General features: G+C 54.4%; 55 protein-coding genes and 1 tRNA gene. 37 read left to right on the forward strand and 19 right to left on the reverse strand.

Annotated features, from left to right (window positions below; genetic code table 11):
• The first annotated feature begins 193 nt into the window (after positions 1-193).
• Entirely contained in the window at positions 194-997 is an 804-nt protein-coding gene (dkgB, locus tag VI01_RS01035) for a 2,5-didehydrogluconate reductase DkgB (protein WP_045813699.1), read from the forward strand.
• A gap of 12 nt (positions 998-1,009) precedes the next feature.
• Here the strand turns inward: dkgB and yafC are convergent, their stop codons facing one another.
• Complete coding sequence (yafC, locus tag VI01_RS01040; RefSeq protein ID WP_045813700.1) at positions 1,010-1,918, reverse strand: DNA-binding transcriptional regulator YafC; 909 nt, start codon at positions 1,916-1,918, stop codon at positions 1,010-1,012.
• Between the two features lie 100 nt (positions 1,919-2,018).
• On the opposite strand from yafC, the gene VI01_RS01045 reads away from it, so the two are divergent.
• Positions 2,019-3,197, forward strand: a complete 1,179-nt coding sequence (locus tag VI01_RS01045; protein ID WP_045813701.1) for an MFS transporter — start codon at positions 2,019-2,021, stop codon at positions 3,195-3,197.
• Between the two features lie 180 nt (positions 3,198-3,377).
• Positions 3,378-4,181, forward strand: coding sequence for an endonuclease/exonuclease/phosphatase family protein (locus tag VI01_RS01050; protein WP_038648861.1), 804 nt, complete (start codon positions 3,378-3,380; stop codon positions 4,179-4,181).
• Between the two features lie 113 nt (positions 4,182-4,294).
• Here VI01_RS01050 and mltD read toward each other — a convergent pair whose 3' ends face one another.
• Both mltD and gloB read right to left on the reverse strand, forming a co-directional pair.
• Complete coding sequence (gene mltD, locus VI01_RS01055) at positions 4,295-5,665, reverse strand: murein transglycosylase D (protein ID WP_034825415.1); 1,371 nt, start codon at positions 5,663-5,665, stop codon at positions 4,295-4,297.
• Between the two features lie 71 nt (positions 5,666-5,736).
• Positions 5,737-6,492, reverse strand: coding sequence for a hydroxyacylglutathione hydrolase (gloB, locus tag VI01_RS01060; protein WP_045813702.1), 756 nt, complete (start codon positions 6,490-6,492; stop codon positions 5,737-5,739).
• Between the two features lie 40 nt (positions 6,493-6,532).
• On the opposite strand from gloB, the gene VI01_RS01065 reads away from it, so the two are divergent.
• Entirely contained in the window at positions 6,533-7,267 is a 735-nt protein-coding gene (locus VI01_RS01065) for a class I SAM-dependent methyltransferase (RefSeq protein WP_045813703.1), read from the forward strand.
• On the opposite strand, the gene rnhA is transcribed toward VI01_RS01065, so the two are convergent.
• Positions 7,252-7,719: a ribonuclease HI gene (gene rnhA, locus VI01_RS01070; protein WP_034825410.1), complete on the reverse strand. Its 468-nt coding sequence runs from the start codon at positions 7,717-7,719 to the stop codon at positions 7,252-7,254. The two genes, VI01_RS01065 and rnhA, sit on opposite strands and share 16 nt — an antisense overlap.
• A gap of 53 nt (positions 7,720-7,772) precedes the next feature.
• Here rnhA and dnaQ point away from each other — a divergent pair, with 53 nt between their 5' ends.
• Together dnaQ and VI01_RS01080 are read left to right on the forward strand one after the other, a co-directional pair.
• The gene (gene dnaQ, locus VI01_RS01075; protein WP_038648850.1) at positions 7,773-8,504 is read left to right on the forward strand and encodes a DNA polymerase III subunit epsilon; all 732 of its coding nucleotides are present in this window, start codon (positions 7,773-7,775) and stop codon (positions 8,502-8,504) included.
• A gap of 134 nt (positions 8,505-8,638) precedes the next feature.
• A tRNA-Asp gene (locus tag VI01_RS01080) sits at positions 8,639-8,715 on the forward strand.
• Between the two features lie 79 nt (positions 8,716-8,794).
• Here the strand turns inward: VI01_RS01080 and VI01_RS01085 are convergent.
• On the reverse strand, positions 8,795-10,288 hold the full coding sequence (locus tag VI01_RS01085; RefSeq protein WP_034825407.1) for an NCS1 family nucleobase:cation symporter-1: 1,494 nt from the start codon (positions 10,286-10,288) through the stop codon (positions 8,795-8,797).
• A gap of 146 nt (positions 10,289-10,434) precedes the next feature.
• Here VI01_RS01085 and VI01_RS01090 point away from each other — a divergent pair, with 146 nt between their 5' ends.
• From VI01_RS01090 to puuE, 3 genes are read left to right on the forward strand one after another with little or no spacing between them, the layout of a single operon-like run.
• Complete coding sequence (locus VI01_RS01090) at positions 10,435-11,157, forward strand: GntR family transcriptional regulator (protein ID WP_045813704.1); 723 nt, start codon at positions 10,435-10,437, stop codon at positions 11,155-11,157.
• On the forward strand, positions 11,154-11,885 hold the full coding sequence (gene hpxA, locus VI01_RS01095) for an allantoin racemase (protein WP_045813705.1): 732 nt from the start codon (positions 11,154-11,156) through the stop codon (positions 11,883-11,885). The genes VI01_RS01090 and hpxA overlap by 4 nt, the downstream gene beginning before the upstream one ends.
• Positions 11,886-11,919: 34 nt before the next feature.
• On the forward strand, positions 11,920-12,879 hold the full coding sequence (gene puuE, locus VI01_RS01100; protein WP_045813706.1) for an allantoinase PuuE: 960 nt from the start codon (positions 11,920-11,922) through the stop codon (positions 12,877-12,879).
• Between the two features lie 107 nt (positions 12,880-12,986).
• Here the strand turns inward: puuE and hpxZ are convergent, their stop codons facing one another.
• Genes hpxZ through VI01_RS01120 form a run of 4 tightly spaced genes read right to left on the reverse strand, consistent with a single transcriptional unit; the run spans position 12,987 to position 16,550 of the window.
• Complete coding sequence (gene hpxZ, locus VI01_RS01105; protein ID WP_038648839.1) at positions 12,987-13,370, reverse strand: oxalurate catabolism protein HpxZ; 384 nt, start codon at positions 13,368-13,370, stop codon at positions 12,987-12,989.
• A 2-nt stretch (positions 13,371-13,372) separates the two neighbouring features.
• Positions 13,373-14,770, reverse strand: a complete 1,398-nt coding sequence (locus VI01_RS01110) for an AtzE family amidohydrolase (RefSeq protein ID WP_045813707.1) — start codon at positions 14,768-14,770, stop codon at positions 13,373-13,375.
• Positions 14,767-14,952: an oxalurate catabolism protein HpxX gene (hpxX, locus tag VI01_RS01115; protein ID WP_045813708.1), complete on the reverse strand. Its 186-nt coding sequence runs from the start codon at positions 14,950-14,952 to the stop codon at positions 14,767-14,769. Before hpxX ends, VI01_RS01110 begins: the two co-directional genes overlap by 4 nt.
• An 11-nt stretch (positions 14,953-14,963) precedes the next feature.
• Positions 14,964-16,550: a gamma-glutamyltransferase family protein gene (locus VI01_RS01120; RefSeq protein WP_045813709.1), complete on the reverse strand. Its 1,587-nt coding sequence runs from the start codon at positions 16,548-16,550 to the stop codon at positions 14,964-14,966.
• 176 nt (positions 16,551-16,726) lie between these two features.
• Between VI01_RS01120 and hpxU the strand changes: the two genes are divergently transcribed.
• The 10 genes from hpxU to katG all read left to right on the forward strand — a co-directional run bounded on the left by hpxU (position 16,727) and on the right by katG (position 26,526).
• Positions 16,727-17,566 (forward strand): MurR/RpiR family transcriptional regulator HpxU, encoded by an 840-nt coding sequence (gene hpxU / locus VI01_RS01125; protein WP_045813710.1) that lies wholly within the window; start codon positions 16,727-16,729, stop codon positions 17,564-17,566.
• Between the two features lie 194 nt (positions 17,567-17,760).
• A complete protein-coding gene (locus tag VI01_RS01130) occupies positions 17,761-18,546 on the forward strand; it encodes a transporter substrate-binding domain-containing protein (RefSeq protein WP_045813711.1) in 786 nt (261 codons plus the stop codon).
• A 4-nt stretch (positions 18,547-18,550) separates the two neighbouring features.
• Entirely contained in the window at positions 18,551-19,219 is a 669-nt protein-coding gene (locus tag VI01_RS01135) for an amino acid ABC transporter permease (RefSeq protein ID WP_045813712.1), read from the forward strand.
• Positions 19,216-19,872: an amino acid ABC transporter permease gene (locus VI01_RS01140; RefSeq protein ID WP_045813713.1), complete on the forward strand. Its 657-nt coding sequence runs from the start codon at positions 19,216-19,218 to the stop codon at positions 19,870-19,872. Before VI01_RS01135 ends, VI01_RS01140 begins: the two co-directional genes overlap by 4 nt.
• Complete coding sequence (locus VI01_RS01145; protein WP_038648820.1) at positions 19,853-20,584, forward strand: amino acid ABC transporter ATP-binding protein; 732 nt, start codon at positions 19,853-19,855, stop codon at positions 20,582-20,584. Before VI01_RS01140 ends, VI01_RS01145 begins: the two co-directional genes overlap by 20 nt.
• Positions 20,585-20,604: 20 nt before the next feature.
• The gene (locus tag VI01_RS01150) at positions 20,605-21,840 is read left to right on the forward strand and encodes an alanine--glyoxylate aminotransferase family protein (protein ID WP_045813714.1); all 1,236 of its coding nucleotides are present in this window, start codon (positions 20,605-20,607) and stop codon (positions 21,838-21,840) included.
• The gene (gene hpxK, locus VI01_RS01155; RefSeq protein WP_045813715.1) at positions 21,837-23,096 is read left to right on the forward strand and encodes an allantoate amidohydrolase; all 1,260 of its coding nucleotides are present in this window, start codon (positions 21,837-21,839) and stop codon (positions 23,094-23,096) included. The genes VI01_RS01150 and hpxK overlap by 4 nt, the downstream gene beginning before the upstream one ends.
• An 11-nt stretch (positions 23,097-23,107) precedes the next feature.
• Positions 23,108-23,602: a 2-oxo-4-hydroxy-4-carboxy-5-ureidoimidazoline decarboxylase gene (uraD, locus tag VI01_RS01160; RefSeq protein WP_045813716.1), complete on the forward strand. Its 495-nt coding sequence runs from the start codon at positions 23,108-23,110 to the stop codon at positions 23,600-23,602.
• Positions 23,599-23,934 (forward strand): hydroxyisourate hydrolase, encoded by a 336-nt coding sequence (gene uraH, locus VI01_RS01165; RefSeq protein WP_038648808.1) that lies wholly within the window; start codon positions 23,599-23,601, stop codon positions 23,932-23,934. The genes uraD and uraH overlap by 4 nt, the downstream gene beginning before the upstream one ends.
• A gap of 393 nt (positions 23,935-24,327) precedes the next feature.
• Positions 24,328-26,526, forward strand: coding sequence for a catalase/peroxidase HPI (katG, locus tag VI01_RS01170; protein ID WP_045813717.1), 2,199 nt, complete (start codon positions 24,328-24,330; stop codon positions 26,524-26,526).
• Between the two features lie 82 nt (positions 26,527-26,608).
• On the opposite strand, the gene VI01_RS01175 is transcribed toward katG, so the two are convergent.
• Together VI01_RS01175 and VI01_RS01180 are read right to left on the reverse strand one after the other, a co-directional pair.
• The gene (locus tag VI01_RS01175) at positions 26,609-27,379 is read right to left on the reverse strand and encodes an amidohydrolase (protein ID WP_038648801.1); all 771 of its coding nucleotides are present in this window, start codon (positions 27,377-27,379) and stop codon (positions 26,609-26,611) included.
• On the reverse strand, positions 27,367-28,527 hold the full coding sequence (locus tag VI01_RS01180; protein WP_038648799.1) for a pyridoxal phosphate-dependent aminotransferase: 1,161 nt from the start codon (positions 28,525-28,527) through the stop codon (positions 27,367-27,369). Before VI01_RS01180 ends, VI01_RS01175 begins: the two co-directional genes overlap by 13 nt.
• 131 nt (positions 28,528-28,658) lie before the next feature.
• On the opposite strand from VI01_RS01180, the gene VI01_RS01185 reads away from it, so the two are divergent.
• From VI01_RS01185 to VI01_RS01195, 3 genes are read left to right on the forward strand one after another with little or no spacing between them, the layout of a single operon-like run.
• Positions 28,659-29,273: a methylthioribulose 1-phosphate dehydratase gene (locus tag VI01_RS01185; protein WP_034825370.1), complete on the forward strand. Its 615-nt coding sequence runs from the start codon at positions 28,659-28,661 to the stop codon at positions 29,271-29,273.
• Positions 29,270-29,953: an acireductone synthase gene (mtnC, locus tag VI01_RS01190; protein WP_038648794.1), complete on the forward strand. Its 684-nt coding sequence runs from the start codon at positions 29,270-29,272 to the stop codon at positions 29,951-29,953. The genes VI01_RS01185 and mtnC overlap by 4 nt, the downstream gene beginning before the upstream one ends.
• Position 29,954: 1 nt before the next feature.
• Positions 29,955-30,497, forward strand: a complete 543-nt coding sequence (locus tag VI01_RS01195) for an acireductone dioxygenase (protein ID WP_038648791.1) — start codon at positions 29,955-29,957, stop codon at positions 30,495-30,497.
• Between the two features lie 168 nt (positions 30,498-30,665).
• Here the strand turns inward: VI01_RS01195 and mtnA are convergent, their stop codons facing one another.
• Complete coding sequence (gene mtnA / locus VI01_RS01200) at positions 30,666-31,685, reverse strand: S-methyl-5-thioribose-1-phosphate isomerase (RefSeq protein WP_045813718.1); 1,020 nt, start codon at positions 31,683-31,685, stop codon at positions 30,666-30,668.
• A 105-nt stretch (positions 31,686-31,790) separates the two neighbouring features.
• On the opposite strand from mtnA, the gene mtnK reads away from it, so the two are divergent.
• On the forward strand, positions 31,791-32,990 hold the full coding sequence (gene mtnK, locus VI01_RS01205; RefSeq protein WP_045813719.1) for an S-methyl-5-thioribose kinase: 1,200 nt from the start codon (positions 31,791-31,793) through the stop codon (positions 32,988-32,990).
• A 123-nt stretch (positions 32,991-33,113) separates the two neighbouring features.
• Here mtnK and fadE read toward each other — a convergent pair whose 3' ends face one another.
• Positions 33,114-35,558, reverse strand: coding sequence for an acyl-CoA dehydrogenase FadE (gene fadE / locus VI01_RS01210; protein WP_038648783.1), 2,445 nt, complete (start codon positions 35,556-35,558; stop codon positions 33,114-33,116).
• A gap of 243 nt (positions 35,559-35,801) precedes the next feature.
• Here fadE and lpcA point away from each other — a divergent pair, with 243 nt between their 5' ends.
• Together lpcA and VI01_RS01220 are read left to right on the forward strand one after the other, a co-directional pair.
• Complete coding sequence (lpcA, locus tag VI01_RS01215) at positions 35,802-36,380, forward strand: D-sedoheptulose 7-phosphate isomerase (protein WP_034825351.1); 579 nt, start codon at positions 35,802-35,804, stop codon at positions 36,378-36,380.
• Between the two features lie 49 nt (positions 36,381-36,429).
• Positions 36,430-37,197 carry a class II glutamine amidotransferase gene (locus tag VI01_RS01220; protein ID WP_045813720.1) on the forward strand — a complete coding sequence of 256 codons (768 nt, stop codon included), beginning with the start codon at positions 36,430-36,432 and terminating at the stop codon, positions 37,195-37,197.
• On the opposite strand, the gene dpaA is transcribed toward VI01_RS01220, so the two are convergent.
• Positions 37,168-37,911: a peptidoglycan meso-diaminopimelic acid protein amidase gene (dpaA, locus tag VI01_RS01225; protein ID WP_038648778.1), complete on the reverse strand. Its 744-nt coding sequence runs from the start codon at positions 37,909-37,911 to the stop codon at positions 37,168-37,170. The two genes, VI01_RS01220 and dpaA, sit on opposite strands and share 30 nt — an antisense overlap.
• 243 nt (positions 37,912-38,154) lie before the next feature.
• On the opposite strand from dpaA, the gene dinB reads away from it, so the two are divergent.
• Positions 38,155-39,210, forward strand: a complete 1,056-nt coding sequence (dinB, locus tag VI01_RS01230) for a DNA polymerase IV (protein WP_045813721.1) — start codon at positions 38,155-38,157, stop codon at positions 39,208-39,210.
• A gap of 175 nt (positions 39,211-39,385) precedes the next feature.
• Here the strand turns inward: dinB and VI01_RS01235 are convergent, their stop codons facing one another.
• The 4 genes from VI01_RS01235 to pepD form a co-directional block, all read right to left on the reverse strand.
• Entirely contained in the window at positions 39,386-40,456 is a 1,071-nt protein-coding gene (locus VI01_RS01235; RefSeq protein WP_045813722.1) for a sugar ABC transporter substrate-binding protein, read from the reverse strand.
• Positions 40,457-40,483: 27 nt separating this feature from the next.
• The gene (locus VI01_RS01240; RefSeq protein ID WP_038648770.1) at positions 40,484-41,482 is read right to left on the reverse strand and encodes an ABC transporter permease; all 999 of its coding nucleotides are present in this window, start codon (positions 41,480-41,482) and stop codon (positions 40,484-40,486) included.
• Complete coding sequence (locus VI01_RS01245) at positions 41,479-42,984, reverse strand: sugar ABC transporter ATP-binding protein (RefSeq protein WP_045813723.1); 1,506 nt, start codon at positions 42,982-42,984, stop codon at positions 41,479-41,481. The genes VI01_RS01240 and VI01_RS01245 overlap by 4 nt, the downstream gene beginning before the upstream one ends.
• A gap of 330 nt (positions 42,985-43,314) precedes the next feature.
• Positions 43,315-44,775, reverse strand: coding sequence for a beta-Ala-His dipeptidase (pepD, locus tag VI01_RS01250; RefSeq protein ID WP_045813724.1), 1,461 nt, complete (start codon positions 44,773-44,775; stop codon positions 43,315-43,317).
• A gap of 254 nt (positions 44,776-45,029) precedes the next feature.
• On the opposite strand from pepD, the gene gpt reads away from it, so the two are divergent.
• The 3 genes from gpt to crl all read left to right on the forward strand — a co-directional run bounded on the left by gpt (position 45,030) and on the right by crl (position 47,368).
• Entirely contained in the window at positions 45,030-45,488 is a 459-nt protein-coding gene (gene gpt / locus VI01_RS01255; protein WP_007887137.1) for a xanthine phosphoribosyltransferase, read from the forward strand.
• Between the two features lie 121 nt (positions 45,489-45,609).
• Complete coding sequence (gene frsA / locus VI01_RS01260) at positions 45,610-46,857, forward strand: esterase FrsA (RefSeq protein ID WP_045813725.1); 1,248 nt, start codon at positions 45,610-45,612, stop codon at positions 46,855-46,857.
• A 109-nt stretch (positions 46,858-46,966) separates the two neighbouring features.
• The gene (gene crl, locus VI01_RS01265) at positions 46,967-47,368 is read left to right on the forward strand and encodes a sigma factor-binding protein Crl (RefSeq protein WP_038648758.1); all 402 of its coding nucleotides are present in this window, start codon (positions 46,967-46,969) and stop codon (positions 47,366-47,368) included.
• Positions 47,369-47,480: 112 nt separating this feature from the next.
• Here the strand turns inward: crl and ompC are convergent, their stop codons facing one another.
• Complete coding sequence (ompC, locus tag VI01_RS01270; protein ID WP_045813726.1) at positions 47,481-48,599, reverse strand: porin OmpC; 1,119 nt, start codon at positions 48,597-48,599, stop codon at positions 47,481-47,483.
• A gap of 246 nt (positions 48,600-48,845) precedes the next feature.
• Here ompC and proB point away from each other — a divergent pair, with 246 nt between their 5' ends.
• From proB to VI01_RS01305, 8 genes are all read left to right on the forward strand, one after another.
• Positions 48,846-49,949 carry a glutamate 5-kinase gene (proB, locus tag VI01_RS01275; RefSeq protein ID WP_045813727.1) on the forward strand — a complete coding sequence of 368 codons (1,104 nt, stop codon included), beginning with the start codon at positions 48,846-48,848 and terminating at the stop codon, positions 49,947-49,949.
• A gap of 10 nt (positions 49,950-49,959) precedes the next feature.
• Positions 49,960-51,213: a glutamate-5-semialdehyde dehydrogenase gene (proA, locus tag VI01_RS01280; protein WP_038648750.1), complete on the forward strand. Its 1,254-nt coding sequence runs from the start codon at positions 49,960-49,962 to the stop codon at positions 51,211-51,213.
• Between the two features lie 352 nt (positions 51,214-51,565).
• Entirely contained in the window at positions 51,566-52,297 is a 732-nt protein-coding gene (locus tag VI01_RS01285; RefSeq protein ID WP_038648747.1) for a S24 family peptidase, read from the forward strand.
• Positions 52,298-52,710: 413 nt separating this feature from the next.
• On the forward strand, positions 52,711-52,989 hold the full coding sequence (locus VI01_RS24605) for a hypothetical protein (protein WP_075564062.1): 279 nt from the start codon (positions 52,711-52,713) through the stop codon (positions 52,987-52,989).
• 181 nt (positions 52,990-53,170) lie between these two features.
• Entirely contained in the window at positions 53,171-53,638 is a 468-nt protein-coding gene (locus VI01_RS01290; RefSeq protein ID WP_034825324.1) for a hypothetical protein, read from the forward strand.
• A 2-nt stretch (positions 53,639-53,640) separates the two neighbouring features.
• Complete coding sequence (locus VI01_RS01295) at positions 53,641-53,985, forward strand: hypothetical protein (RefSeq protein ID WP_197079554.1); 345 nt, start codon at positions 53,641-53,643, stop codon at positions 53,983-53,985.
• Complete coding sequence (locus VI01_RS01300) at positions 53,982-54,275, forward strand: hypothetical protein (protein WP_045813729.1); 294 nt, start codon at positions 53,982-53,984, stop codon at positions 54,273-54,275. The genes VI01_RS01295 and VI01_RS01300 overlap by 4 nt, the downstream gene beginning before the upstream one ends.
• Positions 54,276-54,476: 201 nt before the next feature.
• Entirely contained in the window at positions 54,477-56,222 is a 1,746-nt protein-coding gene (locus tag VI01_RS01305) for an amylovoran biosynthesis protein AmsF (protein ID WP_045813730.1), read from the forward strand.
• Positions 56,223-56,648: the final 426 nt, after the last annotated feature.

Consider the following 56,648-nt stretch of genomic DNA (forward strand, 5'->3'; position numbering starts at 1 on the left):
TTCGAGCCCCGTCCGTTCCGCCACTTAATTGATAAGCCCTGACTTGATAAGTCAGGGCTTTTTCATGTCTAAAATCCAAGCTCAATTGTTGATTTAATCGCAATATTCTTCTGCTTATAAGCGGATTTTTCAGCAATAATAATGCTGCCACAATGCTCCTCATCGAAATCATTCACAAAACGATGAGGAAAGCATGACAATCCCTGCCTTTGGTTTAGGTACCTTCCGCCTGCAAGACGATGTTGTAATTCATTCCGTAAAGACCGCACTGGAACTGGGTTATCGTGCCATCGACACCGCGCAAATCTATGAAAATGAGGCTGCTGTTGGCCAAGCCATCGCTGAAAGTGGCATAGCGCGTGATCAACTGTTTATTACCACCAAGATTTGGATCGAAAACCTCTCAGCAGAAAAACTGATACCGAGTTTGCAGCAGAGCCTGTCAAAACTACGTTCTGACTATGTCGATCTTACTCTGATTCACTGGCCATCTCCCGGTGCTGCGGTCTCAGTGAAGGAGAGCATGCAGGCATTAATGGCCGCTAAAGATATGGGCCTGACACGACAAATTGGAATTTCAAACTTCCCAATTGCGCTAATGAAAGATGCGATTGAAGCGGTGGGTATCGAAAATATCGCAACCAACCAAATTGAGCTGCATCCTTTCCTGCAGAACCGAGAGGTCGTCGAGTTTGCAAAACAGCAGGGGATACATATTACGTCTTATATGACGCTGGCTTACGGTGAAGCATTGAAGGATGGCACGATTCAGGCTATTGCACAAAAGCATCAGGCAACGCCTGCACAAGTTGTGCTGAGTTGGGCGATGCAATCAGGCTATGCCGTTATTCCTTCATCAACCAAGCGTGAAAACCTGGCCAGTAACATTGAGGCTGCTCGCGTTGAGCTTGATGCGGAAGATATGGCGCAAATCGCGGCCCTGGATCGCCAGCAGAGACTGGTGAGTCCTGAAGGCCTTGCACCAGACTGGGATTAAGTCAGATTTTTATCAGCCCTGCATTCGCCAGGGCTGATGATTAACCCATTCACTGAGAAAGTCGATAAAGGCGCGTACGCGCTGACTCACTCCTAGATCGCTGTAATAAACCGCATTAAAAGGCATTTCAACGGGTACGCGCTGTTCTGCCAATATCTCAATGAAGGTTCCATCCGCAATTTCGCTATCGACCATGTAATCGGACAGGCAAGCAATGCCCTGATCATCAAGGCACAGTTGTTTGATAGTTTCACCACTATTCGAGGACATTCCCGGCTCAATGTCATAGAGATCGCGGCCATTATCTGAAATTGGCCAGCGGTTTAAACGCAATGGTTCAACAAAGCCAAGGCATTCATGGTGAGCAAGATCGGTTGTGGAAGTAGGAACGCCATATTTCGCTAAATATGCCGGGGTCGCTACCAGTTTGCGATAACTGATAAACAATAAGCGCGCCCGTAAAGTTGAGTCTGTCAGATTGCCTGCGCGAATGGCCACGTCGACCTTACGTTCAATTAGATTGATAAAACTCTCAGATGAAATCAGCGACAGGCTAACGTCAGGATAGCGCTCTCGAAAGGGTTTAATCATGGGAAGAATCAAATGCAGGATGACCGGTGTAGCGGCATCGATGCGCAGTACCCCTTTTGGTGCTTGCTGATGCTCCGTCAACTCATTCTCGGCAGTAGACATCTCCTGCATCAGTTTTTGCACGCGTCGGAAGTAGTGCTCACCTTCGTGTGTCAGTGCGAGTTGGCGCGTTGTGCGCGTCAGCAATGCCACACCCAATTTATTCTCAAGCTTTTTTACTGTGCGGCTAACGGCTGAATTGGCCATCTGTAATTGCTCGGCGGCTCGGCTAAAACTGCCGCTTTCGACCACGGCAATAAAGACTTTTAACTCATCTGATGACGCTTTCATTATGCTCTCCACAGCAAAAGTCTATTGTTACTTTGCACCTTTTTGTCATTAAAGCATGAGTCGATAATCACGCCCATCAAAACATTTCTGGGAGTTAATCATGCCACTTGCACTCTGGGCGCTGACCATCAGCGCCTTCGCTATCGGAACCACCGAATTTGTTATCGTGGGTCTGATCCCTACAATTGCAGAACAGCTCAGCATCACACTGCCTTCAGCAGGAATGCTGGTTTCTATCTATGCGCTGGGTGTCGCGATCGGCGCACCTGTACTCACCGCGTTAACTGGAAAGCTGCCGCGTAAGCAGTTGCTCATGGGTCTCATGGTGCTCTTCACAGCAGGTAATATGGTGGCATGGTTGGCTCCCAACTATGAGACGCTGGTGATTGCGCGTTTGTTAACGGGGCTGGCACATGGCGTCTTCTTTTCTGTTGGGTCGACAATTGCTACGAGCCTGGTCAGCAAAGAAAAAGCGGCGAGTGCCATCGCCATTATGTTCGGTGGTTTAACCGTAGCACTGGTCACGGGCGTACCTCTGGGCACCTTGATTGGTCAGCACTTTGGCTGGCGTGAAAGTTTCCTTGCGGTTTCGCTGTTGGGTGTCATTGCATTGGTCAGCAGTATGATTCTGGTGCCGCTTAATATTGCACAACCCCCTGTTACCACGCTGGCACAACAAGCTCGTGTGATGGTCAATCCACGCCTGCTGCTCATTTATACCATCACGGCGCTGGGCTATGGTGGCGTCTTCACGGCATTCACTTTTCTGGCGCCGATGATGCAGTCGCTGGCTGGGTTCTCACCTTCCGCAGTGAGTGTCATTTTGCTGGGATACGGTATTTCCGTGGCTATCGGTAATATTTGGGGCGGCAAACTGGCCGACCGTCATGGCGCAGTGTCTGCATTAACGCTGATCTTTGCTGCATTGGCCGTATTGTTGCTGCTGTTTCAGTTCACCGCCAGTTCGCACTATATGGCGTTGGTGACAGTGTTGGTGATGGGAATTTTTGCGTTTGCTAACGTGCCGGGGTTACAGGTTTATGTGGTGCAAAAAGCAGAATCCTACGCGCCTGGTGCAGTGGACGTGGCTTCAGGTCTGAATATTGCGGCATTTAACATTGGTATCGCGCTGGGCTCATTAGTAGGAGGGCATATCGTTGAGCACTACGGGTTGGCTCATACGCCTTGGGTCGGTGCAGTAATCGTGTTTTTCGCGCTATTACTGGTACGTTTGAGCGGTCAACTTGACAAGTCGCGTGCAGAATTAGCGGCGGAGTAGGGCCACTAAAAATCGCCAGATGAAGTGAACCCCGAAAGTGGGATATCCAGCAAGTAGGGGAATTAGCTTCACTTTGCTGTGAAGCTAATTCCGACAATCAACAACGCCAATTGAAACCCAGCCCTAAAATCCCTATAACTGTCAGGTGAAGTTGTAGTCGTAAATCAGCCAGGCGGGAAAGTGCGAAAGAAAACTTATGCAATGCGTTATACAGCGGGTCAGCCTGCAGAGCGGATATTCCCGCCTGGGGCGATGTTGCATCTGGGGCAGGCGCTGCCGCCTGGTGCACCGTTACCTGCGGATCCTGCCTTGCGGGTTTTAGTGTGGAATATCTTCAAGCAGCAGCGGGCAGACTGGATGTCCGTGCTGCAAGGTTTCGGCAAAGATGCTCACCTGGTTTTACTCCAGGAAGCACAAACCACCCCTGAACTGGTCAAATTCGCCACCAGTAACTATCTGGCGGCCGATCAGGTACCTGCCTTCGTCTTACCTCAGCACCCTTCGGGCGTGATGACGCTGGCTTCTGCGCATCCTGTGTATTGCTGTCCATTGCGTGAACGCGAACCTTTGTTACGCCTGGCTAAGTCGGCGCTGGTGACGGCCTATCCACTGCCGACTGGCGAGATGCTGATGGTGGTCAACATCCACGCGGTGAATTTCAGCCTTGGCGTGGATGTCTACAGCAAGCAACTCGGGCCGATTGGCGAACAGATTCAACACCACCGCGGACCGGTGATCATGGCCGGCGATTTCAACGCCTGGAGCCGCCAGCGCATGAACGCGCTTTATCGCTTTGCTGAAGAGATGACATTGCAGGAAGTGAATTTCACGGATGACCATCGCCGTAAAGCGTTTGGTCGTCCTTTAGATTTTGTCTTCTACCGGGATATGAAAGTCAGCGAGGCTTCTGTGCTGGTCACGCGCGCTTCAGATCACAATCCACTGCTGGTTGAGTTCAATTCAACGTATCCCATCGGGCGTTAACATACGCATACTGTCTGACAACTGACTAAAGAATGAGTTGAAGGGTGTCGGCGAGAAGGGTTGTGGACGGCAGAAAATGAAAAAGGCTGACAAAAGTCAGCCTTTTCGACGCATTAGGTATCAGGTGTTGCGCTATTCTTCACAAACAGCGTGAGCTTATCGCCCGGCTGAATGTCTTTAGCGTCACTGTTCCAGCGCATAACATCCTGGGTGTTCACACCATGACGTTTTGCAATACTGGCAAAAGAATCACCCTTACGTACACGGTAGGTGATGCTGTTGCCGTTATCAGCCAACTGCGTTGCTTTGCCGCCAACAGTCAATTTCTGACCGATGCGAACTGAAGCACTTCGCAGGTTGTTCTGCTGTTTCAGTGCACTGACGCTAACGCCAAGCTTGTTAGCAATTGCCGACAAGGTGTCGCCTTTGCGTACCGTGTAGTTGTTTCCTGCTGCACTGACTTTCGCCATTTCAACAGGCTGCACGGATGCAATGTCACCGGATGCCAGTGAATTGCGCAGCTTAGCAACGTTGGACTTAGGCACCATAATATAGTGCGGTCCGTTTGGCGCAGTGGTGCCATTTTTATAACCGGCGTTGAAGCTCTTCAACTTGTTGAGCGACATACCGGCCATATCTGCGGCCTGCGTCAGTTCAATTTGCTGCCCCACTTCAACACGTGCTAAAGCACGGCTTTCGTTTGGAGTCGGCAACTTGATACCGTACTGCTTGTTGTTCTTGAGGATTTCACTCAAGGCCAACATCTTAGGTACATAGACCGTAGTTTCGCGTGGTAACGATAAGTGCCAGAAATCAGTCGGCTTGCCGCGCGCCTTATTCTGTTTTATCGCTTTCAGCACTCGTCCTTCACCGCTGTTATAGGCGGCCACTGTTAACAACCAGTCACCGTCAAACATACCGTTCAGACGCTGCATCATATCCAGCGCAACTTTGGTCGAGGCCACCACATCGCGGCGTCCGTCATACCATTGGTTCTGTTTCAAACCATAGTTTTTGCCCGTTTGTGCAACAATCTGCCAAATGCCAGCGGCATTCGCAGAAGATGTTGCATGTGGGTCAAAAGCGCTCTCCACTATGGGTAGCAGTACCAGTTCCATCGGCATTTTACGTTTCTGTATCTGCTCGACAATCCAGTACATGTACGGCTCTGCCCGTAATGTTACATCGTGGAGATAGCTCTTATTTTTTAAAAACTTTGTTTTTTGTTCGCGGATCCGGGGGTTTTCCGGAATCCCCATCTTCAACTCGTCACTAATGTGATTCCAGAGATCGGTATCTTCTGCGAGGCTTGTTCCATCATCCTGCCAGCGCTGCGATAATAATTGATCTCCGTACTTTCCATTTTCACCTTGACCAGCTGAAGACAGGCTCTGTGCATGCTGTACGGGGATATTGGCGTCATTCCTTGATGCCTGACATCCTACCAGCAAGACCGAGGCGAGTAAGATCGCTTTAGCCTTCATGTGTGTGTCAATAGTTCGCTTAAAAGACGAGCAACTATACGTTAGGGGTACACACAACACAACCTTAAATATCAAAAACGGTCTTTCTTCTCGCGTAGATCAGCGAAAGTTTGCCATAACGGAGAGGAAGTAACATTAGTCCCTAAAGCCTTTTGCAAATCAGCATCTTGCGTTCGGAGAAATAAATTTATTTCCCGCTCTAATGCCAATTTTGTTGGCAAAGTGATGCGGTTTTCTGCGCGTAAGTCCTTAATTTGCTGATACCTTGCCAAAATTTTGGGGTCATGAGGCAGAATAGCCGCAGCAAACTTCATATTGGATAAAGTGTACTCATGAGCGCAACATATCAGGGTGTCTGCAGGAAGTTTATTAAGCTTTTGAAATGACTCAAACATTTGTTCTGCTGTGCCTTCAAATAATCTTCCACATCCGCCAGAAAACATCGTGTCACCACAGAAAAGATAAGGTGAAGTGAAATATGAGATATGTCCTAAAGTGTGTCCGGGTGTTGCGATGACACGGAAATTTAGCCCAAGCAGGGTAAATTCATCATTCTCGGCGACGATATGTTTTGCCCCCTTATCCGCCGTTTCCTCTGGCCCGTAAACCGCCATATCGGGATAGTGTTGCAGTAACTCGGCGACGCCGTCGACGTGGTCGTGATGATGATGCGTGAGCAAAATGGCCACCGGTTGCCACTTGTTGACTCTGATTTTATCCAGCACCGGTTGAGCCTCGCCGGGATCGACAATCAGGCAGTTTTTATCATCGTCCGTCAGTGTCCAGATGTAGTTATCCTGCAACGCGGGAATACTGGTAAGATTCATAAACACCTCTCAGGTCGTAGAAAAAGGATGATGGTAGAGCATGAAGCCAGCGAAAACACGCCAAATTCTGACTGCGCCGCGCTCCTGGCGCGAAATGCCATGGGGCGATTATTTTCGCGATGCACTCACGCAGCAGTTGCAGCCTTACCTTGGAAAGCTGTATGGCTTTCATATGCTTAAACTTGGCAGCCTTAGCGCAGAAATCAATACCAGTCAGTGTGCCATATCGCATCAGGTAAATGTGGGCATTGAGGGCGATGACTTGCAGGTGATTGCCAATACCACGCAATTACCTTTTGAAGCGAAATCGATTGATGCCTGCCTGATGGCGCATACCCTGGCGTGGAGTCAGGATCCCCATCGCGTGCTACGAGAAGTGGATCGCGTCCTGATTGACGATGGTTGGATGATTATCAGCGGGTTCAACCCGTTCAGCCTGCTCGGTATCAGCAAAGGTATCCCGGGTTTGCACGCGCGCGCGCCATGGAGCGGACGCATGTTCAGCCAGGTACGCTTGCTCGACTGGCTCAGCCTGCTCAACTATGAAGTGGTTTATCGCACTCGTTTTCAAGTGGTGCCGTGGCATCGGCAGGGCGGCAAAGTGATCAGTGCGCACCTGCCCGCGCTGGGATGTCTGAACATTGTGGTGGCACGCAAACGAACATTCCCATTAACGCCCACCAAAGCGAAGAAGAGCTTAAACAAAGCGCAGGTCAGGCAAACGGTAAATGCCACGCGCCAGTTTCGTGAAGTAAAGGATCAGGACTCGACCTGATAGCCAACATCATCCTGCGTGGGATGACCGGCCGCGCTGCGCGCCAGTTCATCGCAGCGTTCATTTTCCGGGTGACCAGCGTGGCCTTTTACCCATTCCCACTTGATTTCATGGTGGCTGAGCGCAAGATCGAGTCGCTTCCAGAGATCGACATTTTTCACCGGCTTTTTATCGGCCGTTTTCCAGCCGCGCTTTTTCCAGTTATGAATCCAGCTGGTGATGCCCTGACGCACATACTGGCTATCAGTGCTGAGCACCACTTCGCAGGGCTGCGTTAACGCTTCTAACGCCACAATCGCCGCCATCATTTCCATGCGGTTGTTGGTGGTGAGTCGATAACCGGCGCTAAACTCTTTTTCATGCGGGCCATAACGTAAAATGGCGCCGTAACCGCCGGGGCCGGGATTGCCCAGGCAGGATCCATCGGTGAATATCTCTACCTGTTTGCGCATCTCTGGTAGACTTCCTTCTGACAAAACGCCAAGTCTGACATAAAACGAGCCCTATGAGCACTGCAAATAACCGCCAGATCGTTCTCGATACCGAAACCACCGGCATGAACATGATCGGTGTGCACTATGAAGGACATCGCATCATTGAAATCGGTGCGGTTGAGGTCATTAACCGCCGCCTGACCGGCAACAACTTCCATATGTATCTCAAGCCCGATCGGCTGGTGGATCCGGAAGCCTTTGGTGTACACGGTATTGCCGATGAGTTTCTTGCCGATAAGCCCATGTTTGCAGACATCGCTGATGAATTCCTGGAATACATCCGTGGTGCGGAGTTGGTGATCCACAACGCATCGTTCGATATCGGCTTTATGGACTATGAGTTTGGCATGCTGAAGCGCGACATCGGCAAAACCGACACCTTCTGTCAGGTGACGGATAGCCTGGCGATGGCGCGTAAAATGTATCCAGGCAAGCGCAACAGCCTTGATGCGCTCTGTAATCGTTACGAAATCGACAACAGCAAACGAACGCTGCACGGCGCATTGCTCGATGCCGAAATCCTGGCGGAAGTGTTCCTGATGATGACGGGCGGCCAAACTTCGCTGGCCTTCTCCGCGGATGTCGATCAGAACAGCCAAAATACCGGCGATAACATCCAGCGCATTGTGCGTCCGAGTTCAGGATTACGCGTGGTCAACGCCAGCGATGATGAGATCATCGCACATGAAAGTCGTCTGGATTTGGTGCTGAAGAAGGGCGGGAGCTGCCTGTGGCGTGCCTGAATGGGCTGAATTTGCGTGGAAAAGCAACGTTAAGTCGAAAAAATCGGCAAACGATTCATTCCCTCAGAAAAAGCATTGACGGTTCATAAGGCTGCCATTAATATTCGCCTCGTTCTCGACGGGGAACAAAGCGCGGAGCGGTAGTTCAGTTGGTTAGAATACCTGCCTGTCACGCAGGGGGTCGCGGGTTCGAGCCCCGTCCGTTCCGCCAATCATTAAAGAAGCCGATGCAGAAATGCATCGGCTTTTTGCTTTTTCAGGCTGGCATCGGCGCCAACTTGATCATCAGATCAATCCTTCTGCACCGCCACTTCCTGACGGTAAGTACCGACAGAGACTTCACGATCGGCGCGTGCCAGCCAGCGATAGCAACCTGCACCTAATGCCACACCAATAAACCAGCTGAAGTTTGCCACAGCATGCAGTGACGGAATAAAGCTGATCACCAGGCAAATACCTACCGACGGCAGCAGTGCAGCAATCGCTTTCGGGTTAAAGCCACCGCGATACCAGTAGCGTCCCTTTGGCGTGTCATCAAACAGGTCGTCCACGTAAACCTTGCTGCGCTTAATCAGATAGAAATCGGCCACCAAAATGCCAAACAGTGGGCCGATAAAGGAGCCCAGCACATCCAGCGTGTAATGAATCAACTCCGGTGACTGGAACAGATTCCATGGCGTCAGCAGTACAGAACCCACTGCGGCAATCATTCCGCCGGTACGGAAACTGATTTTCTGCGGTGAGCAGTTTGAGAAGTCGAACGCCGGGGAAACAAAGTTCGCCACGATGTTGATGCCGATAGTGGCGATAATCATGGTGAGTAAACCAATCGCGACGGCGACATCATTGCCAACCATGCTCACGGTCTCAATCGGATCGGTAATCATGCGGCCGAACAGCGACTGCGTACCCGACACGATCACCACGGTGACAATCGAGAACAGCAGGAAGTTAAACGGCAGGCCCCAGCGGTTACCCCGGCGGATTTCCCCCATGCTTTTGCCGTAGCGAGAGAAGTCACCAAAGTTGAGCAGTGGACCGGAGAAATAAGAGACCACTAATGCGGTGGCGGTGATCATCTGCCATGTTTGCTCACCAGTGCTCAACTGCTTGCTGGCCAGCGTAAAGGAGATACCGTCAAAGCCGGTTTTGTATACAATCCAGCCCGCTAGCGCCACCATCACCACGTAGACAGCCGGACCCGCCACATCGATAAAGCGTTTAATCGCGCTCATGCCGTGCCAGAACACCATGGCCTGCAGGAACCACATCACACCGAAACAGCACCAGCCCAGTTGAGATAATCCCAGCCAGCTGCTTTGCGTCATGCCACTCAGTGAAGGGAAGAACTTCAGCAGCACCAGCATTAGTGCGTTGGCGGCTAAGTAGGTTTGAATGCCATACCAGGCGAAGGCGATCAGGCCGCGAATCACCGCGGGGATATTGGCACCAAACACGCCGAATGCCTGCCGTGAAATCACTGCGTAAGGTACGCCTGCCATCTGGCTCGGTTTGGCGACGAGATTGGCACACAGCTGCACGATGCAGATACCCACCAACAGACAAAGCAGTACCTGCCAGCTCGCCAGTCCCAGGGTAAAGAAGCTGGCGGCGACCACATAGCCGCCCATGCTGTGCACATCCGACATCCAGAAAGAGAAAATGTTATACCACGACCAATTCTGGTCGCGCGTCGGCGCCAGATCCTCGTTACACAGGCGTGGACTGTAGTGGGCGTTGGCTCCAGAGGCCACCCCGGAGGTCACTTCAGAATGATTTGGCATGAAACCTGCTCCTCTCACAACATGGGAAAATTAATCACAACGTGAAACGGTATTGCAGGATCCAGGCCAGAATTGATTTCTTGTATACAAAAAATTGATTTCACGTATACGATATGACTGTGCACAGTCACTGACCGGAGCAGGTAATGAAGAGCGAAACAGGCCAGAAAACGGCGGCCGATCTGAATGATCGCGACGAACCCATCTATCAGGCGTTACTCACCGCCATTGTGGAACATCAGCTGCCACCGGGCAGTAAATTGCCAGAAGAGGCACTATCAGAAGTGTTTGGTGTGAGCCGAACGGGCATTCGCAAGGTGCTGCAGCGCCTCGCCGCGGTGCAAATGATCACCCTGTCGCCCAGGCGTGGTGCACAAGTGGCCACGCCGGGCGTTGATGAGGCGCGCGATATCTTTGCCACACGCAGCTTACTCGAGTGCGCCAATTTGCCCGCGGTGCTGGCTCACGTTCAGCCACCGCACCTTGCTGCCCTGAGCACACTCATTGAGGAAGAGCAGCAGGCACACGAACAGCACGATGGCGCAGCGGCAATTCGGCTCTCTGCGGCTTTTCATATTCAGCTACAGGCGATTTCCGGTAATCAGGTGCTGACGGATATGGTGACGCGCCTGACACAGCGCTCATCATTAGTGATTGCCGCCTATGGTGCGCCCTGGCAGCGCGGATGTCGTTGCGATCATCATGATCGGCTGGTGGATCTACTGCGACAGAAAGATCTTCCCGCGCTCACCGCAGCCTTACAGCATCATTTCGAACATATCGTGGCGAGCCTGCATTTTGAGCGCAGCGGCGAAACGTTACCCGATTTCACCCGGTTATTTTCCGGTCACAATGGAGCTGCATCATGAGCCTGATTCAGGTGATCAACCCCAATACCAGCCTGGCGATGACAGAAACCATCGGTGCAGCCGCGCGTGCGGTAGCGGCACCAGGTACTGAAATCCTGGCCGTGTGCCCGAGCGAGGGGGTGCCTTCGATTGAAGGGCATTTCGATGAAGCCATTGCGGCAATCGGCGTACTGGAACAGGTCAAGCTAGGCAAAGCACAGGGCGTGAGTGGGCACATTATTGCCTGCTTCGGCGATCCGGGGTTGCTGGCCGCGCGTGAACTGGCCAGCGGTCCGGTGATCGGTATTGCGGAAGCCGCGATGCACACGGCAACGCTGGTGGCGACACGTTTTTCAATCGTCACCACGCTACCGCGCACCCTGGTGATTGCCCGCCATCTGCTGCAGCAATATGGCTTTACCCATCATTGTGCGGCGTTGCACGCTATCGATCTTCCGGTGCTAGCGCTGGAAGATGGCAGCGGTGTGGCGCAGGAAAAAGTGCGCCAGCGTTGCATTCAGGCGAAGCGAGAAGATGGCAGCGGCGCGATAGTGCTGGGCTGTGGCGGTATGGCCTCACTGGCGCAAGAGCTGACGAAAGAGTTGGGCCTGCCGGTAATAGATGGTGTCAGCGCTGCAGTAAAAATGGTGGAATCGCTGGTAGCGCTCGGCTTTGGTACCAGCAAACACGGGGATTTAGATTACCCGATTGAAAAAGCGCTCAGCGGGGCATTTCAGCACCTAAACTAAGGGCTGGTTGGGGACTGACTAAGGAATTTACAGAATGAGTGATGTATCTGAAAAGAAAGAGTACAGCTTCAACAAAAACTACCCGCGTGACCTGATTGGCTATGCTAACCATCCGCCGCACGCACAGTGGCCGGGCAACGCGAAAGTGGCGGTGCAGTTTGTCCTCAACTATGAAGAGGGGGCAGAAAACAACGTGTTGCACGGCGATGCGGGTTCTGAGCAATTCCTGTCCGATATCATTGGCGCCGCCAGCTACGCCGACCGCCATATGTCGATGGATTCTCTCTATGAATACGGTTCGCGCGCAGGCTTTTGGCGCATTCACAACGAGTTCCAGAAGCGCGGATTGCCATTAACGGTTTTCGGCGTGGCGATGGCGCTGGCGCGTCATCCGGAGATTGTGGACGCAATCAAAACCGCGGATTACGACGTAGTCAGTCATGGCTGGCGCTGGATCCATTATCAGTCGATGGATGCCAAAACCGAACGTCAGCACATGCAGCAGGCGGTGGATGTACTGCGCGATCTGTTTGGTAAAGCGCCCACCGGTTGGTATACCGGTCGCGACAGCCCCAACACCCGCCGCTTAGTGGTGGAGAACGGTGGCTTCAGTTATGACAGCGATTACTACGGCGACGATCTTCCGTTCTGGACGCAGGTAACGTGTCAGGATGGCACGGTGAAACCCCATCTGATCATTCCTTACACGCTGGAATGTAACGATATGCGCTTCGCCTCACCGCAGGGTTTTAATACCGCCGAGCAGTTCTTTGTCTATCTGCGTGACACCTTTGATGTGTTGTATGAAGAGGGCGACACCGCGCCGAAGATGATGTCGATTGGCATGCACTGTCGACTGCTGGGCCGCCCGGGCAAATTCCGCGCCTTGCAGCGTTTCCTCGACCATATCCAGCAGCATGAGAATGTGTGGATTTGTACGCGCCAGCAAATCGCCGAACACTGGATGGAGACGCACCCGGCTCCTGCTGTTTAGCGACCTGCGATACTCCGCGCTGACACATTGGGCCGGTACGACATGAACTGTCGTACCGGCCCTGACCACGCCAGTTAAGTCATACTGACGAGCATCGGTTTATCACGCTAGCTCATTAAACTCACCTGCGCCGCGACAATCCGCCAGCCGTAAGGCATGCGCACCCATGTTTGTTGCTGGCGACCCATCTTCTCCACGCCTTCACGCGTGAACTCAGTGCTGCACACCGCGTAGTCATCTCCAAAGGTGGTGATCACCGTATTACGTAGCGTGCGATCCAATCCCTTCGATGGACGGGCAGCGCGAAATGCACGGATCTCATCAATGCCATACAGATTTTCCCCTGCGCCCAAACGCACGGTGCGATCGTCGTGCCAGAACAACTCATCCAGCACATCAACATTGTTGCTAACCAGCGCTTCTTCATAGCGATAAAACGCAGCGGTCACCTCAGCCAGCACAGCAGGACGATCAATATGTTCAGGTGTCATGGTTACGCATCCATCAGGGTGGTTTGTGGCAGGGTCAACCCTTGCTGCTGCAGTGCCCAGGCGGCGCGCAGTGCAAGATGTTCTTTAAACGGTGCAGCGATTAACTGTAAGCCAATCGGTAATCCGCTGGCAGTTTGCAAAGGCACGGTACAGACCGGCAAGCCGAGGAAGGAAATCGGCTGCGTTAGCATGCCCATACTGGCGCGCGTCGGCAAATCCTGGCCGTTAATGTGAATCGTCTCTTGCCCAATGGTGGTGGCGGTGCAAGGGGTCGCCGGTGCAATCAGGACATCGAATTGTTCAAACAGGGGTAACACCTGCTGTTGGAAATGACGGCGGAAGCGCTGCGCCTGCACATACCACGCGGAAGGCAGCATCGCACCGGCCAGCAGACGCTCGCGAGAGTTCGGTTCGAATTGCTCGGGCATATTGCGCAAAGCGGGCAGATAGTGATTGCCGCCTTCTGAGGCGGTGAGGATAAAGGCTGCTGAGCGGGCAATTTCCGCGTTGGCTAACGTGACTTCTTCGCTGGCATCCAGCGCTTGTGCCACCACTTGCAAGGCAGCGCGTGCTTCCTCGCTGCACCAGGTCGAAAAGAAACCGCCCAGCACTGCGCTACGTATGCCTTCTGCGCCTTTGACTAATCCGTCACTGGCCGGTTCCTTCGCCTGCGCTGCCTGGAAAGCATCGCTGGCATCGTGACCTTGCAGCGCATCGTACACCAGACTCAAATCTTCCACCGAGCGAGCAAACGGACCGATATGATCGAGGCTGGCAACAAAAGGATGACTGCCACTGCGCGATAAGCGACCAAAGGTCGGTTTGAGTCCATAGATACCGCACAACGAGGCCGGCACGCGGATCGAGCCATTGGTATCGGTACCCAGTGAGAAGTGCACCAAGCCCGACGCGACGGCCGCCGCCGAGCCGCCCGAGGAACCACCGGCCACGCGGCTCAAATCGCGCGGGTTATGGGTCGGGCCATAATGGGTGTTTTCGGTGGTAAAGCCGTAAGCATAGGCATCCATATTCAGCATGCCGGAGAGCAGTGCACCGGACTGACGCAGTTGACTCACCGCCCACGCATCTTCGCAGGCCGCTGCACGTTCACTGAACAAGCTGGCACCAGCAAGGGTGCTGTGACCGGCAACATCAAACAGGTTTTTAACCGCATAAGGAATACCCGCCAGCACAGGCAATACTTCATCGCGCTGGCGTTGCAAATCGACCTGATCCGCCTCGCGCAACATGCGCTGACCGGTGATTTCGGTCCACGCATTGAGCGCTGGATTGTGCTGTTCAATGGCGTTCAACGTCTGTTGCGCCACTTCACGGGCGCTAATATCACCTTGATTCAGCGCATGATTGAGCGCTTTGATGGATAACGATGCCAGTTTCATGGATGGAACACTCCTGCCACTTCCAGCCGGTCATCCAGCGGGAAAGCCATGAGCGGTTCAGCCATGGCGGCGATGCGATTGAACTGCACCAGCAATTCAGCGCGACGTGCTTCGTCCAGCTTCAGAGCCAGAATCTGTTCCATTTGAGCGATATAAGCCGCCCAGTCCGGTTGCGAATGCATGATGGTTTCCTTTAAAAGCCGGCTGCGCTGCCGTTGCTACGGGGATCGAAGGCACCTTCCAGCATGCCGTTATTGTGTCTGACGATGGCGCCAGCGTGGCCGACGACTTCGCTGAAATCAGGCAACAGCTCAACGTCATGGCCAAGTTTGCGCAACTGCTGCACCGTTTCTGCTGACATGCGCGCTTCGAGTTTGAGAGAGTCAGAGGATTGTCCCCAGGTTCGCCCCAGCAACCAGCGCGGTGCACTGACCGCCTGTTGCAGTGGCTGTCCCTGAATCACGTGGCGGGTAAAAATCGCCGCCTGCGTTTGTGGTTGGCCATCGCCCCCCATTGATCCGTAAACCATCGTGCGACCATCTTTCAGGCGCGCAGCCGCTGGATTTAAGGTATGGAACGGTTGTTTACCAGGTTCCAGCGCCAGCAGATGGCCCGGTTGCAGGCTAAAGGCGGCACCGCGGTTTTGCCAGGTAATGCCTGTGCCCGGCAGCACGACGCCGCTGCCAAATTCGTGATAGATACTTTGGATAAAGGAGACGGCTAAGCCGCTGCTGTCCATCACGCCCATCCACACGGTATCGCCAGGACCTCGTCCGGTTCCCCACGGTGCGGCTTGCTGGTGGTTAATTTGCGCCGCCAGTGTGGCAAGGTGATCGGCATCGAGCAGCTCTTGCACATTGAAGTCGATGTGACGTGGATCGGTGATGTGTTTGTCGCGTAAGGCAAAGGCTTTTTTGGTGGCCTCAACAATGCGGTGCACGGTTTGTGCCTCATCCGCCTCTGCCATGTTCAACCGGTCGGTGATGCCCAGAATTGCCAGCGATACCAAACCTTGCGTCGGTGGCGTCATATTCCAGATGTCGCCCTCGCTGTGTGCCAGATGTAACGGCGTGCAGCGGCGCGCGTGCTGTTTCTGAAGATCTTCCAGGGTGATCGGCATACCCAGCGCGGTCATTTCACGTGCCAGATGGTGGGCCAGCTCGCCACGATAGAAACTCTCCAGACCCTGTTCACTCAACACGCTAAGCGTATTGGCAAGCGCGGGCTGGGTAAAACGGCTCCCGGCGCCAGGCACGGTGCCGTCAGGCAAGAAGGTCGCAGCGAAGCCAGGCTGATCAAGCAATTCATGTTGCTTTGCGGTAGTGGCCGCAGCCTGCGATGCGGTAACAGGAATGCCATCGGCAGCATAGCGAATGGCGTCACGCAGTAAACGGGCTAACGGCAACGGCGCAGAACCTAGCTCTTCAGCCAGCGTTAACGCCTCCTGCCAGCCACTCACCGTGCCCGCTACGGTTAGCGCGGCTTTAGGACCGCGATGCGGAATGTGGCTTTCGCCGTGATAGAAGTCGAGGTGGGCCAGCGAGCCTGCTGCGCCACTGGCATCGATAGCGATAGGATCGCCATTGGGCGGCACGACCAACCAAAAGCCATCGCCACCCAAGCCGTTCATGTGCGGATAGACAACCGCGATAGTGGCTGCGGCCGCCACCATCGCTTCAATCGCGTTACCGCCTTCGCGTAAAACCGCCAGTGCGCTTTCACTGGCGAGATGATGTGGGGTGACGGCCATGCCGAGCGGGGCCATGTTGCTCTGTATCATAGTGAACTCTTCATCATTGTTTCTTTTGTAGGGGGGATTGGGTTAGTGGTCGCCGTAATGGAAGCCCCTACAAATCCGTGAGGTGATCTAAGCAAGAGCTGTTCCAGTTTTGGTCGGACATCAATGTGGATCGATTTGTGCTAGCTTGTGATGAAACGAAAGTTACAGGACCCATGATGAAACAGCTTGATGAACGCCTTCGCAGTCACTATCCGCAATTGTCGCCGCAGGAGCAGCGTATTGCTGATTTTGTGTTTGACCATTTTGATGACCTGATCAGCTACAACAGCGCAGAGCTGGCGCGGCTGAGCGGGGTATCGAAGGCGACAGTCAGCCGCCTGTTTAAACGTCTGGGCTATGAGAAATACAAGGACATGCGTGATGAGCTGCGTACGCTGCGTCAGAGCGGCATGCCCCTCACCGACAACCGCGATGCGGTGCAGGGCAATACCTTACTGTCGCGTCATTACAAGCAGGAGATGGCCAACCTGACGCAGTGGGTGAACAGCATCGACCCGCAGCAGTTTGGCGAAGTGATTCAGGCACTGGGTGCCGCAAAGCGGGTGTTTATTATCGGCATGCGTAACGCCTATCCGGTGGCATTGCACCTGCGTCAGCAGCTGATGCAGGCGCGTCCGCAGGTACATGTGCTACCGCAACCCGGCCAGACGCTGGGCGAGGAGCTGGTGGATATCACATCCGAAGATATCGTAGTGGTGATGGCCTTCCGTCGCCGTCCACGCATCATCCGCCCCCTGATGCAGCAGCTACAGCAGAGCAACATCCCGGTGCTGGCGCTGTGCGAGCCGCAGGCGCAGGGCATTATCACCCTGGCACACTGGCAGCTGTGCGCGCCGCTTGACAGCGTTTCGGCCTTTGATAGCTATGCCTCGGCGATGAGTCTGATCAACCTGCTGGCGAATGCACTGCTGCATGAAATGCTGTCACAAGGTCGTCAGCGTATTCATCAAATTGCCGATCTTTATCAGCACCTGGATGAACTGGAACACCGATAGAGGGCACCACTTTGGTGCCTTGCACCTTTTTGGAACGGGTTTTTATGCGGGCTTAAAGCCCGTTTTTATCGCCCCAAACTCCGTGTTTATTCGTTTTTCTTCCCTTTACTCCTCGCACCCTGTGGTTGGCACATTAGTTGCAAATCGTTTTATCAAGAATCTTTTGTTTCACGATAAACTCACCGGGGTGCATAATGAAAAAAGTTTTACTGGCAGTCGCAGGCGCAGCATTGCTGATGGCTCAGGTCGGCAGTGCGATGGCCGATCAGCTACAAGACATTCAGAAGCGTGGCGTCATCCGCGTTGCGGTGCCGCAGGACTTCCCGCCGTTTGGTTCCGTCGGTACCGATTTGCAGCCGCAGGGCTATGACATCGACATGGCCAAGTACCTGGCAAAGGAGATGAAACTGAAGTTGCAGCTGGTCCCTGTTTCCAGTGCCAACCGCGTGCCGTATCTGCAAACCGATAAAGTGGATCTGGTGATCTCCAGCATGGGCAAAAACGCCGAACGCGAGAAAGTGATCGATTTCAGCCGTGCCTATGCGCCGTTCTTCCTCGGCGTATTTGGTCCAAAAGGCGAGCCGCTGAAAGATGCGGCGGCATTGAGCGGCAAATCAATTGGTGTGACGCGTGGTGCAGTGGAAGACATGGTGTTGAGCGATGTGGCGCCAAAAGATGCGCAGGTGAAGCGTTATGAAGATAACAACACCACGCTGTCTGCTTACCTGTCAGGCCAGGTGCAGTATGTTGCAACCGGTAACCTCGTAGTAGCGGCCATTGCGCGCCAGAACGCAGAAAAAGCACCGGTGCCGCAGTTCATGCTGAAAGATTCACCGTGCTTTATCGGTCTGAAGAAAGATGAACCGGCGCTGAAAGACAAAGTGAATGCGTTGATTGAGCAGGGCATCAAAGACGGTACGCTGAACAAGCTGTCAGAAGAGTGGCTGAAAGCCCCACTGCCAGCCAACCTCGGCGCATAACGCAATGATTGGGCAACTCAATTTTGCAGATCTCTGGCCGCACTGGCCAGAGTTACTGGCAGGGCTGTGGGTCACGATTCAGATAACGGTTCTCGCCACGGTGGGCGGGGTGAGTCTGGGGATTCTCGGCGCGGCACTGCGCAGTGAAAAAACGAGCTGGGCGAGTCGAATCTGGGGCGTTTATGTCGAACTGATCCGTAATACGCCATTTGTGGTACAGCTGTTTTTTATCGTCTTTGGTTTGCCCAATCTTGGTCTGAAACTGACGGCGGGCGAAGCGGCGCTGCTGGCGATGTTAATTAACCTCGGCGCTTACAGCACCGAAATTATTCGTGCCGGCATTCAGGTGACGCCGAAAGGGCAATGGGAAGCGGGCCGTGTGCTGGGGTTGACCCGCACGCAGACCTTTATCCGCGTGGTACTGCCGCCGTCGCTGCAACGTATTTATCCGGCGCTGGTCAGCCAGTGCATCATTGTGATGCTGGGTTCATCGGTGGTGTCGCAGGTGTCGTACGAAGAGCTGACCTTCGCCGCCAACCTGATTCAGTCGCGTACTTTCTTGAGTTTTGAAGTCTATCTGGTGACCACGCTGATCTATCTGGCGTTGTCGATTGCCATGCGACAGCTGCTGCTGGCGCTGGGGCGTAAATGGTTTGGAGCGCAGCCCGCATGACAACCTTTACTGACTGGGACATCCTGCGCAACCTGCTGCTGGCGGCGCGCTGGACGATTTTACTGTCGCTGGTGGCCTTCTTTGGCGGCACGCTGGTGACCTTGCCATTGCTGTTTTTGCGTCTGCTAAAACGCCCTTGGCTGACGCGCTTGATTCGCTGCTACACCGAACTGTTTCAAGGCACGCCTTTGTTGATGCAGTTGTTCCTCGCCTTCTTTGGCGTCGGGCTGTTTGGCATTGATGTGGCGCCCTGGACCGCCGCTTCGCTGGCATTAACTTTCTACACCAGCGCATTTTTGGTGGATATCTGGCACGGCAGTATTCGTGCGCTGCCGAAAGGCCAGTGGGAAGCATCGCGCTGCCTCGGCCTGAGTTTTGGTCAAACGCTGTTTCGCGTGGTAGCACCACAGGCGATTCGCATCGCCATCGCGCCGACCGTGGGCTTTGCCGTTCAGGTGATCAAAGGTACCGCGCTGGCATCGATTATCGGTTTCGTCGAGCTGACTAAAGCCGGCACTATTTTGAACAATGTGACGTATCAGCCCTTTAAGGTATTTGGCCTGGTGGCGCTGGGTTACTTCCTGATGTGTTATCCGCTGTCGCGTTACAGCCAGTACCTGGAGAAAAAATTCAATGCCGCTCATCACCATTAATCAGGTCCAGAAGTACTACGGCGACAACCACGTTCTGAAAGGTGTCGATCTGGATATCGACAACGGCGAGGTGATTTCGATCATCGGCCGCAGCGGCTCGGGCAAAAGTACCTTGCTGCGCTGCATGAACGGACTGGAAGGCTACCAGGAAGGCAGCATCAAACTCGGCGGTATGACGATCACCGACCGTGAATCACAGGCGCGTGAAATCAGCCGCTCGGTGGGCATGGTGTTCCAGAACTTCAACCTGTTCCCGCACATGACCGCGCTGGAAAACGTGATGCTGGCGCCGCGCCGGGTACTGAAGAAAAGCGAAACTGAATGCCGCGAGCTGGCGACGCAGATGCTGGAAAAGGTCGGCCTTGGCGAACGCATTAACTACTACCCGGCCAATTTATCCGGTGGTCAACAGCAACGTGTGGCGATTGCCCGTGCGCTGGCGATGCAGCCGAAAGTATTACTCTGTGACGAGATCACCTCAGCGCTCGATCCTGAACTGGTGGGCGAAGTGCTGAAGGTGCTGGAACAGCTGGCTGCCGAAGGCATGACCTTGATCCTCGTTACCCATGAAATGAACTTCGCCCGTGATGTGGGCGATCGCGTGGTGTTTATGCATCAGGGCCGCGTCTGGGAGCAGGGCGACAGCAAAACGCTGTTTGCCAATCCGCAGACCGCCGAGCTTAAACAGTTTATCTCCACCGTCCGTCTTTAAGTCTTCAAAAGGAATAGCACATGGATATCAGTCAGTTTTCGCAAATTAATCCACCACAACGCCTGCTGATGGGGCCGGGTCCTATCAACGCCGATCCGCGTGTCCTGCGCGCCATGTCGAGCCAGTTGCTGGGTCAGTACGATCCGGCGATGACGCACTACATGAATGAAGTGATGGCGCTGTATCGTGGTGTATTTCGTACCGAAAACCGCTGGACCATGTTGATTGACGGCACCTCGCGCGCCGGTATCGAAGCGATTCTGCTCTCGGCTATCCGTCCGGGCGACAAAGTGCTGGTGCCGGTGTTTGGCCGCTTTGGTCATCTGCTGTGTGAGATTGCCCGCCGCTGCCGCGCCGAAGTGCACACTATTGAAGTGCCGTGGGGCGAAGTGTTCACCCCCGATCAAATTGAAGACGCGATCAAAAAAGTGCAGCCACGCCTGCTGCTGACGGTGCAGGGCGATACCTCCACCACCATGCTGCAACCGCTGGAACAACTCGGTGCCATCTGCCAGAAATATGGCGTGCTGTTCTACACCGATGCCACCGCTTCACTGGGCGGTAACGCGCTGGAAACCGATGCCTGGGGGCTGGATGCGGTATCTGCCGGTATGCAGAAGTGCCTTGGCGGCCCGTCGGGCACTTCGCCGATTACCCTCAGCCCGCAGATGGAAGCGGTGATCCGCAAACGTAAGTGTGTGGAAGAGGGCATCCGTACCGCGGATCATCAGGATGGCGATGAGGAGATGATCTACTCCAACTATTTCGATCTCGGCATGATCATGGATTACTGGGGGCCGGAGCGTCTGAACCACCATACCGAAGCCACCACCGCGCTGTTTGGTGCACGTGAGTGCGCGCGTTTGATGATGCAGGAAGGGCTGGATAAAGGCATTGCACGTCATAAGTTGCATGGCGAGGCGATGCTGAAAGGAATTCAGGGCATGGGCCTCGAAACCTTTGGTGACCTGAAACACAAGATGAACAACGTCCTCGGTGTGGTGATCCCGCAGGGCGTGAATGGCGATCAGGTGCGCAAATTGGTGCTGGAAGATTTTGGTATTGAGATCGGCACCTCGTTTGGCCCGCTGCACGGCAAAGTGTGGCGCATCGGCACTATGGGCTACAACGCGCGCAAAGATTGCGTGATGCAAACCCTGAGCGCGCTGGAAGCGGTATTGAACCATGTGGGTTACCGTTCGACACAAGGCGCGGCCATGCAGGCGGCGTGGGATCATTACGGGAGCCACGCATGAGCAACAGCCTGATGACCGCCAGCGAGGCGCAGTCCGCTGCTGCCCGCGTCATGGCACGCTGCGATGCCCTGGCTGAAATCAGTGAAAGTGAGGATGGCCTGACGCGTGTCTATCTCTCGCCTGAACAGGTCCGCGCCAACGCCCGCGTGGCAGAATGGATGCAGGCGGCCGGCATGACCACCTGGCAAGATGCGGTGGGCAATATCTGCGGTCGTTATGAGTCTGCTGAACCCGGCGCACAGGCGCTGCTGCTGGGCTCTCATCTGGACACGGTGCGCAATGCCGGGCGCTATGACGGCATGCTGGGTGTGCTGAGTGCCATTGAAACCGTACAGTGGCTGCACGATCGGCAGCTGCGCTTACCGCTGGCGATTGAGATTGTCGGGTTCGGCGATGAAGAGGGCACACGCTTTGGCATAACGCTGTTGGGCAGCCGGGGTATTACCGGCACATGGCCCGAGAGTTGGGTAACGCATCCGGATGGAAACGGTATAACTGTGGCGGAAGCGATGCAGGATCTCGGTCTGGACGCTGCCAACATTTTGCAGGCGGCACGCGACGTCAACGACATTGCGGCTTACCTCGAGCTGCACATTGAACAAGGGCCGTGTCTGGAACAGGAAGATCTGGCGCTTGGCGTGGTGACCGCGATTAACGGCGCGCGTCGTTTGAATTGCAGCTTTATCGGTGAAGCGGGCCACGCTGGCACGGTGCCGATGACCCATCGTAAAGACGCACTGGCCGCCGCCGCCGAGTGGATGGTGTTTGTTGAGCACACCACCGCCGAGCAAGATCCACAACTGGTGGCCACGGTCGGCACCCTGAGCTGTTTGCCGGGCGCAGTGAATGTTATCCCCGGTGAAGTGCAGTTTTCACTGGATGTGCGTGGGCCGCAGGATGAGCCGCTGGAGCGCCTGTTGTCCGCGCTGCTGACACAAGCCGAAGCGATTGCCTTGCGGCGTGGACTGACTTTTACCGCCAGCGAGTATTACCGTATTGCGGCAACCACCTGTGATGCACGTTTGCAACAGGCGCTGAGCCACGCGGTGGAAACGGTGCAGGGCCGCAGCGTTTCTTTGCCAAGCGGCGCAGGGCACGACGCGATTGCGATCGCCGATCGCTGGCCTGTGGGTATGCTGTTCGTGCGCAACCATCGCGGTATTAGCCATCATCCAGCCGAGTCCGTGCAGGTAGCGGATGTGGCGCTGGGCGTGCAGGCTTATCTGCAAGCGGTCAACGATCTGGCACAGGCTTAAGGAGCCGTTGCATGGAGTTAGCGGTGTTTAACGATGCCACGCCCAATGAGGCACACACAGCGATAGCCCACTGCGTGGCGATTCCTGACTGGCAGCAGGCGCTGGTAGCCGCACGGCCTTTCGCCGATGTTTCAGCGCTCTATAAGACCGCTGAAACGCTGGCAAAGCGCTGGCAAGGTGCCGAACTGGAACAGGCATTACGCGCGCACCCACGTATTGGTGAAAAAGCCGCGGGCGCGGGCAAAGAGGCAGTATTGTCACGCAATGAGCAGTCGGCGATGCAGCAGGCCGATGGCGCGCTGCAATTTGCCATGCTGGCGGGCAATCAATCCTATGAACAGCGCTTCAGCCGGGTGTTTTTGATTCGCGCCAAAGGACGCAGTGGCGAGGAGATGCTGGCGGAATTGCAGCGCAGGCTCAACAATGATGCAGAGACAGAGCAGCAGGAAGCGCTGACGCAACTGCGTGAAATCACCCTGTTACGGCTTAAGGAGAGCATTATATGAGCACCATTACCACTCACATTCTGGATACCGCGCTGGGTAAACCCGCCATCGGCGTGGCCATATCCCTGGAGCAGAACAGCCCGGAAGGCTGGTTGCCGATCGCGGAGGGTGAAACCGATAGCGATGGCCGTATCAAGGATTTAACGCCTGAGCCGTTGGCGCCAGGCCATTATCGATTGACCGCAGAGATCGGTGACTATTTCGCTGCTGACGGACGCGATGCGCTATACGTCAGTGCACAGATTGATTTTGTGATTAGTTCAGCGGGCAGCCATTATCATCTGCCGTTCCTGATCTCACCGTGGTCGTGGTCAACCTATCGCGGCAGCTAATTTTGTCACGGCCACCCTAAATGGCGGCCCTGCAACACTCCAATGACTGCAGGGCGCGCATTTTGGTACACCTGCTGTAAACGATACCGGTTTAATGACGCATTTATGCTCACCCGGCTGTAAACGACACCTGTTTTAATGACGCATTCATGCACACCCGGCTGTAAACGACACCCGTTTTAATGACGCATTTATGCGTAGCTGGCCGCGAATGACACCTGTCTTAGTGACTAAATTATGCGCAATTGGCTATAAGCCCCTACTTTCTGTGCGCCATGTCACACGCTGCGCTTGAAAGACAGTAACTATCAAAACCTTCGGTTCATCCAAATATATTCTTTCACGATGTGCGGTTATCTTTACCGGACAATGTGAAGCAAACGGAGCCGAAAAATGAGCACGCACGACAATAACGATAATCCAGCAGCGTCAGGTAAGTGCCCCTTTCATCACGGGGCGTCTGAAGAAAAAAGCGTACTGGCACGTGGCGCGGGGAGCGGAACAACCAACCGCGACTGGTGGCCAAATATGTTACGTGTCGACCTGTTAAACCAGCACTCCAGCCGTTCCAATCCCCTCAGTGAAAACTTCAACTACCGCGACGAGTTCAGCAAGCTGGATTACCCGGCGTTAAAAGCGGATATCCGCGCTATTCTGACCGACTCTCAATCCTGGTGGCCAGCCGACTGGGGCAGCTATATTGGGCTGTTCATTCGCATGGCGTGGCACAGTGCCGGTACTTACCGCACCGTGGATGGTCGTGGCGGTTCCGGCCGTGGTCAGCAGCGTTTCGCACCGCTGAACTCCTGGCCGGATAACGTCAGCCTCGATAAAGCGCGTCGCCTGCTGTGGCCGGTGAAGCAGAAGTACGGGCAGAAAATTTCCTGGGCCGATCTCTACATTCTGGCGGGCAACGTATCGCTGGAGAACGCCGGTTTCCGCACCTTCGGCTTTGGTGCCGGACGTGAAGATGTGTGGGAACCGGATATGGATGTGGATTGGGGTAACGAAACTGAATGGCTGGCGCATCGCCACCCAGAAAGTCTTGCCAATGCGCCGGTGGGTGCCACCGAAATGGGTCTGATTTACGTCAACCCGGAAGGCCCGGAAGCCAGCGGCGATCCAAAATCAGCTGCGCCAGCCATTCGTGCCACCTTTGGCAATATGGGCATGAACGATGAAGAGATCGTCGCGCTGATTGCCGGTGGTCATACATTGGGTAAAACGCACGGTGCGGCTGCCGCCAGCCATGTAGGTGTTGATCCAGAAGCCTCGCCTCTGGAAGCGCAGGGCCTCGGCTGGAGCAGCAGCTACGGCAGTGGCGCAGGTGCGGATGCCATTACTTCCGGCCTGGAAGTGGTATGGACACAGACACCTACCCAGTGGAGCAACTACTTCTTCGAGAACCTGTTCAAATACGAATGGGTGCAGACACACAGCCCAGCGGGTGCGATCCAGTTTGAAGCGGTGGATGCAGAAGCGATCATTCCAGACCCGTTCGATCCGGAGAAAAAGCGTAAGCCCACCATGCTGGTGACCGATCTGACGCTGCGTTTTGACGAAGAGTTCGGCAAGATCTCTCGCCGTTTCCTCAACGATCCGCAGGCGTTCAATGAAGCTTTTGCCCGTGCCTGGTTCAAACTGACCCATCGTGATATGGGGCCAAAAGCGCGTTACATCGGCCCTGAAGTGCCGAAGGAAGATCTGATTTGGCAGGATCCGTTGCCAGCGGCAACACATCAGCCAGGCGCTGATGACATCACTGATCTGAAAGCAAAAATTGCGGCTTCAGGTTTAAGTGCCAGCCAACTGGTCTCTGCTGCCTGGGCATCTGCTTCCACTTTCCGTGGCGGTGACAAACGTGGCGGCGCCAACGGTGCACGTCTGGCACTGGCACCGCAAAACGGTTGGGCGGTCAATGCCAGCGTGATTCATGATGTGCTGCCAACTCTGCAGAAAATTCAGCAGGAGTCAGGTAAAGCGTCATTGGCGGATGTGATTGTGCTGGCCGGCAGCGTCGGCATCGAACTGGCTGCCGCAGCGGCAGGTGTCGCGGTACAAGTGCCGTTTATTCCGGGCCGCGTCGATGCACGTCAGGACCAGACTGAGGTTGAGTCGTTCGATGTGCTGCAACCGCTGGCGGATGGTTTCCGTAACTATCGTCGTATCGCAGGTGGCTCATCCACCGAAACCTTGTTGCTGGATAAAGCACAACAACTGACCCTGAGCGCACCGGAATTAACCGTGCTGCTGGGTGGTCTGCGCGTGCTGGGCACCAACTTCGATGGTAGTCAGCACGGTGTGTTCACCGATCGTGTCGGCGTACTGAGCAATGACTTCTTCGTCAATCTGCTGGATATGCGCACCGCATGGCGCGCTACCGATGAGAGCGCCGAACTGTTCGAAGGCCGCGATCGTGCCAGTGGTGAAGTGAAATACAGCGCCACGCGCGCCGACCTGGTGTTTGGTTCCAACGCCATCCTGCGTGCACTGGCCGAAGTCTATGCCAGCAGCGATGCCAAACAGAAGTTCGTCAATGACTTCGTGGCAGCCTGGACCAAGGTGATGAATCTGGATCGCTTCGAGCTGTAATTTTAGGGAAAACGAAAAGGCAGCCTTACAAGGCTGCCTTTTTTTACGCGTATTCAAATGCCTATGCGCGATAAAACGCGCTTTACTTCAACGTATACCCATCGGCATCGCGCCATGCCGGGAAGCGATCGCGGTAGGCTTGCAGATCGTCCAGTGACAGCTCCGCATCCAGCCGGGCGCGGGCAAAAGGTTCGCCAGCGGCGAGTATCTCACCGAGCGGCGAAATAATCCGGCTGTCTCCGCTGTATTGATGGCTATTGCCGTCGCTGCCGACACGGTTACAACCGGCGACATACGCCTGATTTTCAATCGCACGGGCCATCAGCAAAGACTGCCAGTGCAGTGCACGTGGTGCTGGCCAGTTGGCAACATAGAGCGCCAGATCGTAATCATTGTGATTGCGTGAGAACACCGGGAAACGCAGGTCGTAACAAATCTGCGGCAGAATACGCCAGCCGCGCCAGGTAAACACTTCTCGCGTATCGCCTGCAACATAGTGTTCATGCTCATTCGCCATGCGGAACAGATGGCGTTTGTCATACTGATGAACAGTGCCATTCGGCTCAACCAGCAGAAAACGGTTCACGGCACCTTTTTCGGTCTGGATGGCTGCGCTGCCACCGACCAGCGCATTACTGGTTTTCGCATGGCCGTGCAGCCATTCAATGACCTGTTGCTGCGGCAGCGAACTCTCCGCTGCTTCCATGGCAAAACCCGTGGTGAACATTTCAGGCAGCAGAATCAGATCGCGACCTTCAATGCCTTTCAATACGCCATCGAAGTGATGCAGGTTGGCTTCGCCATCCATCCAACTCAGGGTTTCCTGCAGAACGGTAATTTTTAAAGCTGACATAAGCGCTCCGCAGCGGCGATAAGTGTCGCGGGTTGTTTGGCAAAACACAGGCGAATCAGCTTGTGCGGGAACGGATCGGCGCAGAATACCGACAGCGGAATGGCTGCCACGCCAATTTCTTTGGTCAGCCACTGGCAGAAACTGACGTCATCCAGATCGGAAATGGCGCTGTAATCCAGCAGCACAAAGTAAGTGCCTTCACACGGCAACACCCTGAAGCGGCTACCCGACAATGCATCAACCAGGCAATCGCGGCGTGCGCGATAGAAGGCGGGCAGGTCACGATAATGTTCTGGCTCCTGACGCAGCATATCGGCAATTGCCAGCTGCGCCGGGGTATTGACCGAAAACGTCAGATACTGATGTACTTTACGGATTTCGGCGCTGATCGCTGCTGGTGCAACACAGTAGCCCACTTTCCATCCGGTCATATGGAAGGTTTTGCCAAACGAAGAGACGGCAATGGCACGCTGGCGTAACTCGGCATGCGCTAACACGCTGGCGTGGCCCTCTGCATCAAAACAGATGTGCTCGTAGACTTCATCGCTTAGCACATAGATTTCCTGCTCAGCGATCGCCTGCCATAACTCGGCATAATCGCTTTTACGCCACACGGTCGCAGAAGGGTTGTGCGGCGTATTCAGAATCACTAAACGGGTTTTCGCGCTCAGCAGGCTGCGGAATTCGCTCCAGTCCACGCGGAATCCCGGTGGCTGCAATGCAATGCGTTTCAGCACGCCGCCGGCCAGTTGAACAGCAGGCGCGTAACTGTCGTAGCTGGGATCGAAGCAGATCACTTCATCGCCCGGACGCACCAGCGCCGTAATGGCGGCATACAGCGCTTCGGTCGCGCCCGCGGTCACGGTAATATCGTTGTTAACATCGGGCGTGTGACCGTAAAGCTCAGCGGTTTTATCGGCAATCGCTTCACGCAGGGGTAACACACCGATCATCGGCGCATATTGGTTTGCGCCCTGGCTCACATGATAGGCCAGACGATCCTGTAAATATTGCGGGCCGTCAAAATCCGGAAAACCCTGTGATAAATTGATGGCGTTGAACTGCGCGGCAAGGGCGCTCATTTGCGTGAAAATCGTGGTGCCGAGTGCCGGTAATTTGCTCTCGGGAGTCAGGTTGAGCTGCGTCATTATTTAGTGGCCTTAAGCGCGAATGTCGATGCGGAGAAACCCTGTGTTGCTGCCACTCTACACAGGATGCTAATATTTGGCAATCGAGACGCTTAGACGTCTAAACCTATCAGCGGAGCCTCACCTTCACTATGACGGATTTTCTCCCACTGGAACATTTAGTGGCCGCCTGCCACTGGATTGGCGCAAAAGGCTGGGCACCCGCTACCGGCGGAAACATGTCGGTGCGTCAGAACGCGGAATACTGCCTGCTGAGCGCATCGGGTAAAGATAAAGGTAGCCTGACACGTGATGACTTCATTCAGGTTGAGATCGCCACCAACAGCGTGCCTTCCGGGCGCAAACCGTCGGCGGAAACCGGGCTGCATACCTTAATTTATCGTCTGTTTCCGCAAGCGGGTGCCGTGCTGCATACTCATACGGTGAACTCCACTGTGTTGTCGCGCGTGGAGCGTGGAAGCGCATTACTGCTGAGCGGTTATGAGATGCAGAAAACCCTCGCGGGTCAGGAGACGCATCTCAATACCGTTGCGATTCCCCTGTTTGATAACGACCAGGATATTGATGCACTGGCGCAGCGCATTGAAGCGTTTGCTGCCGAGACGCCGTTGCAGTATGGCTTCCTGCTACGTGGTCATGGCTTAACCTGCTGGGGCAAAGACGTCAACGAAGCGCGCCGCCACCTGGAAGGGCTGGAATTCCTGTTTGAATGTGAACTGCAACGTCGACTGCTGGAGACCCAATGATTCGCGCGATAGTTACTGATATTGAAGGCACCACCAGTGATATTCAGTTTGTGCACAATGTCCTGTTTCCTTATGCACGTCAGCATCTGGCAGCCTTCGTGCGGGATAACCAAACGGATGAGAAGGTGGTTGCGGCGCTAAACGCAGTGCGTGAAGAGTCAGCGGCGCCACAAGCATCGTTGGATGACCTCATCGCCACGCTGATTGGTTTTATCGATGAAGATCGCAAATCGCCCGGTTTAAAAGCGCTGCAGGGGATGATCTGGCGTGCGGGTTACGTTGAAGGTCAGTTCACCGGCCATCTTTATCCCGATGTGCTGCCTGCTTTTGAACGCTGGAAGCAACAGGGGATTGCCCTGTATGTTTATTCCTCGGGATCGGTGCCTGCGCAGAAACTGTTATTTGGCTACAGCGATGAAGGTGATTTAACCTCGCTGTTTAGCGGCTATTTTGATACCGCGGTGGGCGCCAAGCGTGAAACTCAGTCGTATCACAACATCGCCGAACACATTGGCCTGGCACCGTCTTCGTTGCTGTTCCTGTCAGATATCCATCAGGAACTGGATGCCGCGGCACAAGCAGGCTGGCACACATTGCAGTTAATTCGTGGCGAGGCCGATAACGCCAGTCGCCATCACCAGGTAAACGATTTTTCGCAGATTAATCCGGAGTCGATTTAACATGAGTGCACTGACAATTTTTAGCGATACCGAATCCAGCCAGCCACTGTGGCACAGTACCGATGCCGAGGCGATTCGCGAGCGCCTGAACGCCAAAAACGTTCGGTTTGAGCGTTGGGAAGCGGATCGCGATCTGGGGAACGACCCTGATGCTGAAACGGTGATCAAGGCCTATCAGCACGCGATCGATCGTCTGGTGGCAGAGAAAGGCTATCAGAGTTGGGATGTGCTGAGCATGCGAGCTGACAATCCTAACAAGCAGGTGTTGCGCGAGAAGTTCCTGAATGAACACACGCACAGCGAAGATGAAGTGCGTTTCTTCGTTGAAGGATCTGGTCTGTTTTGCCTGCATATTGGCAATGAGGTTTACCAGATTCTGTGCGAGAAGAATGATCTGATTTCAGTACCTGAAGGCACGGCGCACTGGTTTGATATGGGCTCTGAACCGCACTTTACCGCGATTCGTATTTTCGATAATCAGGAAGGCTGGATCGCCAACTTTACCGGCGACAAGATTGCGGATGCTTATCCCCGTCTGGCATAACGCGCTGTGCGCGTAAACCTGCACACGACAAAATGGATTAAGGCATTGAAAGGTCACTCTTCAGGGTGCATCTGACAACATAGGGCTCGTCCTCATAAGGTCGCCATTGATGGCGACCTTTTCATTTCTGGCGCACCGTAAACACAGGATACGCCATCTGGCGCACCCTTAAGGCTGAAAAATCCCTTCCTTAACCTGCTCTGGCGTCACGACGCCGGTATCCAACACCCAACCGCTGATCAGTGCAGCTGGGGTGACATCAAATGCCGGATTGAAGACCACCGCGTTATCCGGTGCCCACTGCACACTACCAAAACTGCCGGATACGCCGGTGACTTCACTGGCGGCACGCTGCTCAATCGGGATGGCATCGCCGTTCGGGCATTGACGATCCAGCGTGGTGTGCGGCGCCGCCACATAGAACGGAATGCCGTGATAGTGCGCCAGTACCGCCAGGCTGTAGGTGCCGATTTTGTTCGCCACATCGCCGTTAGCGGCAATGCGGTCTGCGCCGACCCAAATCGCATCGACCACGCCGCGCGCCATTAAACTTGCAGCCATCGAATCGGTGATCAGCTGGTGGGGAATGTGCAGCTCGCCCAATTCCCACGCGGTTAAACGGCCGCCCTGCAGCAGTGGTCGCGTCTCATCCACCCAGACGCTTTTCACTAATCCTTGCTGATGGGCATGCGCAATCACGCCCAGTGCTGTACCCACGCCTGCGGTGGCGAGACCGCCGGTATTACAGTGCGTCAGCAGCTGGCTGCCTGGCTTGACCAGAGCGCTGCCAGCGCGGGCAATGTTGTCACACAGCTGCTTATCTTCTGCCACCAGGCGCAGCGCTTCGGCGCTCAGGGCGTTGACGTGATCGCTCTCCGCCAGCGCAATCTTCATACGATCCAGATTGTTCATCAGGTTGACGGCAGTCGGGCGCGACGCACGCAACACCTCCAGCGCTTCCGCCAATGCCGCGCGGGTGACACCTTGCTCGCCCAGCAGCGCCAGCAGCAAGCTGGCTGAAAGGCCAATCAGCGGGGCACCGCGCACGCGCAGCGCATGGATGTGATCAACCAACTGCGTCACAGTGTGCGCAGGCAGCCAGTTTTGTTGTTGTGGCAGCGCTTGCTGGTCGAGGATCCACAGTTGATTATCGCGGACCTCAAGACTGGTGGTACGAAGTGTTTGCATGGTGTGAAATCCCTGTTGCGTTAATAGCGGCTATTGTGCCAACATGCGTGACGGATGTATAGACGTCCAAACGGCTTATTACTATCGAATGTCGAGGAACAGGCAATGTCGCAATACCGTACCTTCACCGCTGCTGATGCGGTGGAATATGCTAAAAAATTTGGCGGTGTGGACGATCCGTCAGCGCTGGTCAGCGCAGAAGAGATCGGCGATGGCAATCTCAACCTGGTGTTCAAGATTTTCGATAACCAAGGACAGAGCCGCGTGGTGGTGAAACAGGCACTGCCCTATGTGCGTTGCGTGGGTGAGTCCTGGCCGTTAACGCTGGATCGCGCGCGCCTCGAAGCGCAGACGCTGGTTGAGCACTATAAACATTGCCCAGAGCACACGGTTAACGTCACCCATTACGATGCCGAACTGGCGGTGATGGTGATGGAAGATCTCTCCAGCCATCGCATCTGGCGCGGCGAGCTGGTGAAAGGGGCTTACTACCCTGAAGCGGGGCGTCAGCTGGGCGAATATCTGGCGCAGACGCTGTTTCATACTTCTGATTTTTTCCTGCATCCGCACAAGAAAAAGGCCGAAGTCGCGCGTTTCATCAACCCGGAAATGTGCGAAATCACCGAAGACCTGTTCTTCAACGATCCCTTTATCGATCACGAGCGTAATAAATATCCGGCGCCACTGGAGCCGCTGGTGGTCAGCCTGCGCACTGACGATGCGCTGAAAATCGCGGTGGCCAGGCTGAAGCACCGCTTCTTTGCGGATGCCGAAGCGCTGCTGCACGGCGATGTGCACAGCGGCTCAATCTTCGTGGCCGATGGTAGCCTGAAGGTGATCGATGCGGAGTTTGGCTATTTCGGTCCGATTGGCTTTGATGTCGGCAGCGCGATCGGCAATCTGCTGATTAACTACTGCTGCCTGCCGGGCCTGCTGGCCCCGCGTGAAGCGGCAGAAGGGCGTGAACGTCGTCTGAGCGATGCGCATGAAGTCTGGACGCAGTTCTCCAGCCGCTTCCTTGAACTGGCTCACGCCAAAACCTCTGATGTGGCGCTGGCGTATCCGGGCTATGCGGAAGCCTTCCTGCGCAAAGTATGGAGCGACACCATTGGTTATTGCGGCACGGAACTGATTCGTCGCACCGTGGGCATGTCTCATGTGGCCGACTTCAAACAGATCGCCGATGAGACCATGCGGACAGAATGCATTCGCAGTTGCATCACGCTGGGCCGTACGTTGATTCTCGCGGCAGATCATATTGCGGATGTCGATGCGCTGATTGCGCGCATTCGTCAGGCGGGGTAAGTCAGGCTCCAATCTTATAACCGCGCCATTCACTGCGCGCTTTGGCCGCGAAACCGCTATGTGTATGCGGGATAAGTTATGCCTGGCCCATCAAAAAAGCCTCCGTCAGGAGGCTTTTTCGTGTTACGCGGCTTCACTGGCGCGCGTGGCGCCTTTATCCTGCGGCTTTGGTGAGGCCAGTGCCTCCGGCACAAACTCATCGACGTTGATGGCTTTGAGACGGCTGGCTTCAGCGCGCGTCAGTACTTTGGCTTCGCTCTCATCAATCCAGCCCTCTTTCAACGCACGCTGTGCCAGCGCATCCAGACGGGTAAACGACAGATGTTTTTTCTGCTGCTGGCAAAGACGTTCATGAATCACTTCTGCGGCCATCACATCCTGCAGCGCCTGCTCCAGTTGGCCGGCTGGATTGTGTTCGCTTGGCGTCAGGTACATGCCACGGCCCAGACGTGTACGGGTGGCTGACGGCAGTTGCAACAGCTTCGCCAGTTTATGATCCAGTTTGTCAGACGGTGCCGGGCAGTGTTTGCCACCGGCGAAGATCACCATGCGCAGCGCGCCTGCCACCAGACGATTAGGGAAATTACGTAGCAGGTCATCCATCGCCACCTCAGCCTGATGCAGCGCATCCTGCACGCCCCAGTGCACCAGCGGCAGATCGGCTTCATTGCGGCCTTCATCGTCAAAGCGTTTCAGGGTAGCAGAGGCGAGGTACATCTGGCTCAGCACATCCCCCAGACGTGCTGAGATACGTTCACGACGTTTCAGGCTGCCGCCTAACACCGCCATCGACACATCTGACAGCAGCGCCAGGTTGGCGCTCAGACGGTTGAGCTGCTGATAGTAGCGGCGGGTCACGTCGCGGGTTGGCGACGCGCTGGTGCGGCCGCCGGTTAAACCGAGCCACAGACTGCGCACTTTGTTGCTACCGACATGGCCAATATGGCTGAACAAGGCACGGTCAAAAGCCACCAGATCGTTTTTAGCCGCCGCGTTCATCTCTTCCAGCACCCATGGATGGCAGCGAATCGCGCCCTGGCCAAAGATGATCATGCTGCGCGTCAGGATATTGGCGCCTTCCACGGTAATCGCAATCGGTGCGCCCTGATAAGCTCGCGCCAGGAAGTTGTTGTCGCCCAGCATAATGCCTTTACCGCCGGCGATATCCATCGCATCGATAATGGCGCGCTGGCCGCGGTGGGTGCAGTGATACTTCACGATAGCGGATAGCACCGCGGGTTTTTCACCCAGCATAATGCCGCTGGTGATAAGCGTAGCCGCCGCATCCATCACGTAGGCGTTACCGGCAATGCGTGCCAGCGGTTCTTCGATCCCTTCCATTTTACCGATAGAGACTTTGAACTGACGACGGATATGCGCATAAGCACCGGTTGCCAGCGCAATGCTTTTCAGACTACCGGTCGAGTTGGAAGGCAAGGTGATGCCGCGACCGACTGACAGGCATTCAACCAGCATCCGCCAGCCCTGACCGGCCATCGACGGGCCACCGATGATGAAATCGATCGGCACGAAAATATCTTTACCGCGTGTTGGACCGTTCTGGAACGGCACGTTAAGTGGGAAGTGGCGATGGCCAATCTCTACGCCCGGCGTTTGCGTCGGGATCAGGGCGCAGGTAATACCCAGCTCTTCAGTCTCACCCAGCAGATGATCGGGATCGGAGAGTTTAAAGGCCAGGCCGAGCACGGTAGCAATCGGTGCCAGCGTAATGTAACGCTTGTTCCATGTCAGGCGCATGCCCAGCACTTGCTGACCTTGCCATTCGCCCATGCACACCACGCCAGTATCCGGAATGGCACCCGCATCCGAACCCGCTTCCGGGCTGGTCAGCGCGAAACACGGAATTTCATCGCCGCGTGCCAGACGCGGTAAATAGTGATCTTTCTGCTCATCGGTGCCGTAATGCTGCAACAGCTCGCCTGGGCCGAGTGAATTAGGTACACCCACGGTGATCGCCAGGATACCGGAAACGCCCGCCAGTTTTTGCAAGACGCGCGCCTGAGCATAGGCAGAGAATTCGAGGCCGCCATACTCTTTCTTAATGATCATGGCGAAGAAGCGATGCTGCTTGAGATACGCCCACAGTTCCGGCGGAAGATCGGCCAGTTCGTGAGTGATCTGGAAATCATTCGCCATACGACAGGCTTCTTCGACCGGCCCCTCGAGGAAGGCTTGTTCCTCTTCCGTCAGACGTGGCTGCGGATAGTTGTGCAGTTTCTGCCAGTCTGGCTTGCCACGAAACAGATCGCCTTCCCACCAGGTCGTACCGGCATCAATCGCTTCCTTTTCCGTACGCGACATCGGCGGCATCACTTTCTGGAAGCTGTGCAGCGCAGGTTTGGAGAACATACTGCGACGCATGGCAGGCAGGTTGAAGGGCAGCAGGATAATCGCCAGTGGCAGCAGCAGCCACGGCGTCCACAGGCCTGCAGCAGCCAGCCCGGCAGTCCATAGCAACAGGACAACACTGCTGAGCCGCAGCGAAACTTGATGGTAGAAGAGGGCGCTAATGACAATCAGCGTCGCGACAATCGAGGCAAGCAACATAATGAACCGCTCCGTAAGTTGTAAGAGGTCTGACCTGTTATAAGGTAAGGTTTAGAGCAGTGGCTGCTTTTTAGCAATCTGTTTACATCGCAATTACAACGGAACTCACAAAATCGCACTCTCTGGAGACCAACAGAGCAGGAACGGCAAAGCCTGAGCATTTTTCCCCGATGCAGGCGCTTTGCGGCTTTGTCCCATTCCGTTAAACTTGCAGGGTAAATCTTTCCTCTAAAGGACATCCCTATGTATCAGGACATTATTCGCTCAGAACTTAATGAAGCAGCCGATACGCTTAATAAGTTCCTGAGTGACGAAGCGAACATTCACGCGATTCAGCGCGCGGCAGTCTTGCTGGCAGACAGCTTCAAAGCAGGGGGCAAAGTGCTTTCCTGTGGCAACGGTGGTTCTCACTGTGATGCGATGCACTTTGCTGAAGAGCTGACGGGGCGCTACCGTGAAAATCGTCCTGGCTACCCGGCGATTGCCATCTCTGATGTAAGCCACCTTTCCTGCGTCAGCAACGATTTTGGTTATGACCATGTGTTCTCGCGCTATATCGAAGCTGTAGGCCGTGAAGGTGATGTGCTGCTGGGCCTGTCCACTTCAGGCAACTCGGCGAACATCATCAAAGCGGTCGAAGCGGCACGCGCCAAAGGGATGAAAGTGATTACCCTGACCGGTAAAGATGGCGGCAAAATGGCAGGCACAGCGGATATCGAAATTCGCGTACCGCATTTTGGCTACGCTGACCGCATTCAGGAGATTCACATTAAAGTGATTCATATCCTGATGCTGCTGATCGAAAAAGAGATGGTTAAGTAATGACGCGTCACTCCTGCTCACGCGGGAGTGCTGACTTAAGGCGGTTGCTATGTGCGAATTGCTCGGGATGAGCGCCAATGTCCCCACGGACATCTGTTTCAGTTTTACCGGTCTGGTGCAGCGTGGCGGCGGAACCGGGCCACATAAAGATGGCTGGGGCATCACTTTCTATGAAGGAAAAGGGTGCCGCACATTTAAAGATCCTCAGCCCAGCTTTAACTCACCGATCGCCCGCCTGGTGCAGGATTACCCGATCAAATCACATTCCGTGGTCGCTCATATCCGCCAGGCGAATCGTGGTGAAGTGTCGCTGGAAAACACCCATCCGTTTACCCGTGAGCTTTGGGGACGTAACTGGACCTACGCGCACAACGGGCAGCTGAAAGGCTACAAACAGCTGGAGACCGGGACTTTCCGACCCGTTGGCGAAACGGACAGTGAGAAAGCGTTTTGCTGGATCCTGCATAAGCTGTCTGAGCGTTATCCGCGCACTCCGGGCAACTGGCCGGCGGTATTTCGCTACATTGCTGAGCTGGCGGCTGACATGCGTGAGAAGGGCGTGTTTAACATGCTGCTGTCGGACGGTCGTTATCTGATGGCGTTCTGCTCGACCAATCTGTATTGGATCACTCGGCGTGCGCCATTTGGCAAAGCCAAGTTGCTCGATCAGGATGTAGAAATTGATTTTATGCAGCAAACAACGCCGAAGGACGTTGTGACGGTGATTGCGACACAGCCGCTGACAGGAAATGAAACCTGGCACCGGATAGTGCCAGGCGAGTGGGCATTATTTTGCCTGGGTGAGCGCCAGGAATGACTTCGAGGCAGCATCCGGTGTAGCAATCACCGGCGTGCTGTTCACCGCATATTGACCCGTCGTCGTCACGTTAACCGTTGGCGGTATGTGGTACTTCTCAAAGTACGCATAACCCGGCTGCAGTTCACGCCAGAAGTTGATGTACGTTGAGTAGCGATGACGCTGCATGTTGCTATCGGTCATATGGAACGGATAGATATTGATCTGTACATCCTGCTGACCGTTGCGCAGCGCAGCGTTGACGTAGGTAAAGATCTCATCCATTGATGCGTTGGTCATGGCGTAGCAGCCAATTGAGACGCAATCACCGTGAATCATCAAATAGTTACCGTCATAGCCTTTATCACGATCGTATTGATTCGGGAAGCCGGTATTAATCGCGCGGTAGAAACGGCTGTCCGGTTTTAACTGGTTCAGCTTAACGTTATAAAACCCTTCCGGACTTTTAAAATCGCCCTGACGACGCTTAGGCCCTAAACCGCCAGAGAAATTACAAATGCGATAGCTGTCCAGCAGACGATATTCATTACCGATTTTGCCGTACAGTTCCAGCGTACGCTCTTCCTTGAAGATCTGAATAAAAACAGGGGTGCCAAGTAATTGTTTCTTTAACTCTTTGCTCACCGGTGCCGACAGTTGCGTTGGCTCTGGCGAAATGGCCCAGCTAAGGACTGGCATAAGAATCATCGCAAGCCACAATGCGATTCTGCCCATTCTGTGTGTACCTTGAAGTGAAGAGAGACGATGACGCTGAGCGTCTTGGTATTGCATTATCGGAAATATCCGCTACCGCAGCGCAACATTAACATTGTCTGAGGTTTAATCAAGACAGTCTCCGAGAAAATGGTGCAATCCTGAAGGGATTACGACCAGAATTTTGTAAACTTTAATTCGTCGCTCAACAAATATTGCCGAAGTTTCTTACTGCTGTATACTTATCCAGTATTCGGAGGGCGTATGCGCAAAATCATTCATGTCGATATGGACTGCTTTTTCGCGGCCGTTGAAATGCGCGACGATCCTTCATTAACGGATATCCCTATCGCCATTGGCGGCAGCCGGGTGCAGCGTGGCGTTATCAGCACCGCCAACTATCCCGCGCGCAAATATGGCGTGCGCAGCGCAATGCCGACGGCAATGGCGCTCAAGCTCTGCCCGCATCTGAAATTACTGCCTGGACGCTTCGATGCCTACAAAGAGGCGTCACGCCAGATCCGCGATATTTTCGCACGCTACACTCCATTGATTGAGCCCTTATCACTGGATGAAGCGTATCTTGATGTTACCGATAGCGAGCATTGTCAGGGCTCAGCGACGCTAATGGCGCAGGCGATACGTGCCGATATCCTGCGCGAAACCGGTTTAACCGCCTCGGCGGGCATTGCGCCGATCAAATTCCTCGCCAAGATCGCCTCCGATTTGAATAAGCCCAACGGGCAATACGTCATTACACCGCAAGTGATGCCGGACTTTTTACTGACGCTGCCGTTGAGCAAAATTCCAGGCGTAGGAAAAGTGGCGACCAAAAAACTGGAAGAGATGGGACTGCGCACCTGCGCCGATGTGCAGAGAGCCGATCTCGCCTTGCTGCTGAAGAGATTTGGTAAATTCGGCCGCGTGCTCTGGGAGCGCAGCAACGGCATTGATGAGCGTGATGTGGTGGTGGAGCGCGAACGCAAATCGCTCGGTGTCGAACGCACGCTGATGGAAGACATCCACAGCTGGGAGCAGTGTCTGGCCATCATTGACTATCTCTATGCTGAGCTGGATCGACGTCTGACAAATATCCGGCCCGACAAGCAAATTGCGCGTCAGGGGGTGAAGCTCAAATTTAATGATTTCCAGCAGACCACGCAGGAGCATGTTTGGCCGGTACTGAACAAGGATGACATGATCGCGGTGGCGCGGCAGGCATGGGATGAACGGCGAGCCGGACGCGGCGTGCGGTTGGTGGGATTGCATGTGACGCTGGTGGATCCGCAATTGGAGCGGCAGTTGGTGTTGGGTTGGTAAAAACGGCGATTTCATCAGCGTGATGCTGGTTAGCAGCGATAGGTCAGCCCGACCGCCGCACAGGCCATTTCTGATACGCATAAAAAAAGCTGCCATTTAAAACGGCAGCTCTCCTTGAGTATGGTCTTAGCTAACCAGCATGCCGGCTTAAGCGCCGCCATATTCGGCCACTAAATCACTTCTTAGCGTACTTCGCTTCCAGCGTGGCAAACCACGGCGCAACAAAATCGTTGTTCACACCCCAGCCTGGAATGATCTTGTTCAGGGTTGCCACGTTAATCGCCCCTTGTTGGCTGTTCAGCAACTGCTGCGAAATGGAAGACGCCTTAAACTCGTAGCTTGCCGGAGTGGCTTCACCCGCGATTTTATTGGCCACTAAGCGCATATTGACCGCACCGATGGTTTTTGGATCGACCGCGACCGTCTGCACCCATGGGCTGTTCTTCTCATGCATCAACTGCAAGTCCTGGTTGGATACGTCAATACTGTAGATTTTGATTTCAGTACGACCATTCTCCTGCAGCGCTTTGTAAGCACCCTGACTGAATGCGTCCCACGATGCCCAAATCGCATCTATTTTGCCTTTTGGATATTTTGCCAGGATCGCACCCACTTTGTTGGCGGTGTCGCCCTGTACATCGGTAGAAACTGCGCCAATGGATTCCAGCTGATGAATGCCTGGATTCTCTTTCAGCAATTTCTCATACACCACCTGGCGACGTTCCTGCGGCGGGAAGCCTGCGACCCACAGTTTGATGATGTTGGCTTTACCATGGAAATCACTGATCAGCTGACCCAGTGACGCCTGCGCCAGCGAGGCATCATCTTGCGCAGTGACGGTCACGCCTTTGATCGGCGTATTCACCGGGGTATCAAAGACGGACAGTTTGATCCCTGCATCGACAATGTGTTGCACCAGCGCGGTGGAGTAGGGTTCTTTGCCGTGAGAGAGAATGATGCCATCGTATTTCTGGCTGATCGCCTGATTAACGAAGTCCTGGAAACGCGCATCATCGCCATTACTCAAGAAAGTACTGACTTTAAAGCCCAGTTGACGACCTTGCTGAATGGCACCGGCAATAAACTGTGTGGTGTTATCGTCTGAGCCCAGGTTACGGATGATGGCGATGCGCACCGGGCCTTCGTGATTCGCAATCGCAGCAGGGACCGGGGTAACCGTATCGGCAAAGGCAGCGTTGGCGTTCAGCAGGCTTAATGCCAGCAGCGAAAGGGTCATTTTTTTCATTAGAATCTCTTTCTCAGTAAACGCGCCTTAGCGGCGCTGAATGTAGGTAATTGCCAGTGCCAGAGCCAGCACCAGGCCTTTGATAATGTCCATGGCGTAATAAGGCACGGACAACATCACCAGCCCGTTCTGCAACACACCAAGAATCACCGCGCCCACCAGCGTACCGAGCGCGTTAGGTTTGCCGGAACCGGCCAGCGAGAAGCCAATCCATGCCGCGGCAACGGCATCCATTAAATAACCGCTGCCGGCATTCACCTGGGAAGAACCAATACGTGATGCCAGCAAGATACCGCCCAGCCCGGCCAGCAGGGATGCGAGTACATAGGCCAGAACGCGATAGCGCGTGGTACGAATACCGGAAAGTCGTGCGGCTTCTGGATTGCCCCCCAGCGCGTACATGCGACGGCCATGTTTGGTTAACGACAGTGCCAATTGCGCCACAATCGTCACCACCAGCATGATGATGACAATGGTCGGCACCTGACCCAGCAAGCCAAACGCCGCCGGAATGGTGCCTTCCGCCATATCGCCGCTCGGCATCACCATATTCTCGGTAATCGAACCGCCGAAGCTGTAAGTCATCGCCACGCCCTGAATGACAAACAGGGTTGCCAGCGTAGCCAGCATGTCGGGAATGCGCAGAATCACGATCAGGAAGCTGTTGAGCAGCCCCACCAGGGTGCACAGCAGGAGCGTAATGATGATCGCTTCGGTGGTGCCAAAGCCATGCCAGACAAACAGCGAAATCACCAGCGCATTGGCCAGTGAGGCCGTTGAGCCCACCGACAAATCGAAGCCGCCGATGGTCAGCGAAATCGACACGCCAATCGCAATCACCGTGACGATAGCAATCGAACGCAGGATGTTGATGATGTTGGTGGGCTCGAGGAAGCTGTCCGATGCCAGGCCAAACCCGGCGATCAGGATCACCACGGTCAGCAACATGCCCCATTTATAGAGAAAATCGAATAATTTATGACGCAGAGAAGGCTGCGGGTTCAGGGATAGTTCTTTGCTGCTCACGCAGGGGTTCCTCCGGTGGAATAAAGCAATAGCATCTCTTCAGTGGCCTCACGACCTTCCATCTCTGCCACAATGCGCCCATCCCAGAGCACACAAATACGATCACATAAGCCGACCAGTTCGGAAAACTCGCCCGAAGCGTAAATGATGCCTTTGCCTTCGCGCGCCAGGCCATCAATCAGACTAAACAGGTCGGTCTTGGCTTTGATGTCGACGCCTTTGGTCGGCTCATCAAAAATCAGCACATCGGCGTTATTGCGCAGCCATTTACCAATTGCCACTTTTTGCTGGTTACCGCCCGATAGGCGACGCAGAATCTGCGCCGGGCCAGTGGTGCGCACGTTGAGGCGCTGAATCACCTCTTCAGCCCAGCGCCAGGCCTGACGATGGCCGAACAGGCTCCAGCGGGAAAAGCTGTTGTCGGCGCTGACGCTCAGATTCATGCTCACCGGTTCATCGATAAAAATACCTTCCTTGCGACGCTCTTCTGGCACCAGCGCCATGCGGTTTTCCACCGAATCATGCGGAGAACGCGGCCGCCACGGTTTGCCGTGCAGCTCGCCTTTTTCGACGCGGCTTTTGCTGGCGCCAAACAGCGCCTTGCACAGCTCGGTTTTCCCCGCGCCCGCCAGGCCTGCGATACCGAGAATTTCACCTTTGCGCAGATGCAGTGAAATATCTGCCAGCAACTGGTCATCGTGCAAACCCTCCACCGACAGCAGCAGCGGCTGTTCGCTACGTTCGCGTCGTGGTGGATAGACATCAGTCAACTGGTGTCCCAGCATCTTCTCAACGATCTGCTCCCCGCTCAGGGCCGCCATTGGGCTGCTCTCAATCAAGCGGCCATCACGCAGCACGGTTAAGCGGTCGCAAATCGCTTTGAGTTCGTGAATGCGGTGGGAGATAAACACCACGCCAATGCCGTTATTTTGTAAACGACGCACCACGGTAAACAGACGCTCGCTTTCATGCTGATCCAGCGGCGCAGTCGGCTCATCCAGAATCAGAAAACGGCAATGGTGGGAGAGGGCGCGCGCCAGCAATATTTGCTGCTTCTCAGCCAGCGAGCAGCGTTCCACCAGACGATTAACATCGATGTTCACTTCCAACTGATTGAGCAGGGCACGCGCCTGGCGACGGATTTCACGCCAGCTATAGACATGGCCGGGTTCTGCCAGCCGATCGAGCAGAATGTTTTCCGCCACGCTGAGCTGCGGCACCAGCGCCACATCCACTTCCTGCTGCACCAGATGAATACCGAGTTTTTTAGCATCGCGCGGTGAACGAATGGAGACTGGCACATCGTCTAGCAGGATCTCGCCACTGTAATCACGGTGCGCGCCTGATAGCACCGCCATCAATGTGGACTTTCCCGCGCCATTGGCCCCGGTCAACGCATGCACCGACCCGCCTTCGGTAAGGAAGTCGACCTGGGTCAGCGCGGCAAAACCGCCAAAAACGATGGAGATATTACGCATCTCCAGGCGGTTAATCGCACTCATGGGGTCAGGCCTTTCATTAAAAGAGTGGGTGGCATTTTTTCTGAACCCATAACGCTGGGCAACAAATGAAAGCGCATAAGCTAGCACGAAATCTTATTAGCCATCCAGACATCTGGGTGTAACGGCGTCTAAAACTGGTGAGGCAGTGTGGAGTGGTAGAATGCTGGGGTGATAAGCAGGATTTATAGTGAAATATGCTGCACTTTGCAGTCGGTCTGAAAAGGGGATCCGGCAAATATTGCGACTTTAATAGCTAGAGGATCCTTAACTTCAGAATGGCAGGCATAAAAAAACCAGGCCTTAGCCTGGTTCCTTGAGCATCGCAAAGACTTACGCTTTCTCTGGCACCACGTTCAGCAGCGCAGTCAGCAGTTTCCAGTACAGACCGACGCTTTCAATGTGCACCTGCTCATCCGGTGAGTGTGGACCGGTAATGGTCGGCCCAATCGACACCATATCCATGTTCGGATACGGCTTCTTGAACAGACCACACTCCAGACCTGCGTGAATCACCTGAATGTTTGGCGTTTTGCCAAACAGCGCTTCGTAGGTTTTACGCGTCAGCGCCATCACTGGCGAATCGGCATCAGGCTGCCAGCCAGGATAACCGCCTTTCGGTGCCGTTTTCGCGCCAGCCAACTGGCCCAGTGAAGTCAGGGTTTCAACCACCCAATCTTTGCCGGTGTCGATCAGTGAACGAATCAGGCAGATGATTTCGGCATTGTCCTGATCCATGGTCACCACGCCGACGTTCAGCGAGGTTTCCACCACGCCTTTGGCCACGTCAGAGTTGCGGATCACGCCGTTCGGGGTGCTGTTCAGCAGGTTGATGAAGCGATCGCGGCTGTCGGTGGTCAGCGCCTGGCCTTGATGTGCCAGCGGCTCGGTGGTTAACGCAATGTTCTTCTCTTTAATGCCCAGCTCGTTCAGCAGCGTAGCCTGGAAATGGGCCGCAGCCGATTTCAGTGCATCCACTTTATGGCTGTCGATCGCCAGCGTGGCAAAAGCTTCGCGCGGAATCGCATTACGCAGCGTGCCGCCAGTGAACTCAATCAGACGCACATCCAGTTCCTGCGCGTAGACCGCAAAGAAACGCGCCAGCAGCTTGTTGGCGTTGCCCAGACCATGATGAATATCGGCACCGGAGTGGCCGCCTTTCAGGCCTTTCAGCGTGAGCTTCAGGGTTTCAAAGCCCGCAGGTACGGCTTCACGGTTTAATGGCAGGGTGGTGATGAAATCAATACCGCCTGCGCAACCCATGTAGATCTCACCCTCTTCTTCGGAGTCGGTGTTGATCAGGATATCGGCCTGCAGCCAGTTTGGCTGGAGACCAAATGCGCCATCCATGCCCGATTCTTCGGTCATGGTCAGCAGCACTTCCAGTGGGCCGTGGGTCAGGCTGTTATCAGCCAGCACCGCCAGCGCAGAAGCCATGCCAATACCGTTGTCAGCGCCCAACGTGGTGCCACGTGCTTTAACCCACTCGCCATCAACGTAAGGTTGAATCGGATCTTTAGTGAAGTCGTGCACCGTATCGTTGTTCTTCTGCGGCACCATATCGAGGTGCGCCTGAAGTGCAACAGGGGTACGTTTTTCCATGCCCGCAGTGGCTGGTTTACGAATCAGGATATTGCCGACCTGATCGCGCTCAACCCAAAAGCCCTGCTCTTTGGCCCAGCTCACCACGTGTTCGGCCAGCGCTTCTTCATGGTAAGAAGGGTGGGGAATGGAGCAGATTTTAGCGAAAATATCCCACAGCGGTTGGGGGGAAAGTTGCGACAATTCAGACACAATGCATCTCCTGTGTCAGCGCGGCGGACATACCGCTCGCACGCCGGGTTCCAGTGAAAGATCGCCGTCAGCACATCTGACGTGATGTGGCTGAGAATATCACTGTTTTTCACCGGGTGCGTACTCAGGCGCGCTAAAATCCTGCATCCAATGCGACAGATGCTGGTTTTTAACGCGTCAGATCCTTATAATCTCGCGCAACCTTTTCCCCCTTGCCTATTTTTAAACCAACATTGTTGGTCGGGATTTCTTTTATGAGCGAAAAATACGTCGTCACCTGGGACATGTTGCAGATCCATGCCCGTAAACTGGCCCAGCGCCTGCTTCCTGTGGAACAGTGGAAAGGTATCATTGCGGTAAGCCGCGGTGGTCTGGTTCCGGCATCGCTGCTGGCGCGTGAATTGGGTATTCGCTATGTCGATACCGTCTGCATCTCAAGCTATGACCACGATCATCAGCGCGAAATGAAAGTGCTGAAGCGTGCGGAAGGCGACGGTGAAGGTTTCATCGTGATTGATGACCTGGTGGATACCGGTGGCACCGCGCAAGCGATCCGCGATATGTATCCAAAAGCGCGTTTTTGCACCATCTTCGCTAAGCCAGCTGGCCGTGCGCTGGTGGACGACTACATTGTCGATATTCCGCAGAACACCTGGATCGAACAGCCATGGGACATGGGCGTGGTTTATATCCCGCCAATCGTCAAAAGCTGATTGATGCAACGCAAACAACGCCCGGTTATGCCGGGCGTTGTGCATTCTACGCCTCGCACCCAACATGTGGGTGCAGTACACTCTTAGGCATCTATGCGACTATCGCGGGAGAACGTCTAAGATGTCGGATAAAAACCTCAGCGAAGAGCTTTTTAAGCCCCGCTTTAAACACCCGGAAACCTCCTCTCTGGTGCATCGCCAGCATCACCACCCGGTACAGGTGCACAACACCCTGGAAGGGGATACCCAACCTTGCTGGTATCGCATGCTCAACAAACTGCTGTGGACGTGGCGCGGCCTGTCTCCGCAGGAGATCAGCGAAGTGCTGGCGCGCATCGCCATCAGTGAATACGAGCATACTGATGACACTCAACTCGATACGGTGATTGGCTATCGCGGGGGTAACTGGAACTATGAGTGGTCGAAGCAGGCCGCCTTGTGGCAACAGCGGGCGATGCAGAATGAAGATCACGAAGAAGCCGGGCATCAATGGATGCGGGCATCGAACCTCTACAGTATTGCTGCCTATCCGTATATAAAAGGCGATGATTTGGCCGATCAGGCTCAGGTACTGGCGAATCGGGCGTATGAAGAAGCGACGCAGCGATTACCGGGTGAGCTGAAAGCGCTGACTTTTCAAATCAGCGGTGGCAGCCCGGTTACCGGTTTCCTGCATATGCCTGCCGGGGCCAAAGCCCCATACCCGACCGTGCTGCTGTGCGGTGGCCTGGATTCGCTGCAAAGCGATCATTATCGCCTGTTCCACGATTATCTGGCGCCGCGTGGTATCGCCATGTTGACGCTGGATATGCCTTCAGTGGGCTTTAGTAGCAAATGGACGTTGAATCAGGACACCAGCCAGCTTCACCAGCAGGTTTTGCGTGAGCTGAGTAATGTGCCGTGGATTGATCACACGCGCGTTGCGCTGTTTGGCTATCGCTTTGGCGCCAATGTCGCCACGCGACTGGCTTATCTGGAAGTGCCGCGCCTGCGTGCGGTCGCGACATTGGGCGCGATGGTGCATAACGTGTTTGTCGATGAGCAACGCCAGCAACAACTGCCAGACATGTACATGGATATGCTGGCCAGTCGTCTGGGAATGCCTTCCGCGTCTGACAGCAACCTGCGCATTGAGCTTAATCGCTATTCATTGAAAGTGCAGGGCCTGCTGGGGCGTCGCACGCCGACGCCGATGCTGGCGGCTTACTGGCCGGGCGATTTGTTCAGCCCAGAAGAGGAGGCACAATTGATTGCCAACTCTTCCGCACAGGGCAAAGTATTGGCGATACCCGCCACGCCGGTGTTCTCCAGTTTTGAGAAAGCGTTAAATCAAATCTGTGACTGGCTAGCAAAAAAATTGGGTGTATGACTGGCAAAAATTCGACGCTCTGCTATTACTTATATCCGGGATATTTTGCGTTGCGCGCGTGATTCGCGTAACGAGAAACAATTTTACGGTTATTTGAGGGAGAATTAGCATGACGTTACCGAGTGGTCATCCCCGTAGTCGCCTGCTGAAGCGCTTCACCGAATTGGGGCCGTACATCCGTGAAGGAAAATGTGAAGAGCAGCGTTTCTTCTTTGATTGCCTGGCGGCGTGTGTCAACGTTAAACCCGCACCCGAACTCCGTGAGTTTTGGGGCTGGTGGATGACGCTGGAAGCGCACGAAGACCATTTTACCTATGAATACCACTTTGGTTTGTTTGATAAAGACGGTGACTGGGGTGTGGCGACGATCAAAGGCAAAGAGAACAACGAGAAAGTGGAGAGTACCTTGCGTAATTTCCACGAGCGTTTGAAAGCCGTGCTGCATGACCTCAAGCTGGATCTCAAACCAGCATCGGGATTTAAAGAGGAGCCGGTGAAGCTCAGTGCTTAGCCCTGCATTCCCAGAGCGTGGCTTTTAAGCCAGTCTGGTAGAGATAAAGAAGAAAGAGCCGGTGATGAGCCGGCTCTTTTTTTATAGACACATTGAGGGTAAAGCTAACTGCTTAGAACTGGTAAGTCAGACCAACAGCAACCACGTCGTCGTTGTTCAGTGACAGACGGTTGTCGTCGTTCAGCTGGTTGATTTTGTAATCAACAAAGGTAGACATGTTTTTGTTGAAGTAGTAAGTCGCGCCAACGTCGATGTATTTAACCAGGTCAGCATCGCCGATACCTTCGATATCTTTACCTTTAGTCTGTACATAACCAATGGACGGACGCAGGCCGAAGTCGAACTGGTACTGTGCAACCAATTCAATGTTCTGTGCTTTGTTAGCCGCACCCGATACAGAAGCACCTGTCACTGAGTTGGTGCCGCTGATTGGTGTCATGTTACGGGTTTCGGTGTAGATCGCTGCCAGGTAAACGCTGTTAGCGTCATACTTGATACCTGCGCCCCATGAATCCGCTTTATCACCAGAACCGTAAGCACGAGCTTGCTGCTGGTTAGTACGGTCAGAAGAGGTGATTGCAGACATCAGGCTGATGCCGGTATCGCCAATGGTGTAACCCAGTGATGCACCGTAACCGTCGCCATTCTGGCGAGAAGTATCGGTGGCGCTACCACGTGCGTTGGCGCTGGTAGAGTCGTTTTTACCCTGGTATTGCAGCGCGAAGCGCAGGCCATCAACCAGACCGAAGAAGTTGCTGTTGCGGTAAGTCGCAACACCGGTAGCACGAGCGGTCATGAAGTTATCAGTACGCGCAGTACCGTCACCACCGAATTCAGGGAATACGTCAGTCCATGCCTCAACGTCGTACAGTACGCCGTAGTTACGACCGTAGTCGAATGAACCGTACTGACCGAATTTCAGACCCGCAAAGCCCAGACGGGTTTTATTGCCTGCGTTAGCGTCAGAACCTTCAGAGTTGTTGACGTTGTACTGGTATTCCCACTGGCCGTAGCCGGTCATCAGATCGTTGATCTGGGTCTGACCTTTGAAGCCGATACGAACGTAAGATTTGTCACCGTCGTTTGAAGCGGCATCACTAAAGTAATGCTCAGCTTTAACGCGGCCGTAGAAGTCCAGTTTGTTGCCGTCTTTGTTATAAACTTCTGCGGCTTGGGCGGTGGAAGCCAGTGCCAGCGCTGATACGACTAATGCCAGTGTGCTCTTCTTCATTTGCTATCAATCCCAATGAGTAAAATTTGTTGTACCCTTGAAAGGGTTTGTAAAACAGGGGACTTTTTACCGACTGGTGATGAAAGTTTTATGACAGTTTTTCTGATTTCTTGTTAATCGCGAACTTTTGGTCTACCGCATTGTCAGGGGTTTTTTGTGCTTTTCCCCTTGCTGTTATTGGCTTCCTCGCTCACTCCTGATAAAACGTCCCTTCGCAGAATTTTTTTCTTATATGGCAGGAAAAACATGAGTGGCAGTCAGACCCTTGTGGTCAAGTTGGGTACCAGCGTCCTCACCGGCGGTTCACGTCGGCTGAATCGTGCGCACATGGTGGAGTTGGTTCGTCAGTGTGCACAACTGCATGCGGCGGGTCATCGTATCGTTATCGTCACTTCCGGCGCGATTGCCGCTGGACGCGAACACCTGGGTTACCCCGAACTGCCGCCTACCATCGCCTCAAAGCAGCTGCTGGCTGCGGTGGGGCAGAGCCGTCTGATTCAGCTGTGGGAGCAACTGTTCTCGATTTACGGCATTCATATCGGGCAGATGTTGCTGACTCGTGCGGATATGGAAGATCGTGAACGCTTCCTCTACGCACGTGACATGCTGCGTGCGTTGCTCGACAACCATATCGTGCCGGTGATTAACGAGAACGATGCTGTTGCTACCGCTGAAATTAAAGTGGGCGATAACGATAACCTGTCTGCGCTGGCGGCGATGCTCGGCGGTGCGGATAAACTGCTGCTGCTGACCGATCAACAAGGCCTGTTCACCGCCGATCCGCGCACCAATCCCGAAGCCAAGCTGATCAGCGATGTGCACCAGATTGATGACGCATTGCGCACGTTAGCCGGAGGCAGTGTTTCTGGCCTCGGCACCGGCGGCATGGCGACTAAACTGCAGGCGGCTGATGTGGCCTGCCGTGCCGGTATCGACGTGATCATCGCGGCAGGCAGCCGCCCGGATGTGATCAGCGATGTACTGTATGGCAAGCCGGTTGGCACCCGCTTCCACGCACAGCAATCACCGCTGGAAAACCGCAAGCGCTGGATCTTCGGTGCCCCACCTGCCGGTGAAATCACCATTGATGATGGTGCACTGGCTGCGGTATTAGAGCGCGGCAGTTCACTGCTGCCGAAAGGCGTACGTGAAGTGCAGGGCAACTTCTCTCGGGGTGAAGTGATCCGCATTCGTAACCTGCAAGGTCGTGATATCGCCCACGGCGTGACGCGCTACAACAGCGATGCCATGCGCATGATTGCCGGTCATCACAGTCAGGAAATTGGCGATATCCTCGGTTACGAATATGGCCCGGTTGCGGTGCATCGTGACGACATGATCGTCAGTTAAGGAGCAGATGATGTTAGAAGAAATGGGTAAAGCGGCGCGTGCAGCCTCGTACAAACTGGCAGAACTCTCCACCGAACAAAAAAATCAGGTGCTGCTGACGATTGCCGATCGTCTGGAAGCGGAAAGCGCCGACATTCTGGCGGCGAACGAGCAGGATTTGGCCGATGCGCGACAGAATGGCATGAGCGCGGCATTGCTGGATCGCCTGACACTCAATCCGCAGCGTCTGAAAGGTATCGCTGACGATGTGCGTCAGGTGTGCCGTTTGGCCGATCCGGTCGGTCAGTTGATCGATGGCGGCGTGCTGGACAGCGGTTTACGTATTGAACGTCGCCGCGTGCCATTGGGCGTGATTGGGGTGATTTATGAAGCGCGTCCTAACGTCACCGTGGATGTGGCTTCTCTGTGCCTGAAAACCGGCAATGCGGCGATTCTGCGCGGCGGTAAAGAGACCTATCGCACCAACGCGGCCACCGTTCGCGTGATCCAAAACGCGCTGAGCGAGCATGGCCTGCCCAAAGGGGCTGTGCAGGCGATTGAAAACCCGGATCGCGAGTTGGTTAACCAACTGCTGAAACTCGATCGCTATGTCGATATGTTGATTCCACGTGGCGGCGCAGGGTTGCACAAGCTGTGTCGTGAAAACTCGACCATTCCGGTGATCACTGGCGGTATTGGCGTGTGTCATCTCTATCTCGATGAAACCATGGATATTGAGCCCGCGCTGGAGGTGATTGTTAATGCGAAGAAACAGCGTCCGAGCGCCTGTAATTCATTGGAAACCTTGCTGATTCACCGCGATCAAGCTGAACGCTTTATTCCTGCATTTTTACAGCGGATGGCGCAGGAAAATATCCCGCTGCACGGCGATGCAAATGTCCTGCCGCTGCTGCAAAACGGTCCGGCCAGCGTCGTGGCAGTGCAAGCCGAACAGTATGATGATGAGTGGTTATCCAACGATCTCAACGTCAAGCTGGTGGCGGATCTCGACGATGCGGTTGCCCATATTCGCGAGCACGGTACCCAACACTCGGATGGCATCCTGACGCGCAGCATTGGCAATGCCAATCGCTTTGTGAATCAGGTTGATTCCTCCGCCGTCTATGTGAATGCCAGCACGCGCTTCACCGATGGGGGGCAGTTCGGTCTGGGCGCGGAAGTGGCGGTCAGTACGCAGAAGCTGCATGCGCGCGGTCCAATGGGGCTGGAAGCACTCACCACTTACAAGTGGATTGGCTGGGGCGACGATACGCTGCGCGGCTAATTTTCACTTCTGCAACACAATGGGCACCGCAAGGGTGCCCATTTTTTTTGCTTCCGATCCAATTATTCCCAGAGCTTTTTGATTTATTTCTGTCATCTATGGCGCCGCCGCGCCTTTTCGCCCATTTTTGGTTTTAACGGCTGGTATCAGCGTCACAGAACAATCCTGAAAACCCCTGTCAGAACAAGCTGTCGGGCATTCATTACTGGTTTCCACCTCGCCGAAGGGGATAATGATCATCCAGCTTCATTGATAAAAGCTGTTGGGTAGTAAACTGACGGTAATATAAAATGAACTGGTAGCAAAAATGAAAATAACATTCAGTCTTTAACTGATGGCAGATTATTAACTGATGGTTAAAAAAGAGAGTAACAGACAAGCTTTTACTGCCAGGCTGATTGCCGCGTGTGACAGCGCGGGAATTGTCGGACATGGACGGAACAAACAGGTTGCACAGGCACTGCAGGAAAGGGGATGCAGGATCTCAACACCGGGGGTCTGGAAATGGTTCAACGCGCAATCGATTCCAGATGACAGCAATTTACTGGCGCTCAGCCAGTTACTGGACGTGCGCGTAGAATGGCTGCAGTTTGGCATGGAAAAACCCGCTGCCACGATCGGCCAGCAGACGTTAATGGATCCACAACATCTGTTCCGCGTTGAAAGTCTGGATATTGGGCAGCGTAGCGCTCAGGGCATTGCTGCGCGTGATGATCTGGTCGAAACCATTCAGGCGATCGAGTATGGGCTGGATGAGGCGCGCGTGCTGTTTAGCGGTCGTCCGGCAGAGAACATCCGACTCATCGCGCTGAACAATGATTCCATGGCTGGTACCTTTGCGCCGCGCGATCAGCTGTTTGTGGATATCAGCGTGCACCGCTTTGACGGCGACGGGATTTACCTGTTCACGCTTGACGATCAACTTTATCTCAAACGTCTGCAGCTGCAGCACAGAAAGGTCGCGGTGATCTCTGACAACAAGCGCTATGAGACCTGGTACCTGACGCTGGATGAGGCGGCCTCATTGCAGGTGGTAGCGCGTGTCATCATGAGCCAGGCCCGCGATTACCAGATTTTAGGTTGATCACAAAACGTATTGAGTGGGTAAAAAAATAATCTGGCTGAAATCATAAATTTAACTGACGGTAAATAAAAAATTAACTGTTGGTGTTTGCCAATGCATTAGAACCTGTTAATAATTTGACCATGGAAGGACGACATCACTGCTCCCGGATGAGCCCGCTCTTAAACAATTGAGGCGCTGCACAAGCGCGATACCCACCACCCAAAGTCAGTGAATTTTGGGATGGGGTGGATGCGCATTATGCAGCGTCGTCAGCTCTCTTCTGACTTCACTCTCCTCTGCTTTTCCCTGGCCGCGAACGCAGCCGGGCGGGTCGATGTCGAGTGTTTGCAGTGGAATAGCGGACGCTTCGGCTTCAGCCGACACGCCGCGCCTGCCACCCCATCGCCAAAAACTCATTCACAGGAGGAGTTATGGCGATTATCCAGTATGGCAAGTCAGTCTTCACCGGGAACGCGCGCACCCGTCGTCACCGACGCCGCCAGCCACTTAGCCGCCTGAAGCGCAGTATCGACTGCGCCTTAGGTCTTGAGCCCGATAACCCAACCCTGCGTAGCGCAGAACGCATCTGCCAGCGCCAGACGCAATCGCGAGTCGACTGTGCGGTAATGGCACCTACACGAAGTCAGGCCGAAAGTGCCAGCTTCGATAACTGCTGTCTTCCCCACGTCCATTTGTACGCCGTGCGCTAAATCCTTGTCATATTTCCCAGCTTTAAGCGGAACGTTTCGTTACTGCTCACTGTTTAGCCTCGCTTGAGCGTAGCGCGGATAACGCGCGGCATATCAACAGGGAATAGATCAGTGAGATTTATGTTTTGGAGTCTTTGCGCAGTCATTTTTACATCGTTGCGCCCGTCAAAGAGGAATTGCTATGAGCCAGATTATTGCCATTTTGAATTTTGAAGAGGGCTACCGCGAGGCGCCCTACCTTGATACGCAAGGGTTTCCTACCGTGGCCGGCGGTATCCGCATCGGACCAAAAGGAGCCTCACTCAGCAACTACATCTTCCAGGTCCCGCGACGAGTGGGGGATGTATGGAAGCAGTGCATTGTGGAAAACAAAGTGCTGGAGATGAACCAGCGTGCTCTGGTGCAGCAAGCGCTAAGCAAGTGCAGTGAGGCGCGCTGTGATGTGCTGATCAGCATGGCATATCAATTGGGCGTCGATGGATTGTCCCTGTTTCGCGGCATGCTGAGCGCCATCACGCAGGGGGACTTTAACGGCGCCGCCAATGCCATGCTCGACAGCTTGTGGGCACGGCAAACGCCCGGGCGAGCACGGCGTCACGCAGAGGTGATGCGCAGTGGCAGCTACGACATTTATCGGGGGCTGTTATGAACATGAGATGGACGGTGTTTGTCATCGCGGTGCTGACAGCAGTGATTGTGCTGTTGTTGCTCCAGCGTTTTACCACGCTGGAGTTCGTCAAGCACGCACGATTATTGTTCAAAACCTGGTCAGTGTGGCTGGCCTCATTGGGATCGATGCTCAGTGCCTGGGCGCAATCCTTTCCTTCATCCGCGCTGGATGCCTGGAATGCACTGCCTCAGGACATCAAAGACATTCTTCCTCACAACTACCTCGGGTTGATTGGTGCCTTCATGGTGGCGATGGGGGTTCTGGCGCAGTTTGTTCGGCAGAAAAACCTGATTGAACAGCGCAAAACGCTGGAGGAGAAACCATGACGCTTATCACTTCACTGCTTGGCGGCAGCTGGCACTGGCTGGCTGCGTTGACGGGCATTGTTGCGGCACTGGTGGCCAGCTACTTCGGTGGCAGAAAGATTGGCAAGGTGCAGCAACAAGCCAAATCAGAGGTGGAATCCGCAAACAAAGCGGCCGTGCAGGCTGTCGCGGTTAACCAGCAGCAACAACAGTTGCGCGAGGAGGCTAAACGTGTGGAAGCCAGCAATCTTAACCTTGATGACGCTGCTGCTCGCGACAAGCTGCAGCACTCGAAATACAACCAGCCCTGAATCCCCCGTCGTTATCGACTCTGCGTGTACGCTTTTTTCCCCGATTTACACCCACGGCCATGACGCCGAGCGCATGGATGTACGCACCGTGCGCGCCATCAACAACCACAACGATCTCTGGGATCAGCACTGCGGCCGATTGGCGCAGTAACGCCGTTCCCACACTTGCATTGCAAACCTGAAAAGGCCGAGGAGGCTATGATGATCGAAGTTAATTCATTTGCAGAACTGCGCACCACCACGCCGACTAAAAATGGCGATCTGGCGTTTTTGCGCCGCTACAACGCGGACTCCACCTTCCATGGAGGCGGTGACTTCACCGGTTTTATTGGCACCACCACCGCGACAGACGATGGCGGTACCTTAGCCATTGGTAATGGCTTCTACTGGAAACGCGTGATTAACGATCCTTCTGACGTGAACGTCTATCACTTTGGTGCCAAAGGAGACGGTTATGCCAATGACACGGACGCGGTTAATCGCATGCTAACCTGGACGCAGAATTACAGCGGTAATATTAAGGACCTGCCGATTCGTTTTCCCGGCGGGAAGTTTTTGATCAGTCCAATTGATATCAGCGGCACCGATAACGCCTTCTTTGGCCTGCAGGGTGATGATGTTGAGCTGGGGTCACTGCCGCGTACCACGATTATCTCGGATAAGAGTGCAAACCCGGTATTCAAGGTGAAGGCGCGCCGCACCTCGATTCGCGGCATTGCCTGGAATGGTCAGGCCTCGGCCGACATCACCACCAACAAAGGCACCATCACTGCCGATATGTGCAGCAACGTCCAGCCGTTCTTCGAAAATACCTGTATCGAAGGCACCACGGTAAACATCTACTGTTTCCGCGCACAGAATAACGGCGGCACGGTGATTAAAGTGCTGGACACGCTGGACAGCAAATTTGACCAGATTTATACCCTCTACACCTATGCGCGCGTCTTCGATGTGGGCTGGTCAAATTCACCCAACGGTGTATGGGATCACTCTACCGCGATTGAGATTTGTAACTGTAACTTCCAGACGGGTTATGGTGACGCCACGTTGTATATGCCGCGTTGTACACAGGGGATTTTGCGCAATGTGTGGATCGAGCACACGCGTAATCCAGGGGACTTGTCGGATGGTGGCTGGACCATTGACACGCTCAATATCGAGGATTGCGGCAATCCTTTCAATCTCAATAATGCGCGCGTGGTGATGCGTCAAATCAACCTGCAATCCGGCGCGAAAGTGTCGAACGATCTGGTTGCCGGCAGATGGCTCTCCACCTTCGAATATGGCTATCGCCGTGACGAGAGTTACGGCAGTTTCCTGACCGGATCGTTACGTGCCGGCTATTATAGCGGCTACAAAATCACCAATAACACTTCAACCGACAACTGGTATCGCCTGGGGCAGTTGTTCTTCCCCAATGCGAACCAGCAGTGGGTGATGGAGTTTATTGGTAAAGCCGATGCCACCCAGCCCACCGGTACCGCCGGCACCCCGGTTAACGTGGCCAGTAGCGGCAAAACCTGGATCAATTTGCAACGGCTGGATACGGTGTGGGCGGATGCCTTTCATATGGGGCAGCCCGCCATCCTGGATATGCGTTACGGCCGTGTCGGCACCACTTATGCCGTGGTGTGGGTGAAGCTGAAAGCCAACAGTGGCGACACGATGCTGAACCTGAAAAATACCGGCCCGACGCGATTCGATAGCGGTTCCTGCTCGCTGTTCCAGTCCGATCTGTCGGTCGTTACCGATACCACCACCATGGGCACATTGAAGCCAGCCGCTCGCTTTGGCATGCACAATGGGCTGGCGGGGATTGGTGCCAATGAGAAGGGCGTGCTGACGGTAGCCACCGCAGCCGGAACGCCAACCAATAAAACCACGCCAACCGGCTTTGTGCTGGTGAATATCAACGGCGTTGACCGTAAATTGCCTTACTACGACTGAAATCCAACCTATCTGGCGAGGCTGCGGCCTCGCCTTTTTTTTTGATCAAAATGCACACTGTGCAGTTCAGTTGCGTCGTCTCTTTAAAAAAACGAGCCTGTCAGCCGCACAGGATAGCGATTTGCTCATATGGAAGGTGTTAACTCTCTTTTTATTTTCGTTAATGCGCACAAAAAACGTGAATTTGACAGGTGTGTGGTTTTTAGTACGGCACAAGGTAAAAGATGGCTCAATTTATCAGATCCGTTCTTATCTCAAGATTCATTACAGTTTAATTTACTCAGTTAATTAGCAGGTTAACTTATAGAACAAGGTGTTAGCGAAGTATGGCCTTGTCAGTCCATTTCTATCTTATTATTCCTGACAGTATTTGACTGCCGCCTTAATCAGTTTTCTGAAAACCGATTCATCCGCGCTAATCTTTTC

The sequence above is a fragment of the Pantoea sp. SM3 genome, assembly GCF_000963995.1.
Classification (GTDB): domain Bacteria; phylum Pseudomonadota; class Gammaproteobacteria; order Enterobacterales; family Enterobacteriaceae; genus Pantoea; species Pantoea rwandensis_B.

Excerpts from the sequence above, each read along its gene's own strand:
- VI01_RS01220 (WP_045813720.1), top strand. The coding sequence starts at position 36,430 with ATGTGCGAATTGCTCGGGATGAGCGCCAATGTCCCCACGGACATCTGT.
- VI01_RS01185 (WP_034825370.1), top strand. The coding sequence starts at position 28,659 with ATGACGGATTTTCTCCCACTGGAACATTTAGTGGCCGCCTGCCACTGG.
- VI01_RS01235 (WP_045813722.1), bottom strand. The coding sequence starts at position 40,456 with ATGAAAAAAATGACCCTTTCGCTGCTGGCATTAAGCCTGCTGAACGCC.
- rnhA (WP_034825410.1), bottom strand. The coding sequence starts at position 7,719 with ATGCGCAAACAGGTAGAGATATTCACCGATGGATCCTGCCTGGGCAAT.
- VI01_RS01090 (WP_045813704.1), top strand. The coding sequence starts at position 10,435 with ATGAAGAGCGAAACAGGCCAGAAAACGGCGGCCGATCTGAATGATCGC.
- VI01_RS01120 (WP_045813709.1), bottom strand. The coding sequence starts at position 16,550 with ATGATACAGAGCAACATGGCCCCGCTCGGCATGGCCGTCACCCCACAT.
- mltD (WP_034825415.1), bottom strand. The coding sequence starts at position 5,665 with ATGAAGGCTAAAGCGATCTTACTCGCCTCGGTCTTGCTGGTAGGATGT.
- mtnK (WP_045813719.1), top strand. The coding sequence starts at position 31,791 with ATGTCGCAATACCGTACCTTCACCGCTGCTGATGCGGTGGAATATGCT.
- uraD (WP_045813716.1), top strand. The coding sequence starts at position 23,108 with ATGGAGTTAGCGGTGTTTAACGATGCCACGCCCAATGAGGCACACACA.
- VI01_RS01085 (WP_034825407.1), bottom strand. The coding sequence starts at position 10,288 with ATGCCAAATCATTCTGAAGTGACCTCCGGGGTGGCCTCTGGAGCCAAC.
- hpxK (WP_045813715.1), top strand. The coding sequence starts at position 21,837 with ATGAGCAACAGCCTGATGACCGCCAGCGAGGCGCAGTCCGCTGCTGCC.
- VI01_RS01065 (WP_045813703.1), top strand. The coding sequence starts at position 6,533 with ATGAAGCCAGCGAAAACACGCCAAATTCTGACTGCGCCGCGCTCCTGG.
- hpxA (WP_045813705.1), top strand. The coding sequence starts at position 11,154 with ATGAGCCTGATTCAGGTGATCAACCCCAATACCAGCCTGGCGATGACA.
- VI01_RS01295 (WP_197079554.1), top strand. The coding sequence starts at position 53,641 with ATGAGATGGACGGTGTTTGTCATCGCGGTGCTGACAGCAGTGATTGTG.
- VI01_RS01290 (WP_034825324.1), top strand. The coding sequence starts at position 53,171 with ATGAGCCAGATTATTGCCATTTTGAATTTTGAAGAGGGCTACCGCGAG.
- VI01_RS24605 (WP_075564062.1), top strand. The coding sequence starts at position 52,711 with ATGGCGATTATCCAGTATGGCAAGTCAGTCTTCACCGGGAACGCGCGC.
- lpcA (WP_034825351.1), top strand. The coding sequence starts at position 35,802 with ATGTATCAGGACATTATTCGCTCAGAACTTAATGAAGCAGCCGATACG.
- mtnC (WP_038648794.1), top strand. The coding sequence starts at position 29,270 with ATGATTCGCGCGATAGTTACTGATATTGAAGGCACCACCAGTGATATT.
- VI01_RS01150 (WP_045813714.1), top strand. The coding sequence starts at position 20,605 with ATGGATATCAGTCAGTTTTCGCAAATTAATCCACCACAACGCCTGCTG.
- hpxU (WP_045813710.1), top strand. The coding sequence starts at position 16,727 with ATGAAACAGCTTGATGAACGCCTTCGCAGTCACTATCCGCAATTGTCG.
- puuE (WP_045813706.1), top strand. The coding sequence starts at position 11,920 with ATGAGTGATGTATCTGAAAAGAAAGAGTACAGCTTCAACAAAAACTAC.
- crl (WP_038648758.1), top strand. The coding sequence starts at position 46,967 with ATGACGTTACCGAGTGGTCATCCCCGTAGTCGCCTGCTGAAGCGCTTC.
- VI01_RS01175 (WP_038648801.1), bottom strand. The coding sequence starts at position 27,379 with ATGTCAGCTTTAAAAATTACCGTTCTGCAGGAAACCCTGAGTTGGATG.
- dkgB (WP_045813699.1), top strand. The coding sequence starts at position 194 with ATGACAATCCCTGCCTTTGGTTTAGGTACCTTCCGCCTGCAAGACGAT.
- VI01_RS01305 (WP_045813730.1), top strand. The coding sequence starts at position 54,477 with ATGATCGAAGTTAATTCATTTGCAGAACTGCGCACCACCACGCCGACT.
- dinB (WP_045813721.1), top strand. The coding sequence starts at position 38,155 with ATGCGCAAAATCATTCATGTCGATATGGACTGCTTTTTCGCGGCCGTT.
- VI01_RS01140 (WP_045813713.1), top strand. The coding sequence starts at position 19,216 with ATGACAACCTTTACTGACTGGGACATCCTGCGCAACCTGCTGCTGGCG.
- dpaA (WP_038648778.1), bottom strand. The coding sequence starts at position 37,911 with ATGGGCAGAATCGCATTGTGGCTTGCGATGATTCTTATGCCAGTCCTT.
- uraH (WP_038648808.1), top strand. The coding sequence starts at position 23,599 with ATGAGCACCATTACCACTCACATTCTGGATACCGCGCTGGGTAAACCC.
- gloB (WP_045813702.1), bottom strand. The coding sequence starts at position 6,492 with ATGAATCTTACCAGTATTCCCGCGTTGCAGGATAACTACATCTGGACA.
- hpxZ (WP_038648839.1), bottom strand. The coding sequence starts at position 13,370 with ATGACACCTGAACATATTGATCGTCCTGCTGTGCTGGCTGAGGTGACC.
- gpt (WP_007887137.1), top strand. The coding sequence starts at position 45,030 with ATGAGCGAAAAATACGTCGTCACCTGGGACATGTTGCAGATCCATGCC.
- proA (WP_038648750.1), top strand. The coding sequence starts at position 49,960 with ATGTTAGAAGAAATGGGTAAAGCGGCGCGTGCAGCCTCGTACAAACTG.
- frsA (WP_045813725.1), top strand. The coding sequence starts at position 45,610 with ATGTCGGATAAAAACCTCAGCGAAGAGCTTTTTAAGCCCCGCTTTAAA.
- mtnA (WP_045813718.1), bottom strand. The coding sequence starts at position 31,685 with ATGCAAACACTTCGTACCACCAGTCTTGAGGTCCGCGATAATCAACTG.
- katG (WP_045813717.1), top strand. The coding sequence starts at position 24,328 with ATGAGCACGCACGACAATAACGATAATCCAGCAGCGTCAGGTAAGTGC.
- VI01_RS01145 (WP_038648820.1), top strand. The coding sequence starts at position 19,853 with ATGCCGCTCATCACCATTAATCAGGTCCAGAAGTACTACGGCGACAAC.
- hpxX (WP_045813708.1), bottom strand. The coding sequence starts at position 14,952 with ATGCATTCGCAACCGGACTGGGCGGCTTATATCGCTCAAATGGAACAG.
- VI01_RS01110 (WP_045813707.1), bottom strand. The coding sequence starts at position 14,770 with ATGAAACTGGCATCGTTATCCATCAAAGCGCTCAATCATGCGCTGAAT.
- VI01_RS01300 (WP_045813729.1), top strand. The coding sequence starts at position 53,982 with ATGACGCTTATCACTTCACTGCTTGGCGGCAGCTGGCACTGGCTGGCT.
- ompC (WP_045813726.1), bottom strand. The coding sequence starts at position 48,599 with ATGAAGAAGAGCACACTGGCATTAGTCGTATCAGCGCTGGCACTGGCT.
- proB (WP_045813727.1), top strand. The coding sequence starts at position 48,846 with ATGAGTGGCAGTCAGACCCTTGTGGTCAAGTTGGGTACCAGCGTCCTC.
- VI01_RS01180 (WP_038648799.1), bottom strand. The coding sequence starts at position 28,527 with ATGACGCAGCTCAACCTGACTCCCGAGAGCAAATTACCGGCACTCGGC.
- VI01_RS01135 (WP_045813712.1), top strand. The coding sequence starts at position 18,551 with ATGATTGGGCAACTCAATTTTGCAGATCTCTGGCCGCACTGGCCAGAG.
- VI01_RS01195 (WP_038648791.1), top strand. The coding sequence starts at position 29,955 with ATGAGTGCACTGACAATTTTTAGCGATACCGAATCCAGCCAGCCACTG.
- dnaQ (WP_038648850.1), top strand. The coding sequence starts at position 7,773 with ATGAGCACTGCAAATAACCGCCAGATCGTTCTCGATACCGAAACCACC.
- VI01_RS01285 (WP_038648747.1), top strand. The coding sequence starts at position 51,566 with ATGGTTAAAAAAGAGAGTAACAGACAAGCTTTTACTGCCAGGCTGATT.
- yafC (WP_045813700.1), bottom strand. The coding sequence starts at position 1,918 with ATGAAAGCGTCATCAGATGAGTTAAAAGTCTTTATTGCCGTGGTCGAA.
- VI01_RS01045 (WP_045813701.1), top strand. The coding sequence starts at position 2,019 with ATGCCACTTGCACTCTGGGCGCTGACCATCAGCGCCTTCGCTATCGGA.
- VI01_RS01245 (WP_045813723.1), bottom strand. The coding sequence starts at position 42,984 with ATGAGTGCGATTAACCGCCTGGAGATGCGTAATATCTCCATCGTTTTT.
- VI01_RS01130 (WP_045813711.1), top strand. The coding sequence starts at position 17,761 with ATGAAAAAAGTTTTACTGGCAGTCGCAGGCGCAGCATTGCTGATGGCT.
- fadE (WP_038648783.1), bottom strand. The coding sequence starts at position 35,558 with ATGTTGCTTGCCTCGATTGTCGCGACGCTGATTGTCATTAGCGCCCTC.